Genomic DNA, 56910 nt, shown 5'->3' with positions numbered 1-56910 from the left:
CGGAATTGGTAGACGCGCTAGCTTCAGGTGTTAGTGTCCTTTCGGACGTGGGGGTTCAAGTCCCCCCCCTCGCACCATAATCCACGTTGATATTGCTCGCACTGGGCGAAGGTGGCGGAATTGGTAGACGCGCTAGCTTCAGGTGTTAGTGTCCTTTCGGACGTGGGGGTTCAAGTCCCCCCCCTCGCACCAACGAGGCGATATCAAAAAAATAAGATGACTGTGCGAAGGTGGCGGAATTGGTAGACGCGCTAGCTTCAGGTGTTAGTGTCCTTAGGATGTGGGGGTTCGAGTCCCCCCCCTCGCACCAATTATCTTATTTCCCTCTCGCTTTTTCCCCGTTTTGCTTATCCCTGATTCCAGTTCATCATTACCAGCACAATGCCGCCGATCAGCGCCGCACATGAAGGTAACAGAACAAAATGCCGTAAGCGCTTGTGGTATAGCATGAGCGAAGTCAGTAGTAATCCTAATACAATCATTACCTTCCATACATAGACTGACAGATCGGTAAATGCCATCCCGGCAATGAGTATCCCCGGCAACAGAACTCCCCATCCACTGCCCAGCGTACGTTGCAACATGGTTCCACCTACGACATTGATAATGATAACCAATATCATATGATATATTTTCTCATTTGTCAGCTGGGAGGCACTATCAATTATATGAGTTTTACTTAACGATTGATGACATGAATAACCTAAGGTGATAAATTGCTCGCCGGTTAACGCTTCAACTAAAAATAAAGACCTCAGCGAATGATACCCCGTTCGTTATTTGTTTTATTTACCAACCCATCTTCGTATATTACAGATAACTAACAATATTTACCTATGACAGTACAATCCTGGCGAACTCTGCGCACTAAAAAATATCAACTTTCTTTGCGTTTGTTTCTGCTTCTCAACGCAGTCTCCGCGCTGTTTACGCTTTTTTTCCCACTTTTTGCCGTTAAAGCCCTATCAGTACCGGCTCTGCTGATACTGATCACCAGTACGCTGCTGCTTATATGGCATGGGAAATACACGGATAAAAAAATTAATCTCCCTTTTATTTCAATTGTTTTTGGCTTGTTATGGGCATTCCATATTTTCCAAAAATATTCCACGCTCGGTCATAATGACTATTATTTTCTGTTAATCGCACTGCTCAGCGTACTGTTTATTGGATCTATTGCTTTTGCCAATAATATCATCGCGTTTACGCTGCATTCTCTCCCCTCCGTCGCCGTCTGTTTATGGCTTAGCGGCAACGAGCATGGTTTACGAATTTTCTATTTTATGGCGTTACCGATGGCCGGGATCGCTATCCAGCATGTGATACAAAAGCGCTACGATGGTTTCGCCCAGCAGTTAATGTACAAACTGCTGGAGGAACGGGAAACGCTCAACGGACTCAGCATGCTTGACCCGCTTACTGGTTTATATAACCGCCGGGGGCTGCAACACAGACTCGATACGCTGTTGGCGCTGAGCAACTCGAAGCACTACGTGCTGTTATTAGATATCGACCACTTCAAAGCCTATAACGATCATTACGGGCATATGATGGGCGATCAGGCGCTGATCCGCGTCTCAGCCGCCATTCGTGATTCTGTACGATCCCGGGACGTGGTGGCGCGATTCGGCGGCGAAGAATTCATGGTTTTGCTGACCGCGATCGATCCGCAGCAGGCACAGGCTGCCGCCGAGCGTATTCGCCAGAAAGTGTATGACCTTAAAATACCCCACATGTTTAACGAAAGCGTGGCAACCAACGTGACCGTCAGTATCGGTATTGCGCCGCTGGTAGAGCAGGATATTGAGGCCGCTATCGCCAGAGCGGATAAAGCTCTGTATGAGGCCAAGAATCTTGGACGTAACAACACGCTGGTCAGCGATGAGCTGCGGGTAAACCGCCCTTCACTCTGAGCTATCTGTGCGGTGGCGCCCGACATCGCGACAAAGATCTTGCCATCGTGCATCGCCGACTATAGGATTGGCAATCATTATCATTTAGATTAACATCCTTACATAGCCATGGCTTATCGTTCCGCACCGATCGTTGAAGATGTTATCTGGCGTAGCCACCTCCCAGCAAAGATGCCCTCGCTGGCTGCTGCTGTACGCGAAACGATAGCCAAAACCCGTGAGCACCTGCTGGACTTCATTCGTCTTGACGAAACTCCCGTACCGGGTGCGATGACGCTACATGAATGGACGCAACCGGCGACGCTCAGTTCGCTGTTGGCCGTTTATTCAGACCATATCTATCGCAACCAGCCCACGCTAACACGCGAAAATAAGCCGCTGATTTCTCTCTGGGCGCAATGGTATATCGGTCTGATGATGCCCCCGCTCATGGTAGCCCTGCTAACGCAAAAAGAGGCCATCGACGTCTCACCTGAACACATGCGCGTTGAGTTTCACGAAACGGGCCGTGCCGCCTGCTTCTGGATTGATGTCCACCAGGATCACCAGACTACAGCCCTGTCGCCTCAACAACGCATGGAAACGCTGATTCTCTCGGCACTAACGCCGGTTGTGCAAGCGCTGGAAGCCACAGGCGAGATCAACGCCAAGCTTATCTGGAGCAATACCGGCTATTTAATTCACTGGTATTTAACGGAGATGAAGCCGTTGTTAGGTGAAGAGCTGCTGAACACGCTGCGCCAAACCTGCTTTTTTGAGAAACAACTCTCCTGCGGTCAGGATAATCCGTTGTGGCGTACCGTTGTTCCACGCGAAGGACTACTGGTGCGCAGAACCTGCTGCCAGCGTTACCGCCTGCCCGACGTTCAGCAATGCGGTGACTGTACGCTGAAATAAGCGAGGCGCCGCAGCCCCTCGCCAACAAATTATGCAACCTGCTGATTTTCCTCTTCTATACGCTGTGCTTCTTCTTTTTCCTGCGCCAGGAGCTGCTTTTCATAGACCTTAAAGAATGGGAAGTAGATAACAGCAGACACTAACGCCAGCAGGACGACCAGGATGGCCGCACGATAATCCCAGCCTAACGCCCATGCCGCGCCAACCGGTGCCGGGGCCGTCCAGGGAACGACGGAAATCACCCGACCAATTAAATCCAGCTTCATCGTCGCCCATGCCAGCACCGCATTCACCATCGGGGCCAGCAGGAACGGGATAAAGAACACCGGGTTCATAACAATCGGCGTACCGAAAATCACCGGTTCGTTAATATTGAAAATGCTGGGGACCACGCTCAAACGCCCAATCGAGCGTAAATGAGCCGAACGGCTGCGCAGATAGCAAATCACCAACCCCATCGTCGCGCCGGACCCACCAACTACGATGAAAAACGTCCAGAATGCTTCCATAAAGATATGAGGCAAAGGTGCGCCCTGTGCCAGCGCCGACTGGTTCATTCCGAGATTGGTTAGCCAGAACATTTGCAGCATCCCTGACACAATCGCCGCGCCATGGATCCCAGCAAACCACAGTAGATGACCGATCAGCACGGCCAGTAGTATCGCCGGGAGAGAATCAGCGGCAGATACCAGTGGTTTGAAGATGGCCATAATGGCCTGCGGGATCAGCATGTCAAACTGCGACTGTATCACCAGGCTCAGAGGGTACAGCGTTAGCACCACCACCAGCACCGGGATCAGCAGATCGAAGGAGTTTTTGATCATTGGCGGCACCTGATCGGGTAAACGGATACCGATGTTGTGCGCTTTAAGGAAACGCATCATTTCAACACAGTAAATCGCCACCAGGATAGCGGTGAAAATCCCCGTCCCACCCAAGCTATCAACGGGCATCGCGCCTTTGGTTTTCGGCGCGGCAATCAGCAAAAAAGCCATGATGGACAACATCGCGCACATAAACGGATCTAACTGATGCGACTTCACATAGTGCTTACCCAGGTTATAAGCGATAGCCGCACATATGTAGACCGACATGATCCCCATCGTCATATCAAACGGAGTGAGGATTTGACCTTCAAACTGTTTTGCCATATCCAGCCATGCGCGGGCAAATCCCCATGTTGTATCAGGAGAAAATGGCGGGTAGGCAAAAACCAGCAGAAATGAGCCTACAATCATAAAGGGCATAGCCGAAATAAAACCATCACGAATAGCCATCACGTGACGTTGCGAAGAGATACGCCCGGCGACAGGGCTGACATAATTTTCAACAAAGCGGAAAATCACATTAAACACAGTATGATTAGTAGACATAGCCGCTCTCCCGTTGCGCAAAACCCTGCCGCCATGCCGGCATCAACACTACCACGTAAAGCCCATTACACTTTTTCGCAACCGTGCCGGGAAGAACACCAGCACTACTGCATTTTGAGTTAAGTTTCATAGATGGCTCTTATTATGTGATACAGAGGAAGTGACAACTTCAGTATTAATCGTCATTTCAACAATCTGCAACCGGTTACTGTAACCGGTTTCTTTGATTGTGAAGACGATCGAAAAACTGCCAATGTTGCTATATTGTTACAATAAAATATTTACAGTGAGGTGAGCCCTATGACAAATTACGCCATGCGGTTTTCTGCTGTGCGGAGCTGCCTGTAGGCACCATGGAGAGAAGAATGAGTTTGCAATCAGTACGCCAATTTTTGGCGCAGCATGCCCCAGATATTGAGATCATCGAATTAGACCAGAGCACGGCAACCGTCGAGCTGGCAGCAAAAGCCCACAATGTCGAACCCGGTCAGATCGCGAAAACCCTTTCGCTAAAGGTGAAGAACGACATCATCCTGGTCGTCGCCAAAGGCGATGCTCGGCTGGATAATAAAAAGCTAAAGAGTACGTTCGGTGCCAAAGCCCGAATGCTGAGTAGTGATGAGGTAGTGAATGCGACGGGTCATCCCGTTGGCGGCGTTTGTCCTTTCGGGCTGGAAACACCGATATCGGTTTATTGCGATGTCTCTCTGAAGCACTATGCTGAAGTGCTGCCTGCGGCAGGAGCCATTCACAGCGCGGTTCGCATCACACCAGAAAGGATGGCTGAGATAACTTCAGCCACCTGGGTTGATGTGTGTCAGTGATGTTTCACGCCCCAGCCCAGTGAATGAACCCGACACAAAATACGTCTACGTTGACCGTCACGACGCCGCTTGTAGAAAGGGTGTCGGTTCACCTGCGCGCAGATACAGCAGGATGTCGGCAGCATCCAGTAGCCCGGCATCTGAGCTCACGCCCAGCTTGGACATTACGTTAAATTTATGCGCCCGAATGGTTTTAATATTCCGTTCAAGCTGAACGGCAATCTGCGGCATCGAATAGCCATTCGACATAAAACGCAGAATTTCTCGTTCTGTAGGGCTAAGCACACGGCTTTGATTGATAAACCAATGGTTTTTCGCGCTTTCGGTTACCTGAGTAGGGCAATTCAATGCCGTAAATAGTGCGTCCTGCAACACAGTTAACGAAGAAGCTTTGCTAACAACCCCATCTAACGGCAACGGTGACAGAGAGCCAATTAAACGCGCCTCAGCATCGTCATCGGCAATCACCACACGCCTGATGCGAGGGAAATTTATCGCCATCTCCGTCAGATAGGCGAGTCCTGCTCTGCGATCGGTTCTGATAGCAGAAAGAGAAAAAATAACTGCCGAAAATGACATTTTTAACATCGCTTGACTAAAAGCAAGCTGATTCGAAAAGAGATGAAGTGTGTATTGGTCACCCGGCATGGTATTGAATAAACTCTCAATACCCACGCGACTCATCGCACATTTTTCTATAAGCGCGACGTTTCTTTTAATGCTTCTGCTTTCCATTCCGTGGTCTCTCCATATACTGAAGGTAAATTCAGTTCTCGCGATCCTTGAGAACTGTTTATCCATGCGTACATCTCTGCATTGCTATGTATTGATAAGCGACGCATGGCGCTGTTCTTTTGGGCGCTGATGGTTTTATTACTTTTCTTAAGCAACGACGCAATCTGGTTAATTCCCCAGCCTTTTCCCAGGAGTCTTAGCACTTTCCTCTCCGAGAGAGTAAGTACAATTGAGCGGACGCTATGGTCAGCCAACTCTGGCATTACGGGCGGAGACAGCAGTGACTTGCTAATTCTCTCTGCACGGGTATTTCCCGCGTGAATTACATTCACTAAACTTTCAATCGGCTCTGCATCAGATAACAGCGAACTGATCGGGCACATCAGCAGTTCGATGGCGAGAGGGTAAAAAATACGAGATACAAGAAATACCCAATGAATATCACGGTATTGAGATAATAAAGAATAATATTGTTCGCAGACTGAGCGAGGATGATTGCAATCTGCTGATAAATCAGCAATCACCAAATCAGCGCACCGTAACTGCAACAATGTCAGTTCTTCAACGGAACGACAGTAAGTCAATTCGTAATCAGCGAACTGCCCTTGCATTACACCTTTTAGCCCAGTTTGCACGATCGGTAATTTACTAATAATAATTGCGTTTTTGCAGCGTCCTGGCAACATATCCCCTCCACATTCACCAGTCCGTATTCGCACTTATTAAAAGCTTCCTGATAAATTAAACATATTAATTAACAGAAAACCCCTAAACAATAGACGAGGTGAATTGTTTATCCTTGGATTTTATTCAAATATTAAAGTAATGGCGCTATAATCCCAATAGCGTCAAACTATTGAACCGTTATTACAAAATTACGCACAAATACATTCTATGTACAATTAAAAGAACTACAATAGAACATTAGCATTGCTTACATATTTGCCATCCTGATAAATAACACCACCTTTTCATGTAGCACTGTATTTATTGATAAGCAGATAAGGTAGGTAAGCGACTACGACATGCGTCTTTTTTCAACGCAAAGATTGATCTTGCCAGAGCCAATTGGCTCGTGCTTCATGATAAAAAGAAGGCATTCACCATTCAATGAGATCCTTTTCAGTCAGAGCGAGCCATGCAAACAGAGCAGTCGTCACAGCGAACGGTTACACGGTTATGTATACAATGTGGGCTTTTTTTACTCCAGCATGGCGCAGAAAGCGCGCTGGTTGACGAGCTATCCACTCGCCTCGGCCTGGCGCTTGGCATGGATAGCGTAGAAAGCGCCATCTCCTCCAACGCAATTGTCCTGACCACCATCAAAGATGGGCAATGCCTGACCTCGACCCGAAAAAATCACGATCGCGGCATCAACATGCACGTCGTGACGGAAGTGCAGCACATCGTTATTTTAGCGGAGCACAAACTGCTGGATATAAAAGGCGTTGAGAAGCGCTTTAGCCAAATTAAGCCGCTACGCTATCCAAGATGGCTGGTTGCATTGATGGTTGGTTTGTCCTGCGCCTGCTTTTGTAAGCTCAATAACGGCGGATGGGACGGCGCGGTGATCACCTTTTTCGCCAGCATGGTAGCGATGTATATTCGCCAGATTCTGGCGTCCCGGCATTTGCACCCGCAAATCAACTTTTGCATCACCGCTTTTGTGGCGACCACGATATCCGGCCTGTTGCTGACGCTGCCGACCTTTAATCACACCCCAACCATCGCCATGGCTGCCAGCGTGCTCTTGCTGGTTCCGGGTTTTCCGTTGATCAACTCTGTCGCGGATATGTTTAAGGGACACATTAACACCGGGCTGGCTCGCTGGGCCATTGCGAGTCTGCTAACGCTGGCGACCTGCATTGGGGTGGTTATGTCGATGACCTTATGGGGGCTGCGCGGATGGGCGTGATCGATTTCATTCTGGCGCTGATGCAGGACATGATCCTGTCGGCGATTCCGGCGCTAGGCTTTGCCATGGTGTTTAACGTCCCGCACCGAGCGCTTCCCTGGTGTGCGTTACTCGGCGCGCTGGGCCACGGTTCACGAATGGTGATGATGAGCGCCGGATTTAATATTGAATGGTCAACCTTTATGGCCTCGCTGCTGATTGGCTGCATTGGGATCCAGTGGTCGCGCTGGTATCTGGCGCATCCAAAAGTCTTCACCGTCGCGGCTGTTATCCCCATGTTTCCCGGGATCTCCGCCTACACCGCCATGATCTCTGCGGTAAAAATCGGCCATTTCGGCTATAGCGAAGCGCTGATGATTACCCTGTTAACCAATTTCCTGAAAGCCTCATCAATTGTCGGTGCGCTCTCTATCGGCTTATCCGTACCAGGCTTATGGCTGTATCGCAAACGACCGCGCGTCTAGCGCGGTAATTTCTTAGCACATCGCGGAGGGGGAATCTCCCCCTCATCTGCTGCTCTCCTGGTTCTCTGTGTTACTATAAAAGCAGTCCCTTCTCAGTTGTTGTTCAGTTTTGAGAAACATTATGCCCTGCAAAATTTTGACGCCGGACGTCATCAGCATTGACGCCTTACTACACGATCACCACGCGGTACTGGCAAAGTCTGCGGGTGGCGCCGTAGCGGTATTCGCCAACAATGCGCCAGCGTTTTACGCGCTGACGCCTGCGCGACTGGCTCAGTTGTTGGCGCTTGAAGAGAAGCTGTCACGTCCAGGAAGCGATGTGACATTGGATGCGCAATTTTATGAAGAGCCGCAAGCTGCGCCCGTTGCTGTGCCAATGGGGAAATTTGCGATGTACGCTGACTGGCAGCCCGATGCCGACTTTCAGCGACAGGCCGCTCTGTGGGGCGTGGCGTTAAGAGAGCCGGTCACCGCCGAGGAACTGGCCTCATTCGTCGCCTACTGGCAGGCCGAAGGCAAAGTCTTTCACCATATTCAGTGGCAGCAAAAACTGGCGCGTAGCATCCAGATTGGCCGGGCCAGCAATGGCGGGATGCCAAAGCGCGATGTGAACAGTGTCAGCGAACCTGACAGCCATATTCCACCAGGTTTTAGAGGATAACGATGAAAAACGTTGGCGATCTGATGAAACGTCTGCAAAAAATGATGCCGCCCAATGTCGAGCCTGCCTTTAAAACAGGCGAAGAACTACTGGCATGGCAAAAAGAGCAAGGTGAAATTCGTGCCGCAGCCCTGGCCCGCGAAAACCGGGCCATGAAAATGCAGCGCACATTCAACCGCTCCGGTATCCGTCCGCTGCACCAAAACTGTTCGTTCGATAACTATCGGGTGGAATGCGAAGGTCAGATGAACGCCCTGAGCAAAGCCCGCCAGTACGTTGATGAGTTTGACGGCAACATCGCCAGCTTTATTTTCTCGGGCAAACCCGGCACCGGCAAAAATCATCTGGCGGCAGCCATCTGCAACGAACTGCTGCTCCGCGGTAAGTCGGTACTGATCATCACCGTGGCTGATATCATGTCGGCGATGAAAGAAACCTTTAGTAACCGTGAAACCAGCGAAGAACAGTTGCTCAACGATCTTAGCAATGTGGATCTGCTGGTGATCGATGAGATCGGCATGCAGACCGAATCGCGCTATGAAAAAGTGATCATCAATCAGATTGTCGATCGCCGCTCGTCATCAAAACGACCGACCGGTATGTTAACCAACAGCAATATGGATGAAATGAACAAACTGCTGGGTGAGCGCGTGATGGATCGCATGCGTCTCGGTAACAGCCTGTGGGTGATTTTTAACTGGGAAAGCTACCGGAGCCGGGTAACAGGCAAAGAGTATTAACGTATTAGGACCACTCCTAAGACTGCCAGCGCTATACTGCGCTGAAAAGGCATAACACGAGTTGCATATAATGATGAAAACAACCAAACGTCTGCTGTGCTGTGCGCTTGCCGCCAGTACACTCATCTCCACCAGCGTTTTTGCCGCCTCCTGGCAGGACTCGCTCTCCAGTGCGGCCAGCGAACTGAGCAAACAAAGCTCCGGCTCGCAGGGCAGCTCGTCGCTCTCTTCCCTGACCAGCCTACTGAATGGCAGCAATCAATCACTGACCTCAAGCAGCATGAATAACGCCGCCGGGATCCTGGAATATTGCGCCAAACAGAAACTGGCCTCGGTCACCGACACGCAAAACGTCAAAAACCAGGTGCTGGATAAACTCGGCCTCAGTGCCCCAGAGCAGAAACAAGATACCAACTACATGGACGGCATTCAGGGTCTGCTCAATGCCAAAGATGGCCAACAGCTGGATCTGAACACGATAGGTAATAGCTCACTGGCGAAACAGGTAAAAACCAAGGCCTGCGATCTGGTGTTAAAACAGGGCATAAACTTCATTTCCTGAGGCATGAAATGCCGCGCGTCACCTGCGCGGCATCCCCCTATTCCTGCCGATACGTACCGCCATCACGAAAGCCGCAATCCCCCGCAAAAAAACGCGCATATCTAAACCAATTCTGAATAACAACGTAATTTAATGTCACTACAATTGCAGCAATATAACAACGCTATTACATTGTTCTCTCACCAAATGATTAGCCTGCCAGGCATGTGCCCGGTTTACTGAGGATCGACCGTGTCAGAATTAATCTCCATCACTCTGTTTCTCGCTTCAGTGCTGATTTATGCCTGGAAAGCGGGTCGCAATACCTGGTGGTTTGCCGCCACGTTAACGGTGCTGGGGATTTTTATCGTCTTGAATATCACACTGTATGCCAGTGACTATTTCACCGGCGATGGGATCAACGACGCGGTGCTTTATACTCTGACCAACAGCCTGACCGGCGCAGGTATCGGGAAATATATTCTGCCTGGCGTCGGAATTGCGCTGGCGCTGACGACCGTCTTCGTCGCCCTCGGCTGGATCCTTCGCCGCCGTCGCCATCACCCGCATCACGTGGGTTACAGCCTGCTTGCCCTGCTGCTGGCGCTGGCCTCCGTTGACGCCAGCCCGGCGTTTCACCAGATAACTGAACTGGTGAAATCTCAGTCACGCGATGGCGATCCGGATTTCCTGACCTATTATAAAGAGCCGTCGAAAACCATCCCTAATCCGAAGCTGAACCTGGTGTATATCTACGGCGAAAGCCTCGAACGCACCTACTTTAATAACGATGCGTTCCCGGATCTGACCCCAGAACTCGGCGCGTTGAAAAACGACGGCATGGATTTCAGCAATACCATGCAGCTACCGGGGACGGATTACACCATCGCTGGTATGGTCGCTTCGCAATGTGGCATCCCGCTGTTTGCGCCATTTGAAGGCAACGCCTCGGCATCGGTTTCCAGCTTTTTCCCCAACAATATCTGTCTCGGCGATATTCTGAAAAACTCCGGCTACCAAAACTACTTTGTGCAGGGGGCCAACCTGCGCTTTGCCGGGAAGGATGTGTTCCTGAAATCTCACGGGTTTGATCATCTGTACGGCGCAGAAGAGTTAAAAAGCGTGGTGGCGGATCCCGCATATCGTAACGACTGGGGCTTTTACGATGACACCGTGCTGGACGAAGCATGGAAAAAATTTGAAGAGCTATCGCGTTCAGGTCAACGTTTTTCGCTGTTTACCCTGACCGTGGATACCCATCATCCGGATGGATTTATCTCACGTAGCTGTAAGCGCAAACGTTATGACATCGAGGGTAAGGCCAATCAGTCCTTCAGCGCGGTGAGCTGCAGCCAGGAAAACATCGCTGAATTTATCAATAAAATCAAAGCATCCCCGTGGTTTAAAGATACCGTAATCGTGGTTTCTTCCGATCATTTGGCGATGAACAACACCGCATGGAAGTATCTGAACAAGCAGGATCGTAACAACCTGTTCTTTGTGCTGCGCGGCGACCAGCCGCAACAGGATACGCTGGCGGTGAAACGTAACACGATGGATAACGGCGCAACGGTGCTGGATATCCTGGGCGGCGATAACTTTATCGGCCTTGGCCGCAGCAGTTTGTCGAGCGAATCCGTGTCGGAAGTGTTCCTCAACATCAAAGAAAAAATGCTGGCGTGGAAACCCGATATCATCCGATTGTGGAATTTCCCGAAAGAGATGAAAGAGTTCACCGTCGATCAGGACAAAAATATGATCGCTTTCTCCGGCAGCCATTTCCGCCTGCCGCTGCTGCTGCGCGTATCGGATAAACGCGTCGAGCCGCTACCAGAAAGCGAATACTCGGCCCCGCTGCGCTTCCAGTTGGCTGATTTCGCGCCGCGCGATAACTTTGTCTGGGTAGATCGCTGCTATAAAATGGCACAGCTGTGGGCGCCGGAGTTGGCGCTTTCAACCGACTGGTGCGTCTCACAGGGGCAACTGGGCGGACAACAAATCGTGCAGCACGTTGACAAAGCCAAATGGAAAAGCAAAACCGTCTTTAAAGACACGGTGATCGACATGGAGCGCTACAAAGGAAACGTCGACACGCTGAAGATTGTCGATAACGATATTCGCTACAAGGCAGACAGCTTCATCTTTAACGTGGCGGGCGCGCCGGAAGAGGTGAAACAATTTAGCGGTATTTCACGCCCCGAATCCTGGGGGCGCTGGTCCAATGCGCAGCTCAGTGAAGCAGTAAAAATCGAATACAAAGCGCCATTGCCGAAAAAATTCGATCTGGTCATCACCGCCAAAGCCTATGGCGACAACGCCAATCGTCCAATCCCCGTGCGCGTTGGCAACGAGGAACAGACGCTGGTGTTAAGCCATGATATCAGCACCACCACTTTGCATTTTGATAACCCGGCGGATGCCGATACGCTGGTCATTATCCCACCCGATCCGGTTGCTACTAACGAGGGCAATATTCTCGGCCACTCGCCGCGTAAGCTGGGGATCGGGATGGTGGAAATAAAAGTGGTGGCAGCTCAGGGTTAAAAAAACAGCGCCCAACACTACCCCGGGCGCTGCATGGCAACCTTATTCCAGACTGTTCACCACCTGACGCATACCCTGCACCAGAATCATTTCCAGGTTGGCCGTCACCTGCTCAGCAAGGCCTGGCAACAACGTCAGATCTTCCCCCCAGTGCGCTGCATCGCCGAGAACCGTATCCACCAGCTCGCGCAGCGTCAGGTCATTGCCGACTCGCGGCCACAGGCTGGCATACAGATTTATCCACTGCTCGTCGTCCTGCAATGGATAGCCTTCCCCGGCCCGTTCGCCGCGATAAAACGCCAACAGCGCGGCCAGAGCAAAGGTTAAACGCACAGGCCAGCGTCCATTTTGCTGACCTGCCAGCAACTGCGGCAATATACGGGTGCGGAATTTGGTCATGCCGTTAAGCGCGATGGAAAGCAACTGGTGGCGAATGTAGGGGTTCTGAAAACGCCCGCTCACCGCGCCAGCAAACTCCCGCAATTCATCTGCCGGGAGATCCAACACAGGAATGATTTCCTCCCCAATCGCTCGCTCAACAAAATGGCGGACATCCGCATCCTGCATCGCTTCGCCAACGGTCTCCAGCCCGCACAGCCAGGCAACCGGCACCAGCGCCGTATGCGCGCCGTTCAGAATCGCGACCTTACGTTCCTTGTACGGCTTGATATCGCTCACCACCCGGATATTCAGCGGGCATTGCGCCAGTTTTAACTCTTCAGACAGCCATGCCGGTCCCTGGATCACGAACAGATAAAAGTGTTCCGCGGTATCGAGAAACGCATCGTGATAGCCCAACCTTGCTTCAAGCGCAGCGGCTTCTTCGCGCGGATAACCAGTAACAATGCGGTCGACCAGCGTGGAACAGAAGGTGTTCGCCGTTTCCACCCAATCGGCAAACGCCGGAGGAAGCTGCCACTCCTGTGCATACTGCAGCACCAGCGTTTTGAGCGCCTCACCGTTATAGTCGATCAGTTCGCAAGGGATAATCACCCAGCCCTTATCCACCGCCCCCACAAAATGGTTGAAGCGCTCCAGCAGCAGTCGCGTCAGTTTGGCCGGAAAACTCACCGGCGGGGCATCATCCACACGGTCCGCCGCGTGATAGCTAATCCCGGCTTCAGTGGTATTCGAAAACACAAAGCGGATATCCGCATTGTGCGCTAACGCCAGATAGCCGGCGAAATCCTGATACGGATTGATTTCGTTATTCACCGAACGAATCAGCCGCGCCTCGCTTACCGCCTCGCCCTGCTCGTTCAACCCACGAATTAGCGTGGTATACAGCCCATCCTGAGCGTTGAGCGACGGCGGAAAATCGGTATTAATCGGGCGAACAATAGTCACGCCAGCATTGAGATCCGTTTTCTCGTTAAGGATATCCAGTTGCCAGTCGACAAACGCCCGCAGGAAATTACCTTCACCAAACTGGATTACGCGCGTTGGGTAGCTGGCCCCCGGAAAATCACGTCGATTCAATGTCTTCATCACACTTATCCTCTCAGAACGTGATCACGCCTTTAATCAGTTCCCGGTTGTTAATCACGTCCCGCTCGTAAATCTCTGCAAGCTGGGCAAACGCGTAACGGTGCGTAAGCATCATGTCAGCAGTCAGTTTGCCTGCCGACATCAAGCGTCCCACCTTGGCAAAATCTTCCGGGGTCGCGTTGCGACTGCCCATCATGGTGGTCTCTTTTTTATGGAACTCAGGATCGGAGAACTGTAAATCGCCTTTGAACAGCCCAACGAAAACGATGCTGCCGCCATGGCGAATCAAATTCACCGTGTTGTTCATCGCATGCTGATTCCCCGTGGCATCAATGACCTTTTGCGCCAGCGAGCCGCCAAACTGAGCGCGCAATTGCGCATCAAAATCCTCAGCGGACGGATCGATAACCGGAAGACCCAGTCGGGAAACCACATGCTCCCGGCGCGCGGGGCTGGTATCCGCCACCACCACCTGTGCGCCATCGGCTTTGGCAATCGCCGCCGCGCCCAGACCAATCGGACCGGCACCGACCACCAGCACCTGCTCACCCGGCGCTACCGCCGCCCGGCGTACCGCATGTGCGCTGATGGCATAAGGCTCAATCAACGCCGCCGCCTGCGGGTCAATGCCCTGCGCATCCAGCAGGTTGGTCACCGGTACGGACAAGTATTCGCTGAAGCCGCCATCCTGGTGCACGCCAATCACTGAAATCTTCTCGCAGCAGTTGGTGCGCCCGCTCAGGCATGCCGGACACTGCTGACAAGCCACGTAAGGAATAACCGCCACCTGCTGGCCATTTTTCAGATTTTGTATATTTTTGCCCAGCCCGACAATTTCCCCACATATTTCATGGCCTAATACACGTGGATAGCTGAAAAAAGGTTGATTGCCGCCCCAGGCATGAATATCGGTGCCACAAATCCCCACCGACTTAATTTTTATTAATGCCTCCCCCTCACCCGGAATAGGTATTTCACGCTCTTTCCAGACTAATTTTTTAGGTTCCTGGCAAATCAACGTATTCATCGTAGACATGATTCTGCTCTCCTGTTTTTTTGTTGCCTCAGATATCAACGAAAATAAAAAAACCGGAGAAAGCGGAAACGCAATCTGTGAATCTCAGCGCATAAAAATGTTTTAAATCGGGTTTTAATAGCCAAAAAGGAGACGCCATGAGCCGTTCACAAAACTTACGCCACAATGTGATTAACCAAATCATCGATGATATGGCGCGGGGTCATATCCCTTCCCCCCTTCCGTCGCAAAGCGCGCTGGCCGAGATGTACAACATCAGTCGCACCACCGTGCGCCATATGCTGAGCCACTTAGGCGAATGCGGCGTACTGACGCAGGTCGGCAGCCACTATGTCATCGTGCGTAAACCCGATCATGACGACGGTTTTGCCTGCACCACCGCCTCCATGACCGAGCAAAACCGGATCTTCGAGCAGGCTTTTTTCACCATGATCAACCAGCGCCAACTGCGCGCAGGCGAGAGTTTCTCTGAACTGCAACTTGCCAGAGCGGCGGGCGTCAGTCCGGTAGTCGTGCGGGAATATCTTTTAAAATTCGAGCGTTATAACCTGATTAAAAACGAAAAACGCGGTCAGTGGAGTATGAAGCAGTTCGATCAAGCCTATGCAGAGCAGCTGTTTGAATTGAGAGAGATGTTGGAAACCCATTCTTTGCAGCATTTCCTCAACCTGCCCGATGATGACCCGCGCTGGCTGCAGGCCAAAACGCTGCTGGAGCGCCATCGCATCCTGCGCGACAGCATCGGCAGCAGCTTTCGTATGTTCTCGCAGTTAGACCGTGAGTTTCATGCTTTACTGCTCTCCGCTGCCGACAATATATTTTTTAATCAATCACTTGAAATCATCTCCGTGATTTTCCACTTCCACTATCAGTGGGATGAAAGCGATCTTAAACAGCGCAATATCATTGCCATCGATGAGCATATGACCATCCTCAGCGCGTTGATCTGCCGCAGCGACCTGGATGCCACCCTGGCGCTATGTAACCATTTGAATTCAGCCAAACAATCGATGATTCGCTCCATTAATCAAACTCGCGCCGTCACTCATTAAGTACCGATAAAAAACAGCAAACCATTACCGGGAGCACGATTTTATAAAAATATAAACGCCTGAAAAATACCTCTTGCCTATGCTCACGCTAAGTCGACTGCATTAAAAACTTTTGTGAGCGGTGATGAGTAAATTGATTCATCACTGGTATTTTTTCAATACTGCACAGCCCGCTGCTGTGTGAAAATAAATTATTGAGGTTCAGGAGTCCGGCGTGGAAAAAAATAATATTACCCTCGACCCGAGTTCTTCGTTTGACACGTCGTCATCGGCGGATATTAATGTTCCGCCTGAGGGCATGGTACAACGCAGTAGCCGAATTAAACGTATTCAGACCACAGCAATGATTTTATTATTTTTTGCTGCGGTGATTAATTACCTCGACCGTAGTTCATTATCGGTCGCCAACTTAACAATTCGGGAAGAACTGGGGCTGAGCGCCACGCAAATCGGCGTCCTGCTGTCGGTCTTCTCTCTCGCTTACGGTATTGCACAACTGCCCTGCGGCCCGCTGCTGGATCGCAAGGGCCCGCGCATTATGTTAGGACTCGGGATGTTCTTCTGGTCGCTGTTTCAGGCGATGTCCGGGATGGTACACAGCTTCACTCAGTTTGTGCTGGTGCGTATTGGCATGGGGATCGGCGAAGCGCCCATGAACCCATGCGGCGTAAAGGTTATCAACGACTGGTTTAACATCAAAGAGCGCGGTCGCCCAATGGGGTTATTTAACGCCGCCTCAACCATCGGTGTTGCCATTAGCCCGCCGATTCTGGCTGCTATGATGCTGGTTATGGGCTGGCGCTGGATGTTTATCACCATCGGCGTGCTGGGCATTTTCCTCGCCATCGGCTGGTACATGTTGTACCGCAACCGCGAACAGATTGCGCTGAGCGCCACTGAACAGGCTTACCTGAACGCCGGCAGCGTCAATGCCCGCCGCGATCCGCTGAGCTTCGCCGAATGGCGCAGCCTGTTCCGCAACCGTACCATGTGGGGCATGATGCTGGGCTTTAGCGGCATCAACTACACCGCATGGTTATACCTGGCCTGGCTGCCGGGCTACCTGCAGACCTCCTACAACCTGGATTTAAAAAGCACCGGATTAATGGCGGCCATTCCATTCCTGTTTGGCGCAGCTGGCATGTTGATTAATGGTTTTGTTACCGACTGGTTGGTAAAAGGTGGCATGGCGCCAATCAAGAGCCGTAAGATTTGTATTATTGCCGGGATGTTCTGCTCTGCAGCGTTTACCTTCGTGGTACCACAGGCGACAACCTCAATGGCCGCGGTGTTACTGATCGGTATGGCGCTGTTCTGTATCCACTTCGCCGGCACCTCCTGCTGGGGCTTGATCCACGTCGCTGTCGCCTCACGTATGACCGCCTCCGTAGGCAGTATCCAGAACTTTGCCAGTTTTATCTGCGCGTCCTTCGCGCCGATCGTTACCGGCTTTATTGTGGATACCACCAACTCTTTCCGCCTGGCGCTGATCATCTGCGGTTGCGTCACCATGGTGGGCGCCCTCGCCTATATCTTCCTGGTGCGCCAGCCCATCAGCGATCCGCGTAACGATTAATCTCCAGATGCCCGATAACACCGCGCTTATCGGGCATGTTATGCTCCTCGTATGAACATTACCTTGCGCGCCACTACTCTGGCAGATACTGCTGCTCTTCCCGCCATCGAACGATCTGCGGGGCAACGTTTTTTACTCCTCCCCGAACTGGCGTGGATTGCTGACGACCAGATTATATCGGCTGCTCAGCATCGGGCATTTGCCGCCGCAGGCATGAGCTGGCTGGCGCAGGTCGATGAGCGTCCGGTCGGTTTTTTGGTTGCCGAAACGCTGGGGTAATCGCTGTTTATTGCTGAACTGTCGCTGCATTTGGAGTGGCAAGGAAAAGGAATTGGCCGCAGATTGATTGGCTATGTTGCCGAACAGGCGCGTGAGAAAGGTTTTACGTCGCTTACGCTGACCACCTTCCGCAATGTGCCGTGGAATGCGCCATTGTACGCACGGCTGGGGTTTGAAATGCTGGCTGACGAGACGCTTCCCGCAACGCTGCGCCAGCAAAGAGAAGTGGAAGCGGCGCACGGTCTGGCGTTTGAGTCACGCTGCGCCATGCGCCTGATGCTGCGTTAATTGCCCGACGGCGGCTACGCCTTATCGGGCCTGGGTAACGTTTCCCGTAGGCCGGACAAGCGACAGCGCCATCCGGCATTGCAGGCTTAGAACGTTTCCCAGTTATCCCCGGCATCGGTTACCGCTGCTTTACGCGGCTGGACCGTTGAAACCGGTTTAGCGGCGGCAACGTCACGCGCGCGCTGCTGGTCATGCTGAATACGGAACACGGCAACGGCCTGGGTCAGACGGCTGGCCTGCTCTTCCAGCGCCGCTGCGGCGGCGGCGGATTCTTCCACCAGCGAGGCGTTCTGCTGCGTCACGCGATCCATCTCTGCAACGGCCAGACCAACCTGGTCGATACCGCGGCTCTGCTCATCAGAGGCGGAGGCAATTTCACCCATGATATCGGTCACGCGGGTCACCGCATTGACGATCTCATCCATGGTTTCACCGGCGCTTTCCACAAGCGTTGAACCCACATCCACACGGCTGACCGAGTCTTCAATCAGGCTCTTGATCTCGCGCGCGGCCTGCGCACTACGCTGGGCCAGGTTACGAACTTCGCCCGCAACCACCGCAAAACCACGCCCCTGTTCGCCCGCACGTGCGGCTTCTACCGCGGCGTTGAGCGCCAGAATGTTGGTCTGGAAGGCAATGCCGTCGATAACGCTGATAATATCGGCGATTTTCTGTGAACTGGAAGCAATGTCGCGCATGGTTTGCACCACGTTATCGACCACTTTACCGCCTTTCTGCGCGGTTTCCGAAGCGCTCAGCGCCAGATGGCTGGCCTGACGCGCGTTTTCGGCGTTCTGCTTCACGGTCGCCGTCAGTTGTTCCATGCTGGCCGCAGTTTCTTCCAGGGAAGCCGCCTGCTGCTCGGTACGCGAGGAGAGATCGTTGTTGCCCATCGCAATCTCGCTGGCACCGCTGTAAATCGCGTTGGCGCCGTTACGCACGTCACCCACGGTGTTCATCAGTTCACCCTGCATGTGGCGCAGGCTTTCCGCCAGCTGTCCAATCTCGTTGGAACCTTCCACCTCAATACGCTTCACCAAATCACCGCTGGCGATATGACGAATGCTTTCAATCAGGCGGTTCATCGGAGAGATCAGCGTCAGTTTGATACCAAACCAAACTGCAACGATAGCGGCCAGCACAGTAATCAGTACGCATGCCAGCACCCACATCGCCTGGCTATAGGAACCGTTATTGTCCTCGACCGCGATGTCATACAGGCGATCGTTCTGCTGCATGTAACTCATGTACTGCTTCTCAAAACCGTCCTGATAACTCTGCGTCGGTTGATCAAAGAATGCGTTGATCTTGCCGTCACCCAGTAACTGGATCAGCTCCGCCAGCGCACCGTGATAGATGTCATAGGTGCGGTTGATCTCCTGGAACGCGGCTTCGCTTTGGCGCGGATCGCGCGGGAGCGACTCGTAAATCGCCCAGTTTTTCTCGGTCAGCTTCAGGGCATTGCTCGCCACCTGCATCAGTTCTGCAACGGTCGCGCCGCTGCCGATATTGCTCTGATCCATCATGTAGCGAATGCCCGCCCGGTTCAGGGTGTTACGCGTTTGCAGCAGCTCAACCCAGGTAGCGTTCAGCGCAGACTGCTGCTGGCGAATGGTTTGCAGAACGGTAAAGTTCTCTTTGTCATTCTTCAGTGAGTTAAAAAACAAGCCGCCTGAGGCAAGCTGTAAAAGGCCAAATAGCGCCAATACCAGCAGTAAGCTGGTAACAATCTTCATTCGTTTTAACATGTTTTCTCTTTCCGCTAGACAGATACTCTGGTTTTCGGCCTGGAAAGAGAAAACTTTATGGTGCCGCCAATTGCTACATAATTATCGTTTCCGCATTAAATAACGTTCCCTATGACAAATTACGTAAAAAATTACTCGTTCCTTTGCACCTTAGGTGTAGGATTCCCATTTTTAAGGAAAGGATGCTTGTATGTTGAATCGCGATTTTGATCACCTATCCACCCTCGCTCACCACTTTTTTGAACGTGAAGATATTCGCCAAAAACTTAATATCATCGATCAGTACAACATCTCCGGTTGGGAAGTCTGGATGCAGATAGAATTTGCCAATCTTTTAGCTTCGACGGGTCATGAATGGTGGCGTGAACAAACTCTCGCTTGCGATCTGCGGAAAAATCCACAGCGTTTGTCTGTGCGTGCAGATTTTTTGTTGCGGAAAAAAGGCTGGACGCAGGACAGCTACATTGCACTTGAACTCAAGCAAAACCAGGATCCGACAAGCTGCATCAGAAATATGATTGCTGATTTGGTTAAAAGCGCCAAAATCAAACGTTCAGAATTAGAGCTGCGTAGCTTCTGGACGCTCGGGGTAACACCCCGCATAGACAAAGAGCGCCTCGATGAACTTATTGACCACTATCTGGATGAAAAATATTACCTGACTAAATCACGTAAGAAACATGTGTTGTTAAGAGACATCGAACAAACGCCTTACTGCTATATCGTAATCTAAGTATCTCAGTCAGATACTTTATCAGTGGGGAAACACGGCATATAGGCAGCCGAACACTATAATGCCGTGATCTCAATCACATAAATTCCCCCATTCCCCCTCATTGCTTACCGCTCACTGACACTTGAGACCGCTTAAGCTGACATACAACCGCTCACTTATTTACCTTACTTTACGCGCGTAATTCTCTGGCAAGATCCTCCCAACATAGCAGTCAATTTACCTCCTCAAACACAAGATCAAACCCACGCGGCTTCGGCCAATTATTAATTAGATACCAGGTTTTACTATGGATACGAAAAAGATATTCAAGCACATACCCTGGGTGATTCTCGGAATCATCGGTGCATTCTGCCTCTCGGTAGTGGCATTACGTCGGGGTGAGCACATTAGTGCCCTGTGGATCGTGGTCGCCTCAGTTTCTGTTTATCTGGTGGCCTATCGTTACTACAGTCTGTACATCGCCCAGAAAGTGATGAAACTTGACCCGACGCGCGCCACGCCGGCGGTCATTAACAATGATGGTCTGAACTACGTTCCGACTAACCGTAACGTATTGTTTGGCCACCACTTTGCCGCTATCGCAGGTGCAGGTCCGCTGGTTGGACCGGTACTGGCCGCGCAGATGGGCTACCTGCCCGGTACGCTATGGCTGCTGGCAGGCGTCGTGCTGGCCGGTGCGGTACAGGACTTCATGGTGCTGTTTATCTCTTCCCGCCGTAACGGTGCATCTCTGGGCGAGATGATCAAAGAAGAGATGGGCCCAATCCCGGGAACCATTGCCCTGTTCGGCTGCTTCTTAATCATGATCATCATCCTGGCGGTACTGGCGCTGATCGTGGTGAAAGCGCTGGCGGAAAGCCCGTGGGGTGTGTTCACCGTCTGCTCAACCGTACCGATTGCGCTATTCATGGGGATCTACATGCGATTCCTGCGCCCGGGACGTGTGGGTGAAGTGTCGGTGATTGGTATTGTGCTGCTGGTTGCCTCTATCTACTTCGGCGGCGTGATTGCGCACGACCCGTACTGGGGCCCGGCACTGACCTTTAAAGACACCACCATTACCTTTACCCTGATCGGTTACGCGTTTATCTCTGCGCTGCTGCCGGTATGGCTGATCCTCGCCCCGCGCGACTATCTGGCGACCTTCCTGAAAATCGGCGTTATCGTCGGTCTGGCGGTGGGGATTGTTATCCTCAACCCGGAACTGAAAATGCCGGCGATGACGCAGTACGTTGATGGTACTGGCCCGCTGTGGAAAGGCGCTCTGTTCCCGTTCCTGTTCATCACCATCGCCTGTGGTGCGGTATCTGGCTTCCACGCGCTGATTGCTTCCGGTACCACGCCGAAGCTGCTGGCTTGTGAAACCGACGCACGTTTCATTGGCTATGGTGCAATGCTGATGGAATCCTTCGTGGCGATTATGGCGCTGGTTGCCGCTTCCATCATCGAACCGGGTCTGTACTTCGCGATGAACACCCCGCCTGCGGGCCTTGGCATCACCATGCCGAACCTGCATGAAATGAGCGGCGAGAACGCACCGCTGATTATGGCGCAGCTGAAAGATGTCACCGCACATGCGGCGGCGACCGTCAGCTCCTGGGGCTTCGTGATTTCGCCTGAGCAGATCCTGCAGACCGCGAAAGACATCGGTGAACCGTCCGTTCTGAACCGCGCAGGTGGCGCACCAACGCTGGCTGTGGGTATCGCGCACGTGTTCCACAAAGTGCTGCCGATGGCTGATATGGGCTTCTGGTACCACTTCGGTATTCTGTTCGAAGCGCTGTTCATCCTGACCGCACTGGATGCCGGTACCCGTTCTGGCCGCTTTATGCTGCAGGATTTACTGGGTAACTTCGTCCCGTTCCTGAAGAAAACCGACTCTCTGGTGGCGGGCATCATCGGTACTGCGGGCTGCGTAGGCCTGTGGGGCTACCTGCTGTATCAAGGCGTTGTTGACCCACTGGGCGGCGTGAAGAGCCTGTGGCCGCTGTTTGGTATCTCTAACCAGATGCTGGCTGCCGTGGCGCTGGTTCTCGGCACCGTGGTGCTGGTTAAAATGCAACGCACCAAGTACATCTGGGTTACCGTGGTTCCGGCAGTCTGGCTGCTGATCTGCACCACCTGGGCGCTGGGTCTGAAACTGTTCAGCACCAACCCGCAGATGGAAGGCTTCTTCTTTATGGCGAATCAGTACAAAGAGAAGATTGCCAACGGCGGCGAACTGACCGCGCAGCAGATTGCCAACATGAACCATATCGTCATCAACAACTACACCAACGCAGGTCTGAGTATTCTGTTCCTGGTGGTGGTATACAGCATCATTTTCTACGGGTTCCGTACCTGGCAGAAAGCCCGCGCCATCAACGGTCGCTCTGATAAAGAGACGCCGTATGTACCGGTGCCGGAAGGCGGCGTGAAGACCTCTTCACACCACTAAGATGTATTCAGCCCCGCTCCGGCGGGGCTTTTCGCTTATCAGGATTGTTTATGTTTGGTACTTTAGGGCAAGCTAAAAAATATCTCGGTCAGGCGGCGAAGATGCTGATTGGCATTCCGGACTACGACAACTACGTCGAGCACATGAAGACCAACCATCCCGATAAGCCGTACATGACCTATGAAGAATTCTTCCGCGAGCGCCAGGAAGCCCGCTACGGTAGCGGCGGAAGCAGTTGCTGTTAGAAGGAGAAGTGAATGACCCCGATTGCAGTTACCCTACTCACCGGTTTTCTTGGCGCAGGTAAAACCACCCTGCTACGCCATATTCTCAACGAGCAGCACGGTTACAAGATTGCCGTTATCGAAAACGAATTCGGCGAAGTCTCGGTGGACGATCAGCTGATTGGCGACCGCGCCACGCAGATCAAAACCCTGACCAACGGCTGCATTTGCTGTACCCGCTCCAGTGAGCTGGAAGATGCGCTGTTAGATCTGCTCGACAACCTCGACAAAGGCACCATCAATTTTGACCGTCTGGTGATCGAGTGCACCGGCATGGCCGACCCCGGCCCGATTATCCAGACCTTTTTCTCCCATGAAACGATTTGCGAACGCTACCTGCTGGACGGCGTAATTGCGCTGGTTGACGCGGTGCATGCTGACGAGCAGATGAACCAGTTCACCATCGCCCAGTCGCAGGTCGGCTATGCTGACCGCATCCTGCTGACCAAAACCGACGTCGCTGGTGTTAGCGAGAAATTGCGTGATCGCCTGGCGCGCATCAACGCCCGTGCGCCGATTTACACCGTCACGCATGGCGATATCGACCTTTCGCTGCTGTTCGATACCAACGGTTTTATGCTGGAAGAGAACGTGGTCAGTGCCAAACCGCGCTTCCACTTTATCGCCGACAAGCAAAACGATATCTCCTCGATCGTCGTCGAGCTGGATTACCCGGTGAACATCAGCGACGTGTCGCGAGTGATGGAAAACCTGCTGCTGGAATCCGCCGAGAAGCTGCTGCGCTACAAAGGCATGCTGTGGATTGAAGGCGAGCCAAACCGCCTGCTGTTCCAGGGCGTCCAGCGCCTGTACAGCGCCGACTGGGACCGCCCGTGGGGCGACGAAACGCCGCACAGCCTGCTGGTATTTATTGGCATTAACCTGCCGGAAGACGAGATCAGAGCCGCGTTTGCGGGATTGAAGAAGTAGATTTTTGTAGGCCGGATAAGGCGCAGCAGCCATCCGGCACGGCCGTTTTCATTCCGATAAGTGATTCATCCCATGGAATTTTTCACCTGGTATGGCAAGCTATTGCCATTGCACTCATTAAGGGACCGACGTGAAAAATTACAAAGTGATTACCCCGCTTTTTCCGACCTATGCCCAGGTAAAAGCGATGATGAAAGCCATTTCAGGCTACTCCCTGAAATCGGTGCGCAGCATGATTACCGCCATCTTTGAACAAACCGGTACCCCGCAAAACCCGGTCGACTGGTCAGAACCTGATTTATGGATCAACGAGCGCTTAAGCGGTGAGGATGCCGAAATTGCGCTACGTATCTGGCAAACCGACAATCATATTCTAAACCCACGCCACAGCTACGGCTGCTACCTGTTCCTCAACTACCCGCTGTTTGAACTGATGGCAAGCACCCCCGATGACATCTGGGCACCGACCGCTCGTGGCGAACGTTTTCTGCAAGACGACGATGAAACGCTGCGCTGGCTGGACGACCAGGAAGGGCTGATACAACTGCTGGAACTGCTTGCCGGTCGTGAAATGTCGCGCCGTGGGGATCTGCTACCAGAATGGCTGGCGTTTTTGCATCAGCATTCTAAATTTGCCTCCGACCGCTCGGCAAAAAGCACACTCTACGCACGACTGTATAACCTGATTGACCGCCAGCTGGCGACCAGAGAAGGAATGAGCTACCGCATTACTGACGCTGGTCGCCAGTGGCTGACACAAGCGCTGCCAACCAAAAAGGCGGACCCGCGTAAGGCGCTGCTCGATGCGGTAAAACGCTACAACGAGCAGCAAAAAGAGGTGCTGCGCGAGCAGCTCTCCACCATGAACCCCTACAAGTTTGAGCATCTGGTGGCGCAGCTTCTTGAAGCGATGGGCTATGAAGAAGTTGAAGTCACCAAAGCCTCTGGCGATAAAGGCGTGGACGTGATTGGTAAGGTACAGGTGGGCATCACCACCATTACCGAAGTGGTGCAGGTGAAGCGGATGCAAAATACCATTACTCGGCCATACATCGATCAGTTGCGCGGCGCGCTGCCTTATCACAAAGCCATTCGCGGCACGCTGATCACCACTGGCAAGTTTGCTGCCAAATGCCCGGAAGCGGCGCTGTTTCCGGGAGCCGCCCCGATCACGCTGATTGACGGCGATCGCCTGCTGGAAATGTTGATTGAAAATAACGTTGGGATTCGACGTAGCAATGCGGTCGAGCTGCTGGATGTCGATTTGCAACTGTTTGATGAGCTGGAGATTGAGTAATAAGCATGAAAGGTCGCGGCCAGTAAGGTCGCGTCCTCTTCTTCTCCGCACTCATACAACAGCATAATCTACAAATTACCCATCACTCCCATTCTTTAGCCTTTTTAAAGTGTTACACACAACATCCTGCCCTTATAACGCTTGATAAAAAAACGTGCAGCGTTATGATTTTGGAAGACATCTCGCAAAACGAACCTTTTCACCCTTTGCAGTTTCAGCAATATGCTGCGGGTGATCGCTGCAAGGAGCTCAATCTTTGACAACCGCTAGCCCAACTCAGCCAACAAATTTTGATTTCCTGGCAGAATACGATCCGCTATTGGTTCAAATTACCGCCACCGCAGAACGGCTATTCTCCAGCGATCCCAATACCACGCTAATGAAGCTACGCCAGTTTGGTGAAGCGCTGGCGCAAAATATTGCTGCCCGGTTGAATATTAGTCGGGAAGATAATCCAAACCAGCAGGAGTTGCTCTACAGGTTGGACAGGGTATTACAGTTTGATCCTGCGATTCGCCAGTTATTTCATACGCTGAGAATTGAAGGTAATAAAGCGACACATCAGTTCCAGACCCGTCACCGTGAAGCGATGGATGCGCTGAAAGTCGCCCGTGCGCTGGCAATCTGGTTCCATCAGACATTTGGTAATGCAGGTAGTCAGTTTAATCCTGGCCCTTTTGTTCCGCCGCATGACCCGAGTGAACAGCTCAATAAATCCCAATCTGCCATCGAACAGCTCAAACAAACCTTATTGGCAGCGAACCAAAAGCTGGAATCCAGCGAACAGCTTCAGAATTTACTTAAACAGCAAAAAGAAGAATATGAACAGCTGGCTCACGAAATGGATATTGAGGCCAGAGAACAACAGCAATTGCTGGAAATGAGCCAGCAGGATCTGCAAACGCTCCAGCAAAATTATGAAGCGAAGCTTGCCACCTTGCAGGCGCAGCTTGCCCAGCAAACACAGCAAGCCATTACGGCCCAGCGCAAGGAGTTTGGCCGCAAGTCCAGCTATGCCCGCAAGCACATCATTACCGAAGAACTGACGCGGATCCTGATTGACCAGCAGCTCAATGAATGGGGCTGGCTGGCAGATACTCAGGAAATCACCTGGAAAAAAGGCTCCCGCCCAGAAAAAGGGGTCAACAAAGCCATTGCGGAATGGCCGACCTTTGCCGATGACGAACATGGCAGAGCAGATTACGTTCTTTTCTGCGGGCTCACACCCGTCGCAACCGTTGAAGCGAAAAGAAAAAACGAAAATGTGGCCGGGAAAATCCCCCAGGCCGAACGCTACAGCAAAGGTTTTCAGTTTGACGCATCCATGATCCCCGCCTGGTCTGAAGAAGGGCGCGTCAAAGGCTGGGAAGATGGTGTGAATAGCGTTTATCAAATTCCTTTTGTGTTTTCTTGCAACGGTCGACCTTATATCAAACAGTCCGCCGAACATTCCGGCACGTGGTTCCGAGATGTTCGCTCGCCTGACAATACCCGCTATCCGCTGGAAAGCTTCATCACGCCCGAAGGCCTGATGGACCGCCTGCATCGTAGCCGGGCGGAAGCAGAAGCCAAATTGCATCAAGAGCCGTTTAGCTATCTTGGCCTGCGTGATTACCAGGTCAACGCAGTTAAGGCCGTCGAGTCCGCGCTGGAACAGGGCTCGCGTGAAGCATTATTGGCCATGGCAACCGGGACGGGCAAAACACGTACCATTATTGGCTTAATCTACCGATTCCTGAAGGCCGAACGCTTTAAACGGATCCTCTTTCTCGTCGACCGCTCTGCGCTGGGCGAACAGGCGCAGGATGCCTTTAAAGAGGCTTCGCTGGAACAGAACCAGACACTCTCGCAAATCTACAATGTCGCCGAACTGGGCGATATGGCGGCAGAAGCAGAAACCCGCGTACAGGTTGCCACTGTGCAATCCATGGTTAGCCGCATCTATCGTTCCGGCACACCGCCTGCGGTAGATACCTACGACTGTATCATCATCGACGAAGCGCACCGTGGTTACACGCTGGATCAGGAGATGACCGAGGGCGAACTCTCAATCCGTGATAACACCCAATATCTCTCCAGCTATCGTCGGGTGCTCGACTATTTTGACGCCGTAAAAATCGGCCTGACCGCCACCCCGGCTAAACACACCAGCGAGATTTTTGGTCACCCTGTATATGTTTACTCTTACCGGGAAGCGGTGGCGGAAGACTGGCTGATTGACCACGAACCGCCGGTTCGCTATGAAACCCAGCTCAGCAAATACGGCATTCACTTTGAGGCAGGCGACACCGTCAGCGCCGTGGATGCAGAAACAGGGGAAGTCGATACCAGCGAACTGGAAGACGAGCTGAATTTCGACGTCGATGCCTTCAACCGTAAAGTCATCACCGAAGATTTTAACCGGGTGATCTGCGAAGAGCTGGCGAAAGAGATCGATCCTTCCGGCGATGAAAAAACGCTGATTTTCTGCGCCACGGACGCCCACGCAGATATGGTTAAGCGCCTGCTCGATGAGGCCATGGGCGCGGTCAACCCCGACTTTAATCAGGCCGCGATTGAGAAGATCACCGGCAAGAGCGATCAGGTCAGCAAGCTTATCAAACGCTTTAAAAACGAACGCTACCCCAGCATTGGCATCACCGTAGATCTGTTAACCACCGGCATTGACGTTCCGGCGATCACCCATCTGGTGTTCCTGCGGCGGGTGAAATCGCGCATTCTGTACGAGCAGATGATCGGTCGCGCCACCCGTCGCTGCGACGATATCGGCAAAACCGTCTTCTGGATCCACGATCCGGTGGATATCTACGCCACGCTTCAGGATGTGAACACCATGAAGCCGCTGGTGAAAAACGCGGGCGTCAGCATCGAGCAACTGGTTGAAGAGCTATCGAGTGACGATGTGCTGGAAACGGCGCTGAACAATCCAGGCGATAGCCCAACGGAAACCCAGGCGGATAGCTTACTCAATCAGCTCAGCCAGAAAATTATGCGCGTCCTGCGTAAGGCGGAGAAAAAGGCCGAAAAACGCCCGGAAGTCCGCCAAAAACTCAATGAACTGGAAGAGCTCTGGGGCGTGGAGCCAAAACAGTTGCACCAGCACCTGCATAAGCTTGGCCCGCAGCAAGCCTCGGCGTTTCTCAAGCAGCATCGCAATCTGATCCGCCAGTTAAGCGACGTCGGCACCTTGCTGGGCAGCGAGTACCGCCCGGTGATTTCAGACCATGATGATGAGCTCATCAGCAAAGAGCAGACCTATGGGCGCTACCAGAAACCCGCCGACTACCTGCAAAGCTTCAACGAGTTTATCTCCACACAAATCAACCAGTCCGCGGCGCTGTCGGTGGTGATTAACCGTCCACGCGACCTGACGCGTGAGCAGCTAAAAGAGATCCGGCTTTTGCTGGATGAAGCAGGCTACAGCGAGGCCAGCCTGCGCTCGGCGGTGCGAACCCAAAGCAGCCAGGATATCGCCGCCACCATCATTGGGCATATTCGCCAGGCCGCGCTCGGTGAACCGCTTATTCCGTTCGAGGAACGCGTGAAGCTGGCGCTGGACAAAATCTATGCCCAGCATAGCTGGAGTAAAGTACAGAAACGCTGGCTGGAGCGGCTGGCAAAACAGCTGGTGCATGAAGTGGTGCTGGATAAAAACTTCGTTAACCACCTGTTCTCCGCTGACGGCGGGACGAAGAAGCTCAACAGCCTACTGGATAACCAACTGGACACCATTCTCGATCAGATGAGCGATGCATTGTGGGCACCAAAATCCGCCTGATCGTGATACCCTTCCCCATCATTTTTGACAGACAGGCCGGGTAACCGGCCTCAACCGGAATAGCTATGAGTAACAACGAAATCGTTCAGAAACTCTGGAATCTTTGTGACGTCCTGCGTGACGATGGCATCAACTACAGCGATTACGTCACCGAGCTGGTATTACTGTTGTTTATCAAGATGGTGCACGAGAACACCGAAGCGGAAACGCTGGATAAACACATCCTGCCAGAAGGGTGCCGCTGGAGCGATTTAAACAGCAAATCCGGCCTTAACCTGCTGAACGACTACAAACAAATTCTGCTGAAGCTCTCTACCGGTAAAGACGCCGAAGGCAAGCTGGTCCACGCCGACCCACTGATCACCGCAATTTATGCCGACGCGCAAACTCGCCTGCGCGAGCCGCGCCACCTGGAGCAGTTGATCCGCTCGCTGGATCAGATCGACTGGTTCAGCGCGCAGAAAGACGGTCTGGGCGACCTGTATGAAGGGCTGCTGGAAAAAAACGCCGGTGAAACCAAGTCCGGTGCCGGGCAGTATTTTACCCCGCGTGCGCTGATCAACAGCATGGTGCGCTGCATCAAACCGCAGCCGGGCGAAGTGATTCAGGATCCTGCCGCCGGTACTGCGGGCTTTTTGATTGCCGCCGATCAGTACATCAAGGCCAACACCGACGATCTGTACGATCTGTCGGATAAAGAGCGCGTGTTCCAGAAGAATAAAGCCTTTATCGGCGTTGAGCTGGTGCCATCTACCCGCCGTCTGGCGTTGATGAACTGCCTACTGCACGGGATGGAAGGCGACGAAAAAGGCGTGGTGCATCAGGGCAACGCGCTGGGCATGGTCGGGCAGTCACTGGCGAAAGCCGATATCATTTTAGCTAACCCACCGTTTGGTACCTCTAAAGGTGGGGAAGCCAGTATTACCCGCGACGACCTTACCTACAGCACCAGCAATAAACAGCTGGCATTTTTGCAGCATATTTACCGCAACCTGAAGCCGGGCGGTCGTGCTGCCGTTGTGCTGCCTGATAACGTGCTGTTCGAAGCCGGGGTCGGTGCCGACGTGCGTCGCGACCTGATGAACAAATGCAATCTGCACACTATTCTGCGTTTGCCGACCGGGATCTTCTACGCGCAGGGCGTGAAAACCAACGTGCTGTTTTTCACCAAGGGCACCGACGCCGATAAATACCAGGAAGAGAACTGCACCGAAAACGTCTGGGTGTATGACCTGCGTACCAATATGCCGAGCTTCGGCAAGCGCACGCCGTTTACCGAGCAGCATCTCAAGCCGTTTGAAGAGGTATTTGGCGACGATCCGCACGGCAACAGTCCACGCAGCGAAGGCGAGTGGAGCTTTAACGCCAGTGAGATTGACGTGGCCGACAGTGCAGAGAATCAGGACACCGAGCAACACCTGACCACCAGCCGCTGGCGCTGCTTCAGCCGCGAGTGGATCCGCACGGCGAAATCCGATTCACTGGATATCTCCTGGCTGAAGGATAAGGACAGCATCGACGCCGGCAGCCTGCCGGAGCCGGACGTGCTAGCGGCAGAAGCGATGGGCGAGCTGGTGCAGGCGCTGGGCGAGCTGGATGCGCTGATGCGTGAGCTGGGGGCCGGCGATGAGGCGGATGCGCAGCGCCAGTTGCTGAATGAAGCGCTTGGTGAGGTGAAGGCATGAGTGGGGGGAAATTGCCAGAGGGGTGGCTCGAAATACATTTAGAAAATGTTGTTGAAATACTAGATTCGATGCGTATCCCTGTTAACAATAGAGAGAGACAGGAGCGTATTGAAGGAAAAGATTGTAGTAAATTATACCCTTATTATGGTGCTACAGGTGAAGTCGGTAAAATTGATGATTTTATCTTTGACGAAGAGCTTGTTGCACTAGGGGAGGATGGTGTTCCATTTTTCGATGGGCAAAAAAATAAAGCATACATGCTTTATGGAAAAACATGGGTGAATAATCATGCTCATGTATTGAAAGCGATTCAAGGGCTAAGTCATAATAAATTTCTTTGTTATTTTCTCAATCAATTTGATTACCGCAACTATGTCAACGGAGGAACTCGTTTAAAACTAACGCAAGCAAATATGCGGAATATTCCGGTTATTTTGGCCTCTTTTTCAGAACAAAAAATAATCACCGAAAAACTCGATACGCTGCTGGTGCAGGTAGACAGTACCAAAGCACGTCTTGAGAAAATCCCGCAAATCCTGAAACGTTTTCGTCAGGCGGTGCTGACTGCAGTAGTAAATGGAAAATCAGTAAATGAAAACACTTTAACAACTCTCGGGAATGTCGCTAAAAATATAAAATATGGAACATCTAAGAAGTGTTCTGAAACGCAGGGAAGTACAGCCGTATTGCGAATCCCTAACATCGGACCTGGTTATATAATTAACAACAATCTTAAATATGCCGATTTTGATCAGAAGGAATTAGCAACTCTAACATTGAAAGAGGGAGATTTACTTTTAATCCGATCCAATGGCAGTGTTGATTTGGTCGGCAAAGTCGCGGTAATTTCGGAAAATGATACGGAATATTTATATGCAGGATATCTTATTCGAGTAAGACTGAATAAAGAAAGAGCTGTGCCAAAGTATATTTCTTATTGCCTACAAAGTCCCCAATTACGACAAATAATTGAGAATATTGCACGTTCAACCTCTGGTGTGAATAACATAAATAGCAAAGAACTGGCCTCTCTGGAAATACCACTTCCCCCACTCCCAGAACAAGCCGAAATCGTCCGACGCGTCGAACAACTCTTCGCCTACGCCGACACCATTGAAAAGCAGGTTAACAACGCCCTGACCCGCGTCAACAGCCTCACCCAGTCAATCCTGGCGAAGGCCTTCCGCGGCGAGCTGACCGCCCAGTGGCGTGCTGAAAACCCTGATCTCATCAGCGGTGAAAACAGCGCTGCCGCCCTGCTGGAAAAAATCAAGGCCGAACGCGCCGCCAGCGACGGTAAAAAAACGTCGCGTAAAAAGTCCTGATCGTTATTTCAAGCGCATCTGACCGGTGCGCTTTTTATTATTTTTCCGTATCCATAACCGTCAAAAATATATCCAGTCTTTTCCTGTTCATTCCCATTACAGTCTATTTTCAGCTGGACTTTCCTTCTATTCCCTGATGATATGTACAGGTATTTTTCGCGAGACGCCCGTGGTGCAACACGAGCGTCTCGCTAATCACAATTACTATTTTAGGAGAATAGCCATCATGACTACCCCGCATTCTATTGCAGAATTCACCGATCCAGAAGTCTCCCCGGCAAATAATCGTCTGGGTACCGTCACTTATGCGAGTCGTTATCCGGATTACACGCATGTTCCGGCAATTATTATGAAAGGCCAGTGGCTGGAAGCGGCTGGTTTCGCCACCGGCTGCAAATTCGATGTCAGAGTGATGCCAAGCTGCATTGTGCTGACGACAAAGCTGCCGGAGCCGGAAGAACCCGCGTTATTACAGTCGCTGCGTCGGGTATGCAAGCTGTCCGCGCGTAAACAACAGCAGGTGCAGGAGTTTATCGACGTGATTTCAGCCAAGACACGCAGACAGGGATAACTTCTCAGATGCCAGACGGCGCTCAGGAGTATAAGCGCCGTGTATTGATTGCATTACGACTCAGGGTTACATCATTTTATCCAGAGCCATTTACTCAAGACCCTAAGCGATAATCCCAATCATCAGAGTGGACTATATTCCCATCATGATAGTGCCAGGTAATCTTCTTGTAGCGGAACTGGGCAAGTTCAAGATGGGTCTGTTTTTCGTAATAAGGATCTTTAACATCGTGCATTAGTGAAAAAATCGTAACGACTTTCACAGCTTCCAGGGTTATCGTGAAATAGACCTCTTCCTGACCAGCATCATTTATTCGATAGAGATCAATAGCCGCTTTCCTTAATGTTTCTCCGGTACTTAATGCTTTATACAAAAGCACACTAGAAGCATCAATTTCCTTTTCAATTAAAAATGGACGATGTTGACGTTTACTCAACACCCTTCCATTATGCAAGTCAGAGTTGTAACTCACATTATGATACAAACCTAAAACCTCGATCTGATTTTCACGGTCTTTTACCATCACACTACCTTTGATAACATTACCAGTATCATCGATTAGTGACATATATCCAGGGATAGCCATTTATAAATCCTTATTAAATGGAACAGAATTTTCGACAGTATTGATCATAACCGCAATACACCGTTTCCCTTCTGCCGTTTTGATCTTATACATTTCCCTGATGGAATTAACAAATAGCTTATTCATTTCTTCTTCTGACTCAGGGAAAGAGGCAAATGCACATATCTGCTCAATAGTCAGCAATGGTCTCTTATCGTTGAGAATAGCCAGAACACCGGCGGGGTTATGTGGAATGGCTTCAGATACCGCCCCCTGCAAATCTTCCGCAGTACTGGCATCAACTCCGGGTTCCAAAGCACTTGCCACCGTTAACCAGTCATTATTACCTTTGCTAATTTCAGGAATAATATGGTTCCACCATTCTGATTCATTGTCATTATAAAGTGTGTGTACAACAGCATTTGCTCCTTTTTCATTTATCATCTGCAGAAGCTGAGGTGCAGTATGCTCTGCAGCGCAGGAGGCACCCGAAAGCATAAATAGAAAGAAGATAATAATAAATTTCATTATCTTACCACCAAAATTGTATCACCCGAATCGTAAATGGTTTGGCGCTTATCTTGTCCATTCATAATGATACACCCTGCAGATGCCGTTCCCGGTGGCTGCCCTTTTTTATCGCCATGAATTTCGAAATGATCTCTGCCAAAAGTATTGGTCCCTGCAATAGGTTCAAGGATGATAGCGGAGGGGCTTTTGTGATTATTCCATCCTGCAATAAAATAAATACCTCGAGGAATGGGGCCCTTGTTACGTATGTGTTCACAGTTCGGTTTATCCTTTGATTCACCGGCACCACTGTAGCAATAAGCAATTAACTCACCGTTATGGCTCAATATACCTGTCGATACTTTATATTCCCATGTCATGTGATTTATCCCCTTTAACATATAATAATCACACTTATCATATTTAATCGTAAAATTAAATTTGTTCATAAGGTCACAATTATTAAAATTCAGAATATTTATAATTTATATATTTTTATTTCTCGAACAAATAAACTATATTCTGAATAATTAGATAAAGATGAAGCAGCAGGCAATCTGAATTGCCCGGTGACGCGATGTGACCGGGCCTGAAAATCCCGCTCCTTGTAGGCCGGATAAGGCGCAGCCGCCATCCGGCATTCCCCCCACTCACTCGGTGATCACAAACCGTGTCGCGGCAAAGCAGTTCAACACCCGGTGCACCAGGAAGACCATTGTCAGCGTTGCCACCAGCGCGACGGTGACGGAGGTGATACGGTACAGATCGCTGAACACCAGGTCCTGATCCGGGTGCAGGTTCTGGCCGAACATAATGCCGATGGTGGTGATACTGGCAAACCCCACGCCCGCGCCGACTTTTTCCATGACGTGCAGACGGGCGCTGAATGCCAGCCCGAGACCGATCAGCGGCATCATCAGCACCATATGGTTGCTGAAATCATAGATAAGCAGCTGCACCAGCAGAATATACAGACAGGCCAGCACCACGCCGACTACACGCCAGATCGAGCTGATCACCGCCCCGCGATAGTGCATCGGGAACAGGATCAGAATGCCTGCCATCAGCGCCGACAGCGAATCACTCAAATCGCAGATCTGGAAGACCACAAAAATCATCGTCGCCACCGTACCGGAAAGCAGCGACTCGTGGCGAACCCGGGCGGCATCTTTTTCAATGCGCGGCGGCGGCTGGCGGGGTTCCACGTCCGGGATCAGATAATGCAGCAGCGCGCTCAGCGCCACCGCCATGACGCAGGCTTCCATATTGGAAAACATCAGCGTATGCCAGTTGGTGGTCGGGTAGCTCATAAAGTTGAGCATCGTGCTCTGGCACACCACGCCCATCGAACCGAGCAGAAACAGTGGCCCTTTGCTCATAAAACGAAAACGCATCACGTACAGGCCAAACACCACCAGCGTCATAATCAGCGGCCACTGTGAGAGATAACCAACGATTAGCACCATTTCAACGCAGTTTACCGCCGCGCTGAACACAAACTGTTTTGCCACATGGCGGTTGAATACCGGCACCAGCGACAGCAACATCAGCGGATAAACCACAAAGAACACGCCGTACTGCACGTTGTAGAAGGTTGAGATGCTCAGCGCGATTGTCCCGGCAACGGAGATACGCAGGGTCTGGCGAAAATCATTGGCGGTGTAGACAATATTCCCGTGCGGCGTAAAGACGTGAGCCAGCGTGTTAATAGACATAATGCAACCAGCTGACGAGGTGGATCTGCGCCCCGGCAAAGGTGCGGGCGAACATCCCCTCGCTGTTATACAGCTGTACCGTGGCGCGCGCCCCGGTCGGTAACGGCATGTCGAGCGGTTCGTTCAGCGCGACGTGAATACGCATACGCTGGGCATCGCGCACCCAACGGGTGGACTGTTCCGGCTGCGACAGCTGGCCGTTAACCTGCTCCTGACCCGCCAGAATACCGGCATCGCTGCTGGTAACGCGGGCAGAGAAAACCTTGCCCGGCAAAGCGTCGAACACCACGGCGGCATCGGTATCCACGCGAGTGTGGCGCAGGCTTTTCTCGCGAAAGTCGGCCACGATATCGGTCTGATGGCTGACCAGCGCCAGGAGCGGCGTGGCGGCGGTGGCGTAAAGTCCGGGGCTAAGCTGCAGGTTACTCACCGTGCCGTCGGTCTGGGCATACACTTTGCTCCAGCCAAGGTTCAGTTGCGCCTCTTCCAGCGCGTTACGGTATTTTTGCAGCGTTACGTTGCGCTTGTCATCGCGCTCGCCACGCTGGATTAACAGGTTCTGAATACTGGCGTTGAGCGCCGCCACCGACTGCTCGCTGGTCTGCCAGGCGGTGCGCACCTTGTCGAGATCGGATTGCGACACATTCTGCATGGCACTCAGGCGTTGATAGCGGTCAAAGGTGGTCTTATCGTTGCGGGCGTTGAATTGCGCGGTGCGCAGATTAGCGCGCGCTGAGGCGATCTGCGCATCCAGCTGTTGGTTGCTCAGCTTCGCCTGCTCAAGGGCAATTTGCGCCGCCTCGACCTTATTGATAAACGGCGTTGGATCCAGTTCGTACAGCAAATCGCCCTTTTTCACCTGGCTATTGTTATGTACATGCACCTGCGAGACGTAGCCGGAAACGCGTGAGGAAACAGGCGTTACCACGCGCATCACCGTGGAGTCCGGCGTCAGCGGGATCCAGATATCGGCAACGATAAACCAGGCGAATATTACCAGGAAAGCGGCAATACTCACCCTTACCCAACGGGCAAATTTTTGTTCTGGGGTCATCATAGTTTTTTAGTGTTGATTGTCTTCTTCGCGGATTGTCCGCAAATTACAGGCGAGTTGATTTAACGTCGTGCTAAAGGCGGCAAGCTCCGCTTCAGGAATGGTACAGGTGACGCGATGTTGGTATGTCTCAATCACCCGGTTAAGTTCTTCAAGCCTTGAGCGGCCTTGTGCGGTCAGCGTTAACAGTCGGATGCGTTTGTCATAAGGCGATATGGAACGCAGCAGATAGCCCTGCTTTTCCAGTAGCGTGAGGGTGCGCATCAGCGGCGGCAGTTCAATGCCCTGCACCTCCGCCAGCTCACTGACCGAGACGTTATCTCCCAGTTGATACAGCTGCATCAATACCGTCCAGCTTGACTGCGTCAGGCCTGTATCGGTGATGGCAGCATCAATAATGGCCCGCCACTGGCGCACCACCATCGCCATGCGCATCCCCATCGGACGGCGGGCAAACAGTTCATCTTCACTCATGTTTCTTTTTCCTCATCGCTGAGAAGAAAATAATACTTATCAGGGTAAGTATCAAGAAACAGGCTATCAACAAGCATGAATTGATAAATACCGTGAATACAAAAGAGGCCGGATGCGCTAACACCCGGCCTCTGTCGATAGAAAATAATTACTCCACCTGATCGCGTCGCAGCCCAACATCCCGCAGCCGCTCATCGCTCATCTGTTGCAACAGGCGCCGCGTTTGCGCCCGTAGCCGCCATGCTTTGTATGCCCGCCAGATCAATACAAACCCAATAAACGGCTGCTTTGCTTTATTCTCGTGAAATTCCATACGTAACCTCCCCGCCTTGCCAGAGGCTTTATCTTCACGGATTTGGGCCTGAACAATACAGACTCACAAAGTACTTTTATTTAACATACAGATTGGTTAAAAAGAGTTCTGATTCGCTTTTTTCACGCCAATCTGTACTGGTTTTTTAATCTGTATGGTACCCATGAGGGATACAGCATGACGCGTTACCAACATCTGGCCAATCTGCTGGCCGAACGCATTGAGCAGGGGCTGTATCGCCATGGCGAAAAATTGCCTTCGGTGCGCAGCCTGAGTCAGGAGCATGGGGTCAGTATCAGCACCGTCCAGCAGGCCTATCAGACGCTGGAACAATTACAGCTGATCACGCCACAGCCGCGCTCCGGTTATTTTGTCGCGCCACAAAAAGCACAACCGCCGGTGCCGCCGATGTCGCGCCCGGTACAGCGTCCGGTCGAGATAACCCAGTGGGATCAGGTGCTGGACATGCTGGCAGGTCATGCGGACAAATCGATAATCCCTTTTAGCAGTGGCGTGCCCGATATCAATCAACCCAGCCTGAAGCCGCTGTGGCGCGAGCTAAGCCGCGTGGCGCAGCATAATCTCAAGGCGGTTCTGGGCTACGATGAATTACCTGGCTGTCGGGAATTGCGTCAACAGATTGCCCGGCTCATGCTGGACGGCGGTTCGGTCGTCAATGCGGATGATATTGTGATCACTAACGGCAGCCAGAGTGGAATGTCGCTGGCGCTGCTAACGGTATGCCAGCCTGGCGATATTGTCGCCGTTGAATCTCCCGCCTATTACGGCACCATGCAGCTGCTACGCGGATTAGGGATCAAAGTTATTGAGATCCCGACCGATCCAGATACCGGAATCAGCATTGAAGCGCTGGAACTGGCGCTGGATCAGTGGCCGATTAAAGGGGTGATCCTGGTTCCTAACTGCAACAATCCGCTCGGCTTTATTATGCCGGATGCGCGTAAACGGGCCGTGCTCGCCCTCGCCCAGCAGCACGATATTGTTATTTTTGAAGATGATGTGTACGGAGAGCTTGCCACAGAATATCCCCGTCCGCGCACAATACACTCCTGGGACAGCGACGGCCGCGTAATACTCTGCAGTTCATTTACCAAATCCGTGGCGCCGGGATTGCGCGTCGGTTGGGTTATTCCCGGTCGTTATCACGATAAATTTCTGCATATGAAATATGCCGTCATCGGCACTAACGTTCCTGCTACGCAGTTGGCGGCCGCCGCCTTCGTGCGCGAGGGGCATTATCATCGTCATGTTCGCCGTATGCGTCAGATCTACCAGCGGAATATGGAGATCTACACCTGTTGGGTACGGGAATACTTTCCCTGTGGGATCTGCGTCACCCGGCCAAAAGGCGGCTTTATGCTATGGGTTGAATTACCACCGCAGGTCGATATGGTCTGCGTTGCCAAACAGCTCTGTCGCCTGAAAATCCAGGTCGCGCCTGGCTCGCTATTCTCCGCATCCGGTAAATATCGCAACTGCGTACGCATCAATTGCGCGTTGCCGCCAAACGAGAAGCATCGGGAAGTCATGCAAAAGCTCGGCGAGGCGGTAAAGGTGGCGATAGAGTAAATCGGTACACCCGGCTTCGCCTTTGTCTAATGGCTTAACCCCTGAATATCTTCAGCGGAAAGTCGGGTAATTTTTTGTACCGTGCTGATATCGATGCCGTCTGCCAGCATGGTGCGGGCAATACGGAGCGCCTCAGTTCGTTGCCCCTCTATCAGCCCTTCCTGTTTACCTTCCTGTTTACCTTCTTGTTTACCTTCCTGCTGACCTTTGAGCCATCCTTTTTGAAAACCTGCCTCATGCAATCTGTCCGCGATCGTCATCAAATGCTCCTTATGCTGCGGTGCACGTTCAGCGACCCCACGAATAAACTCGCTGAATCGAGGTGCATCGCCAGTTTGCAAAATATAATTAAACAGCGTCTTTATCTGGCTGTCATTAGTCAGTCCAGTAAGTAGCAGGGAAACAATTTGTTCAACAAGCCCCATAAGATCGCGCTGACGGATGTGTTTTTGAATTAACTCCAGCAGTGCCATACGCCGATGCTGCACAATTTCATCATCCGGTATGACTGTAATATCCACCAATGGAAACGCCACAGTATACAGCTGACGCGCCAACTTCGGGTTCGCAAACTCATCAAGCCAGCACAGCGACCAGGGGTATGGGCTTTTAGCGCCGTGATAAAACAGCATCGGCACCACCAGCGGCAATTGCTGGTGCCCGGCATCTAAGTGTTTCTGCATGGCCGCTACCGCATAGCGCATCAACCGGAACGCCATATGCGCATCCGGTGTGCTCTGGTGTTCAATCACAACATAAATATACCCATCGCCTTCCGTCGTTTTCACCGACCAAAGCACGTCGGAGTAGGACGCGCGTAAATTCTCTTCAATGAAACTATCGGACTCGAGTTTTAGCGTCTGAAGATCGCAAAGTTCGCGTAGCGAAGCGGGAAGATGTATTTGCAGAAAATCCCGTGCGGTCTCAGGGTGACGTAAAAACGTTTTAAAGACTGCATCATGCGGGGTAGAAGTCGTTGCTTTACTCATGGCGATCCATCACCTGGGAATAAGATGCCGTGACTGTAGCGCTGGCAAGACGCACCCTCACCTGCAAATTTCTCTCTTTGCGAGGCGATTTCAGAGATAAAAACGTCCCTTTGTAACGTCTGCATTTGTCTGGAACGCGTCCCGCAGAATCGCAACACCAATACACATTCCCGCTTTTTCAACGCACGCCCTGTGCTATAACAAATCATCACTTTCATGGAGGGCACGATGTGACGCACACTCGGGATATTCCACAATCGTTCTGGCGTGACGCGCAGTTGCCGTGGCTGGAGCTACGCAGCACCTGGCGTAGTCATCAAGCCTATAAACGTCATCATCATTCTCAGCTCTCGATTGGGGCGATTCTTGAGGGTGAGACGTGCTGCCAGTGCGATGGCAAAGAATACCTCCTGAACTCAGGCGATCTCATTGTGATCCCATCGCTGTCACCTCACAGCTGTAACCCCGTGAATGGGCGGTTTCGCAGTTACCATATGCTCTATCTTGATGCCCAGTGGTGCCTGGACCATCTGCCTGAGCTGAGCAGCAATCAGCAACTTTACCCACGCAATCCTGTTATCCGCGATCCGCAATTATTCCAGCGTTATTTGCGCCTCGTGGCGCTCATGCAGCGCAAACAAACGACACAGATAACCGATGCCGCGCAGGCACTGCTGCGCTCGCTGCCGTTGCAATCAGTAAAAGCGGAACACCTTAGCCCAACCAGCGCATATCTACGTGAACGGCTGCAGTCCAGTTTGGTTGCGCCTCCCTCGCTGGACGAGCTGGCGTATGAATGCCGCATGCGTAAAGAGACGCTGATCCGTAACTTTAAGCAGGACACCGGCCTGACGCCGGGGAGTTATCTGAATATCCTGAGAGTTGACTATGCCCGCCAACGGCTGCGTGCGGGGGACGAAATTGCGGATGTCGGCTACCAGAGCGGGTTTGCCGACCAGAGCCATTTCCATCGCACCTTTGTGCGCTACACCGCGGCCACACCGCGTCAATACGCATTAGGACAGTCAATATCAGACAATAATTAGCGCGGCGTCAGGCGTAGGGTGAACTCGGATTCCGTATCTGAGGTCACTATGTCGCTGCTTTCCTTACTTTTTCCGTCTGCTTTTCCCGCGCTGGCGCTGGCGCATTTTGTCGCACTCCTCAGCCCGGGTCCGGACTTCTTTTTACTGGTCGGCTATGCCGTACGTTACCGGATGCGCGGCAGTGCCGGGCTGTGCGTGGGGATCGCCCTCGGCAACGGGCTGTATATCATGCTGGCGATTATCGGTTGGGGGATCCTGCGCCAGCTTCCTCTGCTGTTTACGGTTATTGAGCTGTTAGGCGCGCTCTATTTATTGTGGATTGGCAGCCTGTTGATACGCAGCCGCCCGCAAACGCTGACCGGAGCAGACGCCCAGTCTACCTGTCCAGGGTTTGGCAAACAGTTGCTGCTGGGGTTAGCTTCGTCACTACTCAACCCTAAAAATGCGTTGTTTTATCTGGCGCTAATGACCGCTCTGCTCGGCCCGTCGGTGACGTTGCTACAACAAAGCGTGAGCGGGATATGGATGACCAGCGTGGTGCTGTTCTGGGATTTGCTGATCGTGATGTTCATCGGTTTACCGCAGATCCAGCGACGGTTAACCAGCGGGATAGTGTGGGTAGAACGTATCGCCGGAGGCGTACTGGTCATCTTCGGTTGTGCCATCGCGCTGCGGTTTTTACAGCGCATCGTACTCTGATTAACGTGGCGATTTTCTGCAAATAAACCGGATAAACTCGTTTAATTAATATCCAATCCGCATTACACTGCGGATGGTTACTACCCGTTCAACTTACTCTTCCTGAGGTGCGATGTGCTGATTGTTACCTGTAATCGTTACGCTTTCTGACCCCGCGTTAGTGAGCGTTTCTCCTGTTTGCGCTTCACGCAGACAGCGTTTTTGATTACATGAAATTCAGTACATTTGCAGTCTGCTTTTATTCTGTTATCGGTCTGACGTCTCAAAGACGGTATTGAATTTCGCTATTCCCGTTGAGGGTTTTCTCCCGACAAGGAGCTGTTTTATGCAACGGATTCTCGCGTTTTTCTCCCAACGCGCTACGACGCTATTTTTTCCTATTGCGTTGATTTTGTATGATTTCGCCGCCTATCTGTCGACGGACTTGATCCAGCCCGGCATCATTAATGTCGTCCGCGATTTCAATGCCGATGTCAGCCTGGCGCCCGCGGCGGTCAGCCTCTATCTGGCGGGTGGCATGGCGCTACAATGGCTGTTAGGGCCGCTTTCCGACCGGATTGGCCGCCGTCCGGTACTGATTGCGGGAGCGCTAATTTTTACGCTCGCCTGCGCTGCCACATTGTTCACCACCTCGATGACGCAATTTCTGGTCGCCCGTTTTGTGCAGGGCACCAGCATCTGTTTTATCGCCACCGTTGGCTATGTCACGGTGCAGGAGGCATTTGGGCAAACAAAAGCCATTAAGCTAATGGCGGTAATCACCTCTATTGTGCTGGTTGCACCGGTTATCGGCCCGCTTTCAGGAGCGGCGCTGATGCACTTTGTGCACTGGAAGATCTTGTTTGCCATTATCGCCGTCATGGGGCTTATCGCACTCATTGGACTCACGTTAGCGATGCCAGAAACCGTCCAGCGTGGCGCGGTACCGTTCAGTGCGCGCAGTGTTGTGCGTGATTTCCGCGACGTTTTCCGCAACCGGATATTCCTCTTCGGCGCAGCCACGCTGTCGTTGAGCTATATCCCGATGATGAGTTGGGTGGCAGTCTCACCGGTGATCCTCATTGATGCTGGCGGCATGACCACATCCCAGTTTGCCTGGGCGCAGGCGCCGGTATTTGGCGCAGTGATCGTCGCCAATATGGTGGTCGTGCGCTTTGTGAAGGATCCGACCCGGCCACGCTTTATCTGGCGAGCGGTGCCCATTCAGTTGAGCGGGTTGGCGGTACTGATTGCTGGCAATTTACTGTGGCCGCACGTGTGGTTGTGGTCAGTGCTGGGGACCAGCCTGTATGCGTTTGGCATTGGGATGATCTTCCCAACGTTATTCCGCTTTACGCTGTTTTCCAACAACTTACCGAAGGGTACGGTTTCCGCATCGTTGAATATGGTGATCCTGACGGTGATGGCGGTTTCTGTCGAAATTGGGCGTTGGTTATGGTTTAACGGCGGCAGGATTTCGTTTCATCTGTTAGCGGTGGTGGCAGGTATTGCCGTCGTGTTCACGCTGGCAGGCTTACTGAAGCGCGTACGTCAGCATGCGGCAACCGCGTTAGTCACAGAGAGTTAACCTTCTATGAACCGCCCCCATTCGCGAACACTGGTTTTGTGTTTAGCGGTTGGGGGCAATCCATCATAGTGCATCTACTTTTAATCATCTGACGAGAGATAACGGAACTTCCGCATCGGGTTCATGCGTGATCCGATTGCGCAGATCGCGACGAATCATTTCAATGACCCAAAACCAGAAAATATGCCCAATAATTTCCGACACATATTCATCAAATGGTAGCTGAGACAAGGGCGGCGAAAGATGAAGTGCGGGAATGAAAATTCCATGAACCGCCACCGTCACGATTAAACCTGCCAGTACCCCCTGCCAAAGTTTAACTTTTGGAAAAATTTCAGCGGCAACGCAATACCCAACCGCAAACACCAATGAAAATATGATGTGCGTGACCATAACCGGATTAATCACATGTTCAGAAAAGGTATAGACCGTTTGCGTGGGGTCAATCCCTAAATAGTCTCTGAGAAAAAGGTACGGGGGATTAAACTCATTTCTTCCCAGAGAAAATGTCCTGGGAGGAAGAGGAACTTCGGCCCCCCACTTAACAAATGCAGAAAGTACGCCAGAAACGATGCCGACTAATACGGCAACGCCATAATGTCGGCGTTCAGTTGGTGTCCTCGTGAATAAATCTTTCAGCTTCATAACTCTTCATCCCTTAGATGCCATAACACTTATAACCAGTGGCTATGCTACCCAGGAGGGATGCTAAAAATTGTGACAAAGATTACTTTTGATAAAAAATGATCTTAAATGACTTTTTATGAGTCAATTTGATTGTAAATATAACGTCATCGCGACTATCGTACAGGCGTTTTATCCGGCCTACTGGGTTACGTAGGCCGGATAAGCATCAGCGCCATCCGGCAGCGCGTGTATTAGCTCAGGCGATGCGCGCAAACCCCGCTTCCAGATCGGCAATCAGATCGTCAACATCTTCCAGACCAATATGCACCCTGACCAGCGTGCCGCTGAAATCAACCTCTCCGGCCGGGCGAATGCTGTTCAGCTCTTCCGGTTGATTCGCCAGAATGAGTGACTCAAATCCGCCCCACGAATAGGCCATATGGAACAGTGAGAAGTTATCGAGGAAATTCGCCATCTGCTCGTCGGTCAGCCTCTTTTTCAGCACAAATGAGAACAGGCCTGAGCTTCCGGCAAAGTCACGTTGAAAATACTCGTGCCCCGGACATTCCGCCAATGCAGGATGATTCACCCGCGCTACTTCCGGCCTTGCCGACAGCCAGCGGGCAATGTGAATACTGCTCTCCTGATGCTGCTTCAGACGTACCGCCAGCGTACGTAATCCGCGGCTACCGTTGTAGGCTGTGTCGGCATCCAGCGTTTGCCCCATCAGATAGGAGTTCTCACGCAAACGGTCCCAGCAGCGGGCGTTAGACACCGCCGTTCCCAGCATGCCATCCGAATGACCTATGGTGTACTTGGTTCCTGCCTGAATGGAAATATCCACCCCGAAATCCAGTGCTTTGAAGAGAACGCCCGCCGCCCAGGTATTGTCGATCATAATGACAATTTCCGGATTCACCGCGCGGATAGCCTTCACCATTCCCGGCACATCCTGGACTTCCATCGTGATAGAACTTGGCGATTCGAGGAACACCACCTTCGTCTCCGGACGCAGAAGATCAACGATACCAGCACCAATTAACGGATCGTAATACGTTGTTTCCACATTAAATTTACTCAGGATCTTATTACAAAAATCCTGGGTTGGCTCGTAGGCCGCGCCCGTCATCAAAATATGATCGCCGCTTTGGACGAACGCCAGAATCGCATTGGTCACCGCTGCTGCTCCACACGGATACAGCGCGCAGCCGACACCGCCTTCCAGCTCACTCATGGCTTTCTGGAAGGCAAAATGCGTATAGGTTCCGCGACGACCATAAAACAGTTCACCGTTCGCCCGGTTGGCGGTGGCAAATTTCTTATCCTTCACGGTATCGAACACCAGCGAAGAGGCGCGTTGGATCACCGGATTCACCGCTCCCTGGGTATAGCGTTTGTCGCGACCAGCAACGACCAGATGCGTTTCAAGCTTCATAGCGTCTTTCATAACTTCTCCTGTTCTTAATCCGTGTGAAAACCTATACCACCGCAGCAGTAGAGTTTATTTCAGTGTTGGTCTGCTTTTTTCCAGCGAACCGTTCGACAATCTGTGCCGCGTTCAAATCATGGATCACGTTAATCAGCGTCGCGGGCGCATCGGTAATGGTGCCCAGTACCACCAGCATCGGGATCGTTTCCATCGGCAGACCCAACGTGGTGACGATAAAGATCTCGCCAAGGAACGCCCCGCCCGGCACGCCGCCGACGATAATGGCGGAGAGCACCGCAATCAGCATCGTCAGGAAGAAGGTTTCAGTGGTGAACTCCATACCCAGCACGGAATAGATAAAGACAATTTTCAGTGCGGCTATCATTGCCACACCGCCTTTATTCAGGTTCACCAGCAGCGGAATAGAGACATCAACGATTTCCGGATTGATTCCCATCGCTTTACCGGCGCGCAGCGTCACCGGCAGCGTACCCAGCGAAGAACAGGTCCCCAGCGCGGTCGCAGAGGGTTCAATCGCGTTACGCCAAAAGGCTTTCACCGCCGGAATACCACCGCCAATATACGAATAGAGAATAGAGCCAAGAACAAAGTAGACTAGCGTAGCAACCATAAACAGGCCAATGGCGCGGGCAAAGGTTAACAGCAGAGCAGAGTCCTGGCTGGCCATGGTGGCGGCGAAATAACAACCCAGACCAATCGGCGCCACCTTCATGATGATTGAGACGATCTTCATGATCACCGTGTTGGCATCCTCCAGCAGTGAAGCAATGCGTTTCCCTGCCTGATCCGACTGGCCAATCGCCACACCAGCAATGATCGCCATCACGATCAGCGCCAGGATATTGGACTTAGAAAACAGTCCAATAAAGTCGCTGGTGGTAATCATGCTAACAAAATCCATCTTGCCGCTACCCGCCTGTACGGACTGCGAGAGATCGATAGTGACGCCCTGCGCCGGGTTATACCAGAGCGCCAGCGCGACGATCCCGGCCGCCGGAATAAAGGCCATCGCGATCGAAACAATAAAGATAATCGCCATAATGCGCCCCAGCCTTTTCAGGTCGGTCATACTGGCGATCGAAGACATGACGCTGATCCCCACCAGCGGCACAATAATCATAAATAACAAGTTTAAGAATATCTGACCTATTGGTTGAAGCTTACTTGCCAACGATGGGGCATATATACCTAATAAGCCGCCAATCACCAGAGCAACTAATAAAATAATCGACGATCTGTAGGGTTCGAGTCGTGACCACATAATCGGTACCTTTAGAATAATAATTAATGAGATTAAATTCACACTGTGATGAGTTTCCGTTGCGCCTCCTTTTATTTTGTGACGTAACTCACCTAAGTTGTTATTTTTTCATTTTGCCAGCAAGTTGTTGCCTGTGATTCAATAGTTGCATGTTTAAAAGCCGAATGTAACGGCCTGGTCGTACCGTTTTTGCAAATCACTTGTGAATTAAAGGAAACTATGAGTACGCCGATTTCACTCAAGCATCTGGAATTTTTTACGAAAATCGTCAATTGCGGGGGCCTGTCAGAAGCCGCGGCGCAGCTCAACGTCTCGCCGTCTGCGGTCAGTAAAAGCCTGGCCGCGATGGAAGACACGCTGGGGACGACGTTAATTAAACGCACCACCCGCAGTATTACCCTGACCGACGCCGGGCAATATCTCTTCAACCGCGCGAATAAGCTTTTGAAAGAATTCGATGAAACGCTGAATACTACTTCAGGCTATTACCACAGCCCGCAGGGTGAATTACGGATAACCTGCTCAATTGCGTTTGGCTATTCCCGACTGGTGAACCTGGTGGATAAATATCGCGCTCAGTTCCCGGATGTGAATTTGTATATCGATCTCAACGATAACTTCGTGAATCTGAACGAAACGGATTTCGACATCGCTCTGCACATTTCTACCGCGCCGCCGCAGAACTATGCCATGCGCAAGCTGGTGCCTGTCCGCTGGGCGTACTGCGCCTCACCCGGCTACCTTGCCAAAAAAGGCATGCCCCAGCGCCGAAGCGATCTGGTCCACCATGATTGCCTGGTGTATCCGGGTCTCACGCCAGTGTTAAAAGTGGCTGATGAACAGGATCGTCTGCATCAGCTCAAACTCCATATGCCGATCCAGGCCAATAGCAGTCTGGTATTACTGAAGTCGGTACTGGAAGATCAGGGCGTGGCGTACTTGCCGACCTACCTGATTGGCGATCATATTCAAAAAGAAGAGATAACGCCGTTGATGCTCGACGGCACTATTACCTGTGAAACCCACGCCCTGTATGCGCTCTATTTTCCCAGTAAGTACAGCAACCCCAAGGTACGATCGTTTATCGATTTTCTGGTAGCGGAACTCGGTCCCTTACCCGCCTGGGATAACTGGATCCCGGAGTAAGGTCTGGCCGCCTAAAAATGGGGGCCGCACCACATTTTTTGCGCGATCCTGTCGTCTGGCTCTATTCTTAAGCCTATGAATAAAATTGCTGAACTCAAACGCGCCAAGCGACTGGCGCTCTCATTGCTGCTGATTGCCGCCGCCACTTTCGTTATCACGCTGTTTCTGCCGCCTAACTTTTGGGTGCTCGGAATCAAAGCGATCGCCGAAGCGGCGATGGTCGGCGCACTGGCGGACTGGTTTGCCGTGGTGGCGCTTTTTCGCCGGGTGCCGATCCCGTTCATCTCGCAACATACGGCGATTATCCCGCGCAATAAGGATCGGATCGGGGAAAATCTCGGTCAGTTTGTGCAGGAAAAATTTCTCGACACCCAGTCCCTGGTCGCGCTGATCCGCCGCCATGAACCGGCGCTATTGATCGGGAACTGGTTCAGCCAGCCGGAAAACGCCCGGCGTATTGGCCAGCACCTGCTGCAAATAATGAGCGGTTTTCTCGAACTGACCGATGACGCCCGCATTCAGCGACTGATCAAGCGGGCGGTGCACAAGGCCATCGATAAGGTTGATCTCTCTGAAACCAGCGCATTGATGCTGGAAAGCATGACCAAAAACAATCGCCATCAGGTACTGCTCGACACGCTGATCGCCCAACTTATCTCTCTGCTGCAACGCGACAGCTCGCGGGCGTTTATCGCCCGGCAGATCGTGCACTGGCTGGAGACCGAACATCCGCTGAAAGCGAAGATCCTGCCGACCGAATGGCTGGGCGAGCACAGCGCCGAGCTGGTTTCTGATGCCGTTAACTCCTTGCTGGATGACATCAGCCACGATCGCGCCCATCAGATCCGCCACGCCTTCGATCGCGCGACGTTTAAGCTCATCGATAAGCTCAAACACGATCCGGAAATGGCCGTGCGAGCGGAAAGCCTCAAAAGCTATCTGAAAGAAGACGAAGCCTTCAACCGTTATCTTGGCGAGCTGTGGGCAGACCTGCGTCAGTGGCTGAAATCCGATATCAACGCCGAGGATTCGCGCGTGAAGCAGCGCATTGCTAATGCCGGGCAGTGGTTCGGCGAAACGCTGGTTGCCGACAGCGCCCTGCGCGCTTCATTGAATGGACATCTGGAGCAGGCCGCGCATAAGGTTGCGCCAGAGTTCGCCACCTTCCTGACGCGCCACATTAGCGACACGGTGAAAAGCTGGGATGCGCGCGATATGTCACAGCAAATTGAGCTAAACATTGGCAAAGATTTGCAGTTTATTCGCGTCAACGGCACGCTGGTCGGCGGTTCTATTGGGCTGCTGTTATATCTACTGTCGCAAATTCCTTCCCTGCTAACGCTGGCGAATCTTTAAGGGGACCACCTCGCTGGTGATGCCACTCGCCCGTCAACTTAGCGTGCCACGCAATATTAATCTGCTGGGCCTGGTCACCCTGACATACGGTATCGGACAAATTCTCGGACCGCTATTAACCAGCCTGTTAGGAAGCGGCGCTCAGGCCATAATTAGTGCCACGCTGTGTGGTGCCATTGCGTTGTTTATTGCTGCGATTATCAGCCTCACGCAATTATATAAACAGCGTATCAGCACCTCTAAATGACGAACAAAATACCCGCCAGGAAATTTATAATTCACCACCGTTAATTTATAAACTCACTTTAAAATGCGTAAAAATGGACATATTAACGCAACATCAACACCATTTCAGAAAACGCACATATCCTGGTTTAAAAAACTCACTCGGGTTAATAATCCTGATCGGTTTAATGTGCCCGTTTAAACGCGGGAAAATGTAAAAAAGGCGTCTTACAAAAGACGCCTTTTACATATTATCACAACAAATTAGAACTGATAGGTCAGACCCGCAACAACCTGGTTGTCACCGTCAGCGCCATCAAGCAGGTTAATTTTATAACCTACATCAGCGACCATATTTTTGTTGAAGTAGTAGTCCGTACCCAGCGCCACATATTCGGTCAGGTCATTATTATTGTTGTCACGCGCATGGACGTAAGCCACGTTCGGACGCAGACCAAAATCAAACACATACGCAGCCATCGCTTCAAAGTGCTCAGCTTTGTCCGCATCCTGAATCAGGTTGTGGGACTCACCGTACATCGTCGCTACATAGATGGCGTTAGCATCATACTTCAGGCCAGCGCCCCAAAACTCTGCGTTTTTGCCATCCCAACCATTCTGTTTCTGCTGAGCAGTCACAGAACTGGTGGTGTAGGCCGCAATCGCAGACACGCCGGAATCGGCGATATTGTCGTAGCCCAGGGAGAAGCCGTAGCCATTGCCGTGCTGTTTCGTCGGATCCTTATCGGTATCATCCTGACCCTGATACTGCGCGCCCAGGCTCAGGCCATCAACGGCACCAAACAGATTTTTGGTGCGGAGTGTTGCAACGCCAGAAGTGCGTGTAGTAAGGAAGCGGTCAGTATTTTCATAGGAGTCACCGCCGAACTCTGAAAGAGTGTCAGTGTAAGCTCCCACGTCGTAAGCGATACCGTAGTTACGACCGTAGTCAAAGCTAACGTCATGGCCGTAATCCAGACCAGCAAACGCCAGACGTGTATTAACACCATTCTGAGAACCTTCTGCTTTAGAGGCATCAAACTGACTTTCAAACTGGCCATAGCCAGTCAGTTGATCGTTGATTTGAGTCTCACCGCGAAAACCCAGACGTGCGTAGGTACCATCAGCATCGGTGCCGTCAGTCCAGGAGTGGACTGCTTTCACTTTGCCGTACAAATCAAGTTTGTTGCCATCTTTATTATAAATTTCCGCTGCCTGAGCGGAAGTGATGCCTAATGCCATCACTGCTAATACCACTGCTGACTTTTTCATATTTTTACTCACTTTTAATTGTGAATTTTGCTATCAACTTTGTTATGAAGGCAGAAAGTCCTCATAAAAAAGCCCCCTGAATACCAAGGGGAGAAATCAATAACACACCAATAAAGGCAATAATGAAGTGGCAATAAATAATTCACTACTCAGATTTCATTTAAAATCTGGAATAAGGTCAACCAGGTTTACTCTTGATTCTCGCGCTGGTTAATAGAACGATGTAGCATTAACGCCTCAGCGATAATATCTTGTTTACTTTTTCGCGTTTCAAATGCCAGCGTTCGGACATATTCCCACAGAGAAGTATCAACGCGGGCACTTAAAAGAACCATATCTTTAGATCGGGTACCCCTGGCTTTTCGGATATCGGGATAATCTCGAGAAGGCATCGTCATCATCTCCTGAACGCAATAAGACGCTTATGGCGATGAAATATGCAGTCAGTGTAAAAACATGTCAACGGTAAAAAACACTCGCACTCGTAATAAAACTGTTAATAAATCACAGTAAAATGGAACGCTATTTCAAGTGAAAGATAACTTGTTTATAGAATAATGTGTAATTTTAACTTTACATATTTCCATTTTTATTCATTTGATTAAAACGCATGAAGCATTGACAAAACTTAGCACACCAAATCAAAACATCATTACGACCAATAAGTTACGTACCGTTATTAATGTCTACTTTTACGCAAACTGCTTGTTTTTATGTACTGTTATGCAAAGCGGTCCTACCCAAACCACTACGGGAATCACTTTGATTCTCACTTAATGCTGGCCTGTTTTGTCTAAAAATAAGCACGAAAAGGTAAAAATAAGGTAAATAACTCATTTTTTTGCATGCAAAATTAAGTTATTTTTAATTGATATAAATCAATTTACGCCGAGTAAGGGCGGCGAAAAAATCTCAGCTGAGATGTCAGACATAATTATTTACGTCAAATTCAGTACGAGAAAAGGGGAATTATCACGAGGGAAAATACCACACGGACCGAAGCTGCCCGTGTGGCTGAAGAAGGAAAATCAGGCGTTAACTTTATCCAGCGGCCAGGACTCGAACAGATAGCCATCAAAGTCGATATCATCGACATTTGAAAATTCCAACAAACGTTGTTTGACGTTTTCCAGATGCTGCCACATTGCCAGCTTGGCCGCGCGGGCGTCCTTTTTAATTAACGCCGCCAGGATCTGCTTGTGGTCGACCATCCACTCTTTACGGTAATGAGTATCATCGAGGTGGCTATGAAGCTGGATCCACATCGGGTTGTTCTCACGCCACTGCCATGACTGGCGAAACAGCTCCACCAGCATGCTGTTATGCGTGGCTTCAGCAATCGCCAGATGAAACTGCATGTCACCGCTTTCTGAGCCATTCGGTTCGCTGGAGGCCAGTTCACGCTCTTCCAGTTGCAACGCCTGACGCATTTTAACGATGTCTTCGCGAGTGGCCTGCAGCGCGGCAAATTCAGCGATGTTGCTTTCCAGCAACTGGCGTGCCTGCAGCAGTTCAAACGGACCGGCATCGTTGCAGTGATTTGCATCGGGACTGTCGATACTCTGCGCATCCGCATTGTCGAGCACGTAGATTCCGGCACCGCGACGCACGTCCACCAGTCCTTTAATTTCCAGCATGATTAATGCTTCACGTACCACCGTGCGAGTGACATTAAGCATCTCAGCGATTTCACGCTCCGGCGGCAAACGCTCACCGGGCTGGTACGGCGTCTGGACAATCAGATCGCGGATCATGGCACCCACTTCCTGGTAGGGTCTTTGTTGAGAAGTGTTCGATTTCATCGTGTTATGTCCGTCAGAAGCGTGTAATCAGATACGGTGACCAAGTATCGAACTATAGCATTTGCGGCAAGTCAAAAACAGAAAACGGGTCAACCAAATCAGTATTTTGATTGACCCGTCATAGTTCGGGGAATTAAGCGTCAGCGCTTAGCGCGGCAACACACTCACGCGCGCCCAGCTCACACAGTTGTTGATACATGGCGATAACCGTCTCAACAAAGTCGGCGTTTTCCGCCAAATCATGGCCAAAAATCCCGCTCAGCCCCAGCAGCGCCGTCACGCGTTCAGCTCCCTGGTACTGTTGGTTAATACGCTGGAATTCAGCCAGCATGGGGTCAACTACATCGATGGCCTGCCCCTGCTCATCCACGCCGTGGGTATAACGCATCCAGCCCGCAACGCCAAGCGCCAGGTGACGCCAGTCGCTGCCGTTTTGCAAATGCAAACGTACCGGATCAAGCAGGCGCTGCGGCAGTTTCTGGCTGCCATCCATCGCAATCTGCCAGGTGCGGTGGCGCAGAGACGGGTTGCTAAAACGCTCGATCAGCAGTGTCGCGTAGGCGTTGAGATCGGTGCCTTCCGGCATCGCCAGCGTCGGCGCCTGTTCCTGCATCATCAGTGCAAACGTCGCTTTGCGGTACGCGGGATTCGTCATGGTATCGGCGATGGTTTCATACCCGCCAAGATAGCCCAGATACGCGAGGAAAGAGTGGCTGCCGTTGAGCATACGCAATTTCATCATTTCAAACGGCACCACATCGGCAACGAACTGCGCGCCGACTTTATCCCAGTCCGGACGACCGTTGACGAAATTGTCTTCAATCACCCACTGACGGAACGGCTCACAGGCGATAGCACACGGATCGTAAACGCCCAACTGGTCGGCAATTTCCTGCAACGTTTCTGGCGTCGCTGCCGGAACAATGCGGTCTACCATGGTGCATGGGAAAGTGGCATTAGCTGCAATCCACTCCGCCAACTGCGGGTCGCGCGCCTGCGCCAGGCCCAGCACCGCGACTTTCGCCACATGACCATTTTCACGTACGTTATCGCAGGACATCACGGTAAAGGCCGCCAGCCCCTGCTCGCGACGCAGATACAGCGCCTGTACGATGTACCCAATCGCTGATTTCGGCGCAGTCGGATTCGCCAGGTCGTGCTTAATCAGTGGGTTATTGAGATCTAACTGACCGCTGGCAGCATCGGTGCAGTACCCTTTTTCCGTGACCGTCAGCGAGACAATCGCCGTCTGCGGGCGCGCCATGGCCTGTAAAATACCATCGCAACCGTCAAGATCCGGGTGCAGCGCTTCTTTCATTGAGCCAATCACTTTCAGTACGGTGTTGTCCGCGCCCTTTTCCGCCACGGTATACAACAGTTGCTGCTTGCGTAGGTTTTCAATCAGCACGCAGTCGTTACCCGGCATCAGGTTAACTTCACAGATACCCCAATCGCTGTTGGTGGTTTCTAAGAGATGGTGGGTGTACAGCGCCTGATGCGCGCGGTGAAAAGCCCCGCATCCCAGGTGAACAATACGGGATTGCAGGCGAGAACTGTCCCACGCCGGACGCGCAACCGGCAGGTTGCTACTGGCAATTGTCGTTGTCATCGTGAACTCCAGAAGCCGTTGGAATACCAACGGAAGAGAAAAGGAAAAAGCCGGTCAGACCGGTGACCGGCAAATCTGCTTTAACGGCTGAAGAAAGCGCGCTGGATAGCCATTTCAACACCGCGCACTTCCGCCAGCCCTTTCAGGCGACCAATCGCGGAGTAGCCTGGGTTGGTTTTCTTTTTCAGATCGTCAAGCATCTGGTGACCGTGATCCGGTCGCATCGGGATCAGATCTTCTTTGCCCTCGGCTTTACGACGTTGCTCTTCTTCGACGATCGCTTTCACCACTTCGTACATGTCAACGTCGCCGTTAAGATGCGCCGCTTCATGGAAGGTTTTCGGGTTATCTTCACGTAGCGTGGAGCGCAGATGGGTGAAGTAAATGCGCGGACCAAACTGTTTGATCATGTCAACCAGATCGTTGTCCGCACGGACGCCATAGGAGCCAGTGCACATGGTAAAACCATTCGCCATGCTGCTGACCGTATCCACCATCCACTGCATATCTTCCACGGTGGAAACAATACGCGGCAGGCCGAGGATCGGGCGCGGCGGATCGTCCGGGTGGACCGCCATACGCACACCCACTTCTTCTGCCACCGGAATGATCGCTTTCAGGAAGACAGCAAAATTCTCGCGCAGCGCAGCTTTATCGATATCTTTGTAACGCTCAAGATGCTGACGGAACTGATCGAGGGTATAGCCTTCTTCCGCGCCCGGCAGACCGGCGATGATATTGCGGGTCAAACGCGCTTTGTCTTCATCGCTCATGGTGGTGAAGCGTTCATTCGCCTGAATAATTTCTTCGGCGGTGTAGTCCGCTTCCGCGCCCGGACGTTTAAGGATATGCAGCTCAAAGGCGGCAAATTCAATCTGGTCAAAACGCAGCGCTTTGGAGCCGTCCGGCAGTACGTATTCCAGATCGGTACGGGTCCAGTCGAGAACCGGCATAAAGTTGTAGCACACGGTACGAATGCCGCACTGGGCCAGGTTACGCAGGCTCTGCTGGTAATTGGCGATCCACTGCAGATAGTTGCCAGAACGAGTTTTAATGTCTTCGTGGATCGGCACGCTTTCGACGACCGACCAGACCAGGCCCGCCTGCTCGACAATCGCTTTGCGCTTTAGGATCTCATCAACCGTCCACACTTCCCCGTTCGGGATATGGTGCAAGGCGGTGACAACGCCCGCGGCACCCGCCTGACGCACATCCGCTAAGGTGACCGGATCGTTAGGGCCATACCAGCGCCATGTCTGTTCCATGTTTTATTCCTCGTTTACGTTATGGACTCGACGATATGGCGCATAAATTCCTCCTTTTGGTATTACATGTCAACCTCAACGCCAAAATTGGTTAACCAAATCACACTGAAAGGCGTTGAGATCCTATGTATGGCGCAAAAATACACGGTGAATATGTAAACATGTAACGCAATGTGACATCTATCGCATCAATGGTTAACCAATATATGTAACATCTCAACCAAAATCATAATGGTTCAACCAAAAGAAGGTAGACGTTTTATGCACGTTCTCAATATTCTGTGGGTCGTATTCGGCATCGGTCTGATGCTGGTACTTAATCTAAGATTCAAAATAAACTCGATGGTCGCCCTGCTGCTGGCGGCACTCTCGGTCGGTATGCTGGCGGGTATGGATTTAATGGAGCTGCTGCACACCATGAAATCCGGTTTCGGCAGTACGCTGGGAGAGCTGGCGATTATCGTGGTATTCGGGGCGGTCATCGGTAAGCTGATGGTTGATTCCGGGGCGGCGCATCAGATTGCCCATACGCTGCTGGCGCGCCTCGGCCTGCGCTATGTGCAGCTGTCGGTGATCATTATTGGTCTGATCTTCGGCCTGGCGATGTTCTATGAAGTGGCGTTTATTATGCTGGCGCCGCTGGTGATCGTCATTGCTGCGGAAGCGAAGATCCCGTTCCTCAAGCTGGCGATTCCCGCCGTTGCCGCCGCCACCACCGCTCACTCCCTGTTCCCACCGCAGCCTGGCCCGGTAGCGCTGGTTAACGCCTACGGCGCTGACATGGGCATGGTCTACATCTACGGTATTCTGGTAACCATTCCGAGCGTGATCTGCGCCGGACTTATCCTGCCGAAGTTCCTCGGCAACCTCGATCGTCCGACGCCGTCATTCATGAAAGCCGACGTCCCGGTTGACCAGAACAATCTGCCGTCATTCGGTGTGTCTATTCTGGTGCCGCTGATCCCGGCGATCATCATGATCTCCACCACCATCGCCAACATCTGGCTGGTGAAAGGGACGCAAGCGTGGGAAGTGGTCAACTTCCTTGGCTCTTCACCGATCGCGATGTTCATCGCCATGGTTGTCGCCTTCGTGCTGTTTGGTACGGCGCGTGGTCACGATATGCAATGGGTCATGAACGCCTTTGAAAACGCGGTGAAAAGTATCGCTATGGTGATCCTGATCATCGGCGCGGGCGGCGTACTGAAGCAGACCATCATCGATACCGGCATTGGCGATACCATCGGCATGTTGATGT

The 56910-nt window shown here is 51.8% G+C and carries 50 protein-coding genes, 2 tRNA genes and 2 pseudogenes (1 of these 54 running past the window's edge); 31 read left to right on the top strand and 23 right to left on the bottom strand.

All coding sequences use genetic code 11. From position 1 onward, the window contains the following. Positions 1-105: 105 nt before the first annotated feature. Both ACVXHP_RS15635 and ACVXHP_RS15630 read left to right on the top strand, forming a co-directional pair. Positions 106-192: transfer RNA gene (locus tag ACVXHP_RS15635), tRNA-Leu, on the top strand. A gap of 32 nt (positions 193-224) precedes the next feature. Beyond that, a tRNA-Leu gene (locus ACVXHP_RS15630) sits at positions 225-310 on the top strand. 37 nt (positions 311-347) lie between these two features. Here ACVXHP_RS15630 and ACVXHP_RS15625 read toward each other — a convergent pair. Beyond that, positions 348-584, bottom strand: coding sequence for a DUF1435 domain-containing protein (locus ACVXHP_RS15625; protein ID WP_233612696.1), 237 nt, complete (start codon positions 582-584; stop codon positions 348-350). Positions 585-836: 252 nt separating this feature from the next. On the opposite strand from ACVXHP_RS15625, the gene ACVXHP_RS15620 reads away from it, so the two are divergent. Further along, entirely contained in the window at positions 837-1913 is a 1077-nt protein-coding gene (locus ACVXHP_RS15620) for a GGDEF domain-containing protein (RefSeq protein ID WP_316129161.1), read from the top strand. A 108-nt stretch (positions 1914-2021) separates the two neighbouring features. Next, positions 2022-2810 carry a siderophore-iron reductase FhuF gene (fhuF, locus tag ACVXHP_RS15615; RefSeq protein WP_447571789.1) on the top strand — a complete coding sequence of 263 codons (789 nt, stop codon included), beginning with the start codon at positions 2022-2024 and terminating at the stop codon, positions 2808-2810. A gap of 29 nt (positions 2811-2839) precedes the next feature. Here fhuF and ACVXHP_RS15610 read toward each other — a convergent pair whose 3' ends face one another. Then, on the bottom strand, positions 2840-4183 hold the full coding sequence (locus tag ACVXHP_RS15610; protein ID WP_447571788.1) for a PTS sugar transporter subunit IIC: 1344 nt from the start codon (positions 4181-4183) through the stop codon (positions 2840-2842). 365 nt (positions 4184-4548) lie between these two features. On the opposite strand from ACVXHP_RS15610, the gene ACVXHP_RS15605 reads away from it, so the two are divergent. Next, positions 4549-5007, top strand: a complete 459-nt coding sequence (locus ACVXHP_RS15605) for a YbaK/EbsC family protein (protein ID WP_200008460.1) — start codon at positions 4549-4551, stop codon at positions 5005-5007. Positions 5008-5064: 57 nt separating this feature from the next. Here the strand turns inward: ACVXHP_RS15605 and bglJ are convergent, their stop codons facing one another. Together bglJ and ACVXHP_RS15595 are read right to left on the bottom strand one after the other, a co-directional pair. Next, complete coding sequence (bglJ, locus tag ACVXHP_RS15600) at positions 5065-5742, bottom strand: DNA-binding transcriptional activator BglJ (RefSeq protein ID WP_447571787.1); 678 nt, start codon at positions 5740-5742, stop codon at positions 5065-5067. Beyond that, positions 5703-6428 carry a LuxR C-terminal-related transcriptional regulator gene (locus tag ACVXHP_RS15595; RefSeq protein ID WP_447571786.1) on the bottom strand — a complete coding sequence of 242 codons (726 nt, stop codon included), beginning with the start codon at positions 6426-6428 and terminating at the stop codon, positions 5703-5705. The genes bglJ and ACVXHP_RS15595 overlap by 40 nt, the downstream gene beginning before the upstream one ends. A gap of 452 nt (positions 6429-6880) precedes the next feature. Here ACVXHP_RS15595 and ACVXHP_RS15590 point away from each other — a divergent pair, with 452 nt between their 5' ends. From ACVXHP_RS15590 to opgB, 6 genes are all read left to right on the top strand, one after another. Then, positions 6881-7657 (top strand): threonine/serine exporter family protein, encoded by a 777-nt coding sequence (locus tag ACVXHP_RS15590; RefSeq protein WP_085048363.1) that lies wholly within the window; start codon positions 6881-6883, stop codon positions 7655-7657. Beyond that, on the top strand, positions 7648-8121 hold the full coding sequence (locus ACVXHP_RS15585) for a threonine/serine exporter (RefSeq protein WP_137361761.1): 474 nt from the start codon (positions 7648-7650) through the stop codon (positions 8119-8121). Before ACVXHP_RS15590 ends, ACVXHP_RS15585 begins: the two co-directional genes overlap by 10 nt. Before the next feature lie 121 nt (positions 8122-8242). After that, the gene (gene dnaT, locus ACVXHP_RS15580; protein WP_006686572.1) at positions 8243-8782 is read left to right on the top strand and encodes a primosomal protein DnaT; all 540 of its coding nucleotides are present in this window, start codon (positions 8243-8245) and stop codon (positions 8780-8782) included. Positions 8783-8784: 2 nt separating this feature from the next. Then, positions 8785-9522: a DNA replication protein DnaC gene (gene dnaC, locus ACVXHP_RS15575; RefSeq protein ID WP_447571785.1), complete on the top strand. Its 738-nt coding sequence runs from the start codon at positions 8785-8787 to the stop codon at positions 9520-9522. Positions 9523-9592: 70 nt separating this feature from the next. Continuing rightward, positions 9593-10084, top strand: a complete 492-nt coding sequence (locus ACVXHP_RS15570; RefSeq protein ID WP_447571784.1) for a DUF2501 domain-containing protein — start codon at positions 9593-9595, stop codon at positions 10082-10084. 231 nt (positions 10085-10315) lie between these two features. Further along, positions 10316-12607: a phosphatidylglycerol--membrane-oligosaccharide glycerophosphotransferase gene (gene opgB / locus ACVXHP_RS15565; RefSeq protein ID WP_447571783.1), complete on the top strand. Its 2292-nt coding sequence runs from the start codon at positions 10316-10318 to the stop codon at positions 12605-12607. Positions 12608-12649: 42 nt separating this feature from the next. Here the strand turns inward: opgB and ACVXHP_RS15560 are convergent, their stop codons facing one another. Together ACVXHP_RS15560 and ACVXHP_RS15555 are read right to left on the bottom strand one after the other, a co-directional pair. Next, a complete protein-coding gene (locus ACVXHP_RS15560) occupies positions 12650-14095 on the bottom strand; it encodes a tagaturonate reductase (RefSeq protein WP_447571782.1) in 1446 nt (481 codons plus the stop codon). A 13-nt stretch (positions 14096-14108) separates the two neighbouring features. Further along, a complete protein-coding gene (locus ACVXHP_RS15555; RefSeq protein ID WP_447571781.1) occupies positions 14109-15131 on the bottom strand; it encodes a zinc-binding alcohol dehydrogenase family protein in 1023 nt (340 codons plus the stop codon). Between the two features lie 137 nt (positions 15132-15268). On the opposite strand from ACVXHP_RS15555, the gene ACVXHP_RS15550 reads away from it, so the two are divergent. The 3 genes and pseudogenes from ACVXHP_RS15550 (at position 15269) to ACVXHP_RS15540 (ending at position 18326) form a co-directional block, all read left to right on the top strand. Then, a complete protein-coding gene (locus tag ACVXHP_RS15550; protein ID WP_304702385.1) occupies positions 15269-16183 on the top strand; it encodes a GntR family transcriptional regulator in 915 nt (304 codons plus the stop codon). A 214-nt stretch (positions 16184-16397) separates the two neighbouring features. After that, positions 16398-17759, top strand: coding sequence for an MFS transporter (locus tag ACVXHP_RS15545; protein WP_304702387.1), 1362 nt, complete (start codon positions 16398-16400; stop codon positions 17757-17759). A gap of 51 nt (positions 17760-17810) precedes the next feature. Beyond that, positions 17811-18326 (top strand): annotated as a pseudogene (locus ACVXHP_RS15540) (GNAT family N-acetyltransferase). Positions 18327-18412: 86 nt separating this feature from the next. Here the strand turns inward: ACVXHP_RS15540 and tsr are convergent. Continuing rightward, a complete protein-coding gene (gene tsr, locus ACVXHP_RS15535) occupies positions 18413-20074 on the bottom strand; it encodes a methyl-accepting chemotaxis protein (RefSeq protein ID WP_316129150.1) in 1662 nt (553 codons plus the stop codon). A 190-nt stretch (positions 20075-20264) separates the two neighbouring features. On the opposite strand from tsr, the gene ACVXHP_RS15530 reads away from it, so the two are divergent. The 9 genes from ACVXHP_RS15530 to symE all read left to right on the top strand — a co-directional run bounded on the left by ACVXHP_RS15530 (position 20265) and on the right by symE (position 33117). Further along, entirely contained in the window at positions 20265-20807 is a 543-nt protein-coding gene (locus tag ACVXHP_RS15530; RefSeq protein ID WP_200008433.1) for a hypothetical protein, read from the top strand. Positions 20808-21096: 289 nt separating this feature from the next. Beyond that, complete coding sequence (gene btsT / locus ACVXHP_RS15525) at positions 21097-23247, top strand: pyruvate/proton symporter BtsT (protein WP_137361753.1); 2151 nt, start codon at positions 21097-21099, stop codon at positions 23245-23247. Positions 23248-23297: 50 nt separating this feature from the next. Beyond that, the gene (locus ACVXHP_RS15520) at positions 23298-23492 is read left to right on the top strand and encodes a YbdD/YjiX family protein (RefSeq protein WP_003830038.1); all 195 of its coding nucleotides are present in this window, start codon (positions 23298-23300) and stop codon (positions 23490-23492) included. Positions 23493-23504: 12 nt separating this feature from the next. Further along, positions 23505-24461: a GTPase gene (gene yjiA, locus ACVXHP_RS15515; protein ID WP_447571780.1), complete on the top strand. Its 957-nt coding sequence runs from the start codon at positions 23505-23507 to the stop codon at positions 24459-24461. A gap of 130 nt (positions 24462-24591) precedes the next feature. After that, positions 24592-25758, top strand: coding sequence for a restriction endonuclease (locus tag ACVXHP_RS15510; RefSeq protein ID WP_447571779.1), 1167 nt, complete (start codon positions 24592-24594; stop codon positions 25756-25758). Positions 25759-26014: 256 nt separating this feature from the next. Beyond that, positions 26015-29536, top strand: a complete 3522-nt coding sequence (hsdR, locus tag ACVXHP_RS15505; protein ID WP_447571778.1) for a type I restriction-modification system endonuclease — start codon at positions 26015-26017, stop codon at positions 29534-29536. A gap of 65 nt (positions 29537-29601) precedes the next feature. After that, on the top strand, positions 29602-31221 hold the full coding sequence (locus tag ACVXHP_RS15500) for an N-6 DNA methylase (RefSeq protein ID WP_447571777.1): 1620 nt from the start codon (positions 29602-29604) through the stop codon (positions 31219-31221). Then, positions 31218-32546 carry a restriction endonuclease subunit S gene (locus ACVXHP_RS15495; RefSeq protein ID WP_447571776.1) on the top strand — a complete coding sequence of 443 codons (1329 nt, stop codon included), beginning with the start codon at positions 31218-31220 and terminating at the stop codon, positions 32544-32546. The genes ACVXHP_RS15500 and ACVXHP_RS15495 overlap by 4 nt, the downstream gene beginning before the upstream one ends. 226 nt (positions 32547-32772) lie before the next feature. Next, complete coding sequence (symE, locus tag ACVXHP_RS15490) at positions 32773-33117, top strand: endoribonuclease SymE (RefSeq protein WP_447571775.1); 345 nt, start codon at positions 32773-32775, stop codon at positions 33115-33117. Positions 33118-33211: 94 nt separating this feature from the next. Here symE and tssD read toward each other — a convergent pair whose 3' ends face one another. The 7 genes from tssD to ACVXHP_RS15455 form a co-directional block, all read right to left on the bottom strand. Beyond that, positions 33212-33703 carry a type VI secretion system tube protein TssD gene (tssD, locus tag ACVXHP_RS15485; protein ID WP_316129145.1) on the bottom strand — a complete coding sequence of 164 codons (492 nt, stop codon included), beginning with the start codon at positions 33701-33703 and terminating at the stop codon, positions 33212-33214. After that, entirely contained in the window at positions 33704-34210 is a 507-nt protein-coding gene (locus ACVXHP_RS15480; protein ID WP_316129144.1) for a hypothetical protein, read from the bottom strand. Next, positions 34210-34572 (bottom strand): tlde1 domain-containing protein, encoded by a 363-nt coding sequence (locus ACVXHP_RS15475; RefSeq protein ID WP_087857426.1) that lies wholly within the window; start codon positions 34570-34572, stop codon positions 34210-34212. The genes ACVXHP_RS15480 and ACVXHP_RS15475 overlap by 1 nt, the downstream gene beginning before the upstream one ends. A gap of 270 nt (positions 34573-34842) precedes the next feature. Next, on the bottom strand, positions 34843-35907 hold the full coding sequence (locus tag ACVXHP_RS15470; RefSeq protein WP_069324120.1) for a DUF2955 domain-containing protein: 1065 nt from the start codon (positions 35905-35907) through the stop codon (positions 34843-34845). After that, the gene (locus tag ACVXHP_RS15465; protein ID WP_316129142.1) at positions 35897-36964 is read right to left on the bottom strand and encodes an HlyD family secretion protein; all 1068 of its coding nucleotides are present in this window, start codon (positions 36962-36964) and stop codon (positions 35897-35899) included. The genes ACVXHP_RS15470 and ACVXHP_RS15465 overlap by 11 nt, the downstream gene beginning before the upstream one ends. Positions 36965-36970: 6 nt before the next feature. After that, a complete protein-coding gene (locus ACVXHP_RS15460; RefSeq protein WP_447571774.1) occupies positions 36971-37435 on the bottom strand; it encodes a MarR family winged helix-turn-helix transcriptional regulator in 465 nt (154 codons plus the stop codon). A gap of 148 nt (positions 37436-37583) precedes the next feature. Further along, positions 37584-37748, bottom strand: a complete 165-nt coding sequence (locus ACVXHP_RS15455; RefSeq protein WP_003019180.1) for a DUF1127 domain-containing protein — start codon at positions 37746-37748, stop codon at positions 37584-37586. A gap of 177 nt (positions 37749-37925) precedes the next feature. On the opposite strand from ACVXHP_RS15455, the gene ACVXHP_RS15450 reads away from it, so the two are divergent. Then, positions 37926-39338, top strand: a complete 1413-nt coding sequence (locus ACVXHP_RS15450) for an aminotransferase-like domain-containing protein (RefSeq protein WP_447571773.1) — start codon at positions 37926-37928, stop codon at positions 39336-39338. 26 nt (positions 39339-39364) lie between these two features. Here ACVXHP_RS15450 and ACVXHP_RS15445 read toward each other — a convergent pair whose 3' ends face one another. After that, positions 39365-40327: an Rpn family recombination-promoting nuclease/putative transposase gene (locus ACVXHP_RS15445; RefSeq protein WP_447571772.1), complete on the bottom strand. Its 963-nt coding sequence runs from the start codon at positions 40325-40327 to the stop codon at positions 39365-39367. Between the two features lie 230 nt (positions 40328-40557). On the opposite strand from ACVXHP_RS15445, the gene ACVXHP_RS15440 reads away from it, so the two are divergent. The 3 genes from ACVXHP_RS15440 to mdtM all read left to right on the top strand — a co-directional run bounded on the left by ACVXHP_RS15440 (position 40558) and on the right by mdtM (position 43639). Next, the gene (locus ACVXHP_RS15440) at positions 40558-41373 is read left to right on the top strand and encodes a helix-turn-helix domain-containing protein (RefSeq protein WP_447571771.1); all 816 of its coding nucleotides are present in this window, start codon (positions 40558-40560) and stop codon (positions 41371-41373) included. A gap of 48 nt (positions 41374-41421) precedes the next feature. Next, the gene (locus ACVXHP_RS15435) at positions 41422-42072 is read left to right on the top strand and encodes a LysE family translocator (protein WP_447571770.1); all 651 of its coding nucleotides are present in this window, start codon (positions 41422-41424) and stop codon (positions 42070-42072) included. Between the two features lie 325 nt (positions 42073-42397). Further along, positions 42398-43639 (top strand): multidrug efflux MFS transporter MdtM, encoded by a 1242-nt coding sequence (gene mdtM, locus ACVXHP_RS15430; RefSeq protein ID WP_447571769.1) that lies wholly within the window; start codon positions 42398-42400, stop codon positions 43637-43639. A gap of 84 nt (positions 43640-43723) precedes the next feature. Here the strand turns inward: mdtM and ACVXHP_RS15425 are convergent, their stop codons facing one another. From ACVXHP_RS15425 to ACVXHP_RS15415, 3 genes are all read right to left on the bottom strand, one after another. Continuing rightward, complete coding sequence (locus ACVXHP_RS15425; protein ID WP_038636914.1) at positions 43724-44284, bottom strand: YagU family protein; 561 nt, start codon at positions 44282-44284, stop codon at positions 43724-43726. Positions 44285-44522: 238 nt separating this feature from the next. Next, entirely contained in the window at positions 44523-45713 is a 1191-nt protein-coding gene (gene metC / locus ACVXHP_RS15420) for a cystathionine beta-lyase (protein ID WP_038636913.1), read from the bottom strand. Positions 45714-45744: 31 nt separating this feature from the next. Beyond that, positions 45745-46977 carry a dicarboxylate/amino acid:cation symporter gene (locus tag ACVXHP_RS15415; RefSeq protein ID WP_447571768.1) on the bottom strand — a complete coding sequence of 411 codons (1233 nt, stop codon included), beginning with the start codon at positions 46975-46977 and terminating at the stop codon, positions 45745-45747. A 219-nt stretch (positions 46978-47196) separates the two neighbouring features. Here ACVXHP_RS15415 and ACVXHP_RS15410 point away from each other — a divergent pair, with 219 nt between their 5' ends. The 3 genes and pseudogenes from ACVXHP_RS15410 to ACVXHP_RS15400 all read left to right on the top strand — a co-directional run. Beyond that, positions 47197-48123 carry a LysR family transcriptional regulator gene (locus tag ACVXHP_RS15410; protein WP_447571767.1) on the top strand — a complete coding sequence of 309 codons (927 nt, stop codon included), beginning with the start codon at positions 47197-47199 and terminating at the stop codon, positions 48121-48123. A 75-nt stretch (positions 48124-48198) separates the two neighbouring features. Then, positions 48199-49479 (top strand): DUF445 domain-containing protein, encoded by a 1281-nt coding sequence (locus tag ACVXHP_RS15405; protein WP_316129225.1) that lies wholly within the window; start codon positions 48199-48201, stop codon positions 49477-49479. Next, a pseudogene (locus ACVXHP_RS15400) lies at positions 49475-49726 on the top strand (YbfB/YjiJ family MFS transporter); the annotation flags it as partial. The gene ACVXHP_RS15405 and the pseudogene ACVXHP_RS15400, both read left to right, overlap by 5 nt. Positions 49727-49968: 242 nt before the next feature. Here the strand turns inward: ACVXHP_RS15400 and ACVXHP_RS15395 are convergent. From ACVXHP_RS15395 to uxuA, 5 genes are all read right to left on the bottom strand, one after another. Further along, positions 49969-50976: a porin gene (locus ACVXHP_RS15395; RefSeq protein ID WP_447571766.1), complete on the bottom strand. Its 1008-nt coding sequence runs from the start codon at positions 50974-50976 to the stop codon at positions 49969-49971. Between the two features lie 188 nt (positions 50977-51164). Continuing rightward, complete coding sequence (locus ACVXHP_RS15390) at positions 51165-51368, bottom strand: hypothetical protein (protein WP_447571765.1); 204 nt, start codon at positions 51366-51368, stop codon at positions 51165-51167. A 636-nt stretch (positions 51369-52004) separates the two neighbouring features. Beyond that, a complete protein-coding gene (gene uxuR / locus ACVXHP_RS15385) occupies positions 52005-52778 on the bottom strand; it encodes a Uxu operon transcriptional regulator (protein WP_304702406.1) in 774 nt (257 codons plus the stop codon). 133 nt (positions 52779-52911) lie between these two features. Then, a complete protein-coding gene (locus ACVXHP_RS15380) occupies positions 52912-54387 on the bottom strand; it encodes a fructuronate reductase (protein WP_447571764.1) in 1476 nt (491 codons plus the stop codon). Between the two features lie 80 nt (positions 54388-54467). Then, the gene (gene uxuA / locus ACVXHP_RS15375; RefSeq protein ID WP_447571763.1) at positions 54468-55652 is read right to left on the bottom strand and encodes a mannonate dehydratase; all 1185 of its coding nucleotides are present in this window, start codon (positions 55650-55652) and stop codon (positions 54468-54470) included. A 261-nt stretch (positions 55653-55913) separates the two neighbouring features. On the opposite strand from uxuA, the gene gntP reads away from it, so the two are divergent. Further along, positions 55914-56910, top strand: partial view of a gluconate permease GntP gene (gene gntP, locus ACVXHP_RS15370; RefSeq protein ID WP_003033260.1) — the 5' portion only. The gene runs 347 nt beyond the window's last position; 997 of the gene's 1344 nt are visible here — the first part of the coding sequence; it begins with the start codon at positions 55914-55916; its stop codon lies beyond the right edge, outside the window.

The sequence above is a fragment of the Citrobacter freundii complex sp. 2025EL-00176 genome (assembly GCF_053309355.1).
This window is presented reverse-complemented; position numbering and strand designations above follow the sequence as displayed.

Coding starts and splice junctions, on each gene's coding strand:
- ACVXHP_RS15625 (WP_233612696.1), bottom strand. CDS start 584: ATGTTGCAACGTACGCTGGGCAGTGGATGGGGAGTTCTGTTGCCGGGG.
- ACVXHP_RS15620 (WP_316129161.1), top strand. CDS start 837: ATGACAGTACAATCCTGGCGAACTCTGCGCACTAAAAAATATCAACTT.
- fhuF (WP_447571789.1), top strand. CDS start 2,022: ATGGCTTATCGTTCCGCACCGATCGTTGAAGATGTTATCTGGCGTAGC.
- ACVXHP_RS15610 (WP_447571788.1), bottom strand. CDS start 4,183: ATGTCTACTAATCATACTGTGTTTAATGTGATTTTCCGCTTTGTTGAA.
- ACVXHP_RS15605 (WP_200008460.1), top strand. CDS start 4,549: ATGAGTTTGCAATCAGTACGCCAATTTTTGGCGCAGCATGCCCCAGAT.
- bglJ (WP_447571787.1), bottom strand. CDS start 5,742: ATGGAAAGCAGAAGCATTAAAAGAAACGTCGCGCTTATAGAAAAATGT.
- ACVXHP_RS15595 (WP_447571786.1), bottom strand. CDS start 6,428: ATGTTGCCAGGACGCTGCAAAAACGCAATTATTATTAGTAAATTACCG.
- ACVXHP_RS15590 (WP_085048363.1), top strand. CDS start 6,881: ATGCAAACAGAGCAGTCGTCACAGCGAACGGTTACACGGTTATGTATA.
- ACVXHP_RS15585 (WP_137361761.1), top strand. CDS start 7,648: ATGGGCGTGATCGATTTCATTCTGGCGCTGATGCAGGACATGATCCTG.
- dnaT (WP_006686572.1), top strand. CDS start 8,243: ATGCCCTGCAAAATTTTGACGCCGGACGTCATCAGCATTGACGCCTTA.
- dnaC (WP_447571785.1), top strand. CDS start 8,785: ATGAAAAACGTTGGCGATCTGATGAAACGTCTGCAAAAAATGATGCCG.
- ACVXHP_RS15570 (WP_447571784.1), top strand. CDS start 9,593: ATGATGAAAACAACCAAACGTCTGCTGTGCTGTGCGCTTGCCGCCAGT.
- ACVXHP_RS15560 (WP_447571782.1), bottom strand. CDS start 14,095: ATGAAGACATTGAATCGACGTGATTTTCCGGGGGCCAGCTACCCAACG.
- ACVXHP_RS15555 (WP_447571781.1), bottom strand. CDS start 15,131: ATGTCTACGATGAATACGTTGATTTGCCAGGAACCTAAAAAATTAGTC.
- ACVXHP_RS15550 (WP_304702385.1), top strand. CDS start 15,269: ATGAGCCGTTCACAAAACTTACGCCACAATGTGATTAACCAAATCATC.
- tsr (WP_316129150.1), bottom strand. CDS start 20,074: ATGTTAAAACGAATGAAGATTGTTACCAGCTTACTGCTGGTATTGGCG.
- ACVXHP_RS15530 (WP_200008433.1), top strand. CDS start 20,265: ATGTTGAATCGCGATTTTGATCACCTATCCACCCTCGCTCACCACTTT.
- btsT (WP_137361753.1), top strand. CDS start 21,097: ATGGATACGAAAAAGATATTCAAGCACATACCCTGGGTGATTCTCGGA.
- ACVXHP_RS15520 (WP_003830038.1), top strand. CDS start 23,298: ATGTTTGGTACTTTAGGGCAAGCTAAAAAATATCTCGGTCAGGCGGCG.
- yjiA (WP_447571780.1), top strand. CDS start 23,505: ATGACCCCGATTGCAGTTACCCTACTCACCGGTTTTCTTGGCGCAGGT.
- ACVXHP_RS15500 (WP_447571777.1), top strand. CDS start 29,602: ATGAGTAACAACGAAATCGTTCAGAAACTCTGGAATCTTTGTGACGTC.
- ACVXHP_RS15495 (WP_447571776.1), top strand. CDS start 31,218: ATGAGTGGGGGGAAATTGCCAGAGGGGTGGCTCGAAATACATTTAGAA.
- symE (WP_447571775.1), top strand. CDS start 32,773: ATGACTACCCCGCATTCTATTGCAGAATTCACCGATCCAGAAGTCTCC.
- tssD (WP_316129145.1), bottom strand. CDS start 33,703: ATGGCTATCCCTGGATATATGTCACTAATCGATGATACTGGTAATGTT.
- ACVXHP_RS15480 (WP_316129144.1), bottom strand. CDS start 34,210: ATGAAATTTATTATTATCTTCTTTCTATTTATGCTTTCGGGTGCCTCC.
- ACVXHP_RS15475 (WP_087857426.1), bottom strand. CDS start 34,572: ATGACATGGGAATATAAAGTATCGACAGGTATATTGAGCCATAACGGT.
- ACVXHP_RS15470 (WP_069324120.1), bottom strand. CDS start 35,907: ATGTCTATTAACACGCTGGCTCACGTCTTTACGCCGCACGGGAATATT.
- ACVXHP_RS15465 (WP_316129142.1), bottom strand. CDS start 36,964: ATGATGACCCCAGAACAAAAATTTGCCCGTTGGGTAAGGGTGAGTATT.
- ACVXHP_RS15460 (WP_447571774.1), bottom strand. CDS start 37,435: ATGAGTGAAGATGAACTGTTTGCCCGCCGTCCGATGGGGATGCGCATG.
- ACVXHP_RS15455 (WP_003019180.1), bottom strand. CDS start 37,748: ATGGAATTTCACGAGAATAAAGCAAAGCAGCCGTTTATTGGGTTTGTA.
- ACVXHP_RS15450 (WP_447571773.1), top strand. CDS start 37,926: ATGACGCGTTACCAACATCTGGCCAATCTGCTGGCCGAACGCATTGAG.
- ACVXHP_RS15445 (WP_447571772.1), bottom strand. CDS start 40,327: ATGAGTAAAGCAACGACTTCTACCCCGCATGATGCAGTCTTTAAAACG.
- ACVXHP_RS15435 (WP_447571770.1), top strand. CDS start 41,422: ATGTCGCTGCTTTCCTTACTTTTTCCGTCTGCTTTTCCCGCGCTGGCG.
- mdtM (WP_447571769.1), top strand. CDS start 42,398: ATGCAACGGATTCTCGCGTTTTTCTCCCAACGCGCTACGACGCTATTT.
- ACVXHP_RS15425 (WP_038636914.1), bottom strand. CDS start 44,284: ATGAAGCTGAAAGATTTATTCACGAGGACACCAACTGAACGCCGACAT.
- metC (WP_038636913.1), bottom strand. CDS start 45,713: ATGAAAGACGCTATGAAGCTTGAAACGCATCTGGTCGTTGCTGGTCGC.
- ACVXHP_RS15415 (WP_447571768.1), bottom strand. CDS start 46,977: ATGTGGTCACGACTCGAACCCTACAGATCGTCGATTATTTTATTAGTT.
- ACVXHP_RS15410 (WP_447571767.1), top strand. CDS start 47,197: ATGAGTACGCCGATTTCACTCAAGCATCTGGAATTTTTTACGAAAATC.
- ACVXHP_RS15405 (WP_316129225.1), top strand. CDS start 48,199: ATGAATAAAATTGCTGAACTCAAACGCGCCAAGCGACTGGCGCTCTCA.
- ACVXHP_RS15395 (WP_447571766.1), bottom strand. CDS start 50,976: ATGAAAAAGTCAGCAGTGGTATTAGCAGTGATGGCATTAGGCATCACT.
- ACVXHP_RS15390 (WP_447571765.1), bottom strand. CDS start 51,368: ATGCCTTCTCGAGATTATCCCGATATCCGAAAAGCCAGGGGTACCCGA.
- uxuR (WP_304702406.1), bottom strand. CDS start 52,778: ATGAAATCGAACACTTCTCAACAAAGACCCTACCAGGAAGTGGGTGCC.
- ACVXHP_RS15380 (WP_447571764.1), bottom strand. CDS start 54,387: ATGACAACGACAATTGCCAGTAGCAACCTGCCGGTTGCGCGTCCGGCG.
- uxuA (WP_447571763.1), bottom strand. CDS start 55,652: ATGGAACAGACATGGCGCTGGTATGGCCCTAACGATCCGGTCACCTTA.